The organism is Leptospira noguchii serovar Panama str. CZ214 (assembly GCF_000306255.2).
Classification (GTDB): Bacteria; Spirochaetota; Leptospiria; order Leptospirales; family Leptospiraceae; genus Leptospira; species Leptospira noguchii.
The window spans coordinates 1-57,671 of sequence record NZ_AKWY02000033.1; the positions used below are offsets into that span (position 1 = coordinate 1).

At 34.9% G+C, this 57,671-nt stretch carries 46 protein-coding genes and 5 pseudogenes (1 of these 51 running past the window's edge); 31 read left to right on the plus strand and 20 right to left on the minus strand.

The window, feature by feature from the left end; translation table 11 throughout:
- A partial coding sequence (locus tag LEP1GSC059_RS16840; protein WP_020981122.1) for a M4 family metallopeptidase occupies positions 1–1,579 on the plus strand: 1,579 nt, incomplete at its 5' end.
- A gap of 234 nt (positions 1,580–1,813) precedes the next feature.
- On the opposite strand, the gene LEP1GSC059_RS16845 is transcribed toward LEP1GSC059_RS16840, so the two are convergent.
- From LEP1GSC059_RS16845 to LEP1GSC059_RS16855, 3 genes are read right to left on the minus strand one after another with little or no spacing between them, the layout of a single operon-like run.
- Positions 1,814–3,280, minus strand: a complete 1,467-nt coding sequence (locus tag LEP1GSC059_RS16845; RefSeq protein WP_337587755.1) for a DUF2779 domain-containing protein — start codon at positions 3,278–3,280, stop codon at positions 1,814–1,816.
- On the minus strand, positions 3,234–3,428 hold the full coding sequence (locus LEP1GSC059_RS24735) for a hypothetical protein (protein ID WP_036057884.1): 195 nt from the start codon (positions 3,426–3,428) through the stop codon (positions 3,234–3,236). The genes LEP1GSC059_RS16845 and LEP1GSC059_RS24735 overlap by 47 nt, the downstream gene beginning before the upstream one ends.
- A complete protein-coding gene (locus LEP1GSC059_RS16855) occupies positions 3,376–4,533 on the minus strand; it encodes an ACP S-malonyltransferase (RefSeq protein ID WP_017213745.1) in 1,158 nt (385 codons plus the stop codon). Before LEP1GSC059_RS16855 ends, LEP1GSC059_RS24735 begins: the two co-directional genes overlap by 53 nt.
- A 706-nt stretch (positions 4,534–5,239) precedes the next feature.
- Between LEP1GSC059_RS16855 and LEP1GSC059_RS16860 the strand changes: the two genes are divergently transcribed.
- From LEP1GSC059_RS16860 to LEP1GSC059_RS16895, 8 genes are read left to right on the plus strand one after another with little or no spacing between them, the layout of a single operon-like run.
- A complete protein-coding gene (locus LEP1GSC059_RS16860; RefSeq protein ID WP_002176862.1) occupies positions 5,240–6,169 on the plus strand; it encodes an ABC transporter ATP-binding protein in 930 nt (309 codons plus the stop codon).
- A 6-nt stretch (positions 6,170–6,175) separates the two neighbouring features.
- On the plus strand, positions 6,176–6,904 hold the full coding sequence (locus tag LEP1GSC059_RS16865; protein WP_002176860.1) for an ABC transporter permease: 729 nt from the start codon (positions 6,176–6,178) through the stop codon (positions 6,902–6,904).
- A complete protein-coding gene (locus tag LEP1GSC059_RS16870; RefSeq protein WP_017213748.1) occupies positions 6,901–8,910 on the plus strand; it encodes a motility-associated ABC transporter substrate-binding family protein in 2,010 nt (669 codons plus the stop codon). The genes LEP1GSC059_RS16865 and LEP1GSC059_RS16870 overlap by 4 nt, the downstream gene beginning before the upstream one ends.
- 5 nt (positions 8,911–8,915) lie before the next feature.
- Positions 8,916–10,013, plus strand: a complete 1,098-nt coding sequence (locus LEP1GSC059_RS16875) for a hypothetical protein (RefSeq protein WP_017213749.1) — start codon at positions 8,916–8,918, stop codon at positions 10,011–10,013.
- Positions 10,010–10,627, plus strand: coding sequence for a hypothetical protein (locus LEP1GSC059_RS16880; RefSeq protein ID WP_002176869.1), 618 nt, complete (start codon positions 10,010–10,012; stop codon positions 10,625–10,627). Before LEP1GSC059_RS16875 ends, LEP1GSC059_RS16880 begins: the two co-directional genes overlap by 4 nt.
- The gene (locus LEP1GSC059_RS16885; RefSeq protein ID WP_020981109.1) at positions 10,624–12,021 is read left to right on the plus strand and encodes a UDP-N-acetylmuramate--L-alanine ligase; all 1,398 of its coding nucleotides are present in this window, start codon (positions 10,624–10,626) and stop codon (positions 12,019–12,021) included. The genes LEP1GSC059_RS16880 and LEP1GSC059_RS16885 overlap by 4 nt, the downstream gene beginning before the upstream one ends.
- Complete coding sequence (gene pheS, locus LEP1GSC059_RS16890) at positions 12,018–13,043, plus strand: phenylalanine--tRNA ligase subunit alpha (RefSeq protein ID WP_002176899.1); 1,026 nt, start codon at positions 12,018–12,020, stop codon at positions 13,041–13,043. The genes LEP1GSC059_RS16885 and pheS overlap by 4 nt, the downstream gene beginning before the upstream one ends.
- Before the next feature lies 1 nt (position 13,044).
- Positions 13,045–13,446: an acyl-CoA thioesterase gene (locus tag LEP1GSC059_RS16895; protein ID WP_002176898.1), complete on the plus strand. Its 402-nt coding sequence runs from the start codon at positions 13,045–13,047 to the stop codon at positions 13,444–13,446.
- Between the two features lie 176 nt (positions 13,447–13,622).
- Here LEP1GSC059_RS16895 and LEP1GSC059_RS16900 read toward each other — a convergent pair whose 3' ends face one another.
- The 5 genes and pseudogenes from LEP1GSC059_RS16900 to LEP1GSC059_RS16920 all read right to left on the minus strand — a co-directional run.
- Complete coding sequence (locus LEP1GSC059_RS16900) at positions 13,623–14,471, minus strand: hypothetical protein (RefSeq protein WP_017213751.1); 849 nt, start codon at positions 14,469–14,471, stop codon at positions 13,623–13,625.
- A 115-nt stretch (positions 14,472–14,586) separates the two neighbouring features.
- Positions 14,587–15,015, minus strand: a complete 429-nt coding sequence (locus tag LEP1GSC059_RS16905; RefSeq protein WP_017213752.1) for a hypothetical protein — start codon at positions 15,013–15,015, stop codon at positions 14,587–14,589.
- Between the two features lie 136 nt (positions 15,016–15,151).
- Positions 15,152–15,748: a dihydrofolate reductase family protein gene (locus LEP1GSC059_RS16910; protein ID WP_017213753.1), complete on the minus strand. Its 597-nt coding sequence runs from the start codon at positions 15,746–15,748 to the stop codon at positions 15,152–15,154.
- A 1,182-nt stretch (positions 15,749–16,930) separates the two neighbouring features.
- Positions 16,931–17,341, minus strand: a pseudogene (locus LEP1GSC059_RS22385) (putative toxin-antitoxin system toxin component, PIN family).
- Between the two features lie 202 nt (positions 17,342–17,543).
- Positions 17,544–18,206: pseudogene (locus tag LEP1GSC059_RS16920) on the minus strand (hypothetical protein); the annotation flags it as partial.
- 334 nt (positions 18,207–18,540) lie between these two features.
- On the opposite strand from LEP1GSC059_RS16920, the gene LEP1GSC059_RS16925 reads away from it, so the two are divergent.
- Positions 18,541–19,086: an MORN repeat-containing protein gene (locus LEP1GSC059_RS16925; RefSeq protein ID WP_017213758.1), complete on the plus strand. Its 546-nt coding sequence runs from the start codon at positions 18,541–18,543 to the stop codon at positions 19,084–19,086.
- 102 nt (positions 19,087–19,188) lie between these two features.
- Here LEP1GSC059_RS16925 and LEP1GSC059_RS16930 read toward each other — a convergent pair whose 3' ends face one another.
- From LEP1GSC059_RS16930 to LEP1GSC059_RS16950, 5 genes are all read right to left on the minus strand, one after another.
- The gene (locus LEP1GSC059_RS16930) at positions 19,189–19,470 is read right to left on the minus strand and encodes a hypothetical protein (protein ID WP_017213759.1); all 282 of its coding nucleotides are present in this window, start codon (positions 19,468–19,470) and stop codon (positions 19,189–19,191) included.
- 648 nt (positions 19,471–20,118) lie between these two features.
- The gene (locus tag LEP1GSC059_RS16935) at positions 20,119–20,556 is read right to left on the minus strand and encodes a hypothetical protein (protein ID WP_002176882.1); all 438 of its coding nucleotides are present in this window, start codon (positions 20,554–20,556) and stop codon (positions 20,119–20,121) included.
- A gap of 2 nt (positions 20,557–20,558) precedes the next feature.
- Positions 20,559–21,824: an acetyl-CoA acetyltransferase gene (locus tag LEP1GSC059_RS16940; protein ID WP_020981129.1), complete on the minus strand. Its 1,266-nt coding sequence runs from the start codon at positions 21,822–21,824 to the stop codon at positions 20,559–20,561.
- 19 nt (positions 21,825–21,843) lie between these two features.
- On the minus strand, positions 21,844–23,154 hold the full coding sequence (locus LEP1GSC059_RS16945; protein ID WP_017213762.1) for a 3-hydroxyacyl-CoA dehydrogenase family protein: 1,311 nt from the start codon (positions 23,152–23,154) through the stop codon (positions 21,844–21,846).
- 672 nt (positions 23,155–23,826) lie between these two features.
- Positions 23,827–24,621 (minus strand): hypothetical protein, encoded by a 795-nt coding sequence (locus LEP1GSC059_RS16950; protein WP_017213763.1) that lies wholly within the window; start codon positions 24,619–24,621, stop codon positions 23,827–23,829.
- Between the two features lie 312 nt (positions 24,622–24,933).
- On the opposite strand from LEP1GSC059_RS16950, the gene LEP1GSC059_RS22395 reads away from it, so the two are divergent.
- Positions 24,934–25,812: an IS5 family transposase gene (locus LEP1GSC059_RS22395; protein ID WP_235592092.1), complete on the plus strand. Its 879-nt coding sequence runs from the start codon at positions 24,934–24,936 to the stop codon at positions 25,810–25,812.
- 215 nt (positions 25,813–26,027) lie between these two features.
- On the opposite strand, the pseudogene LEP1GSC059_RS24415 reads toward LEP1GSC059_RS22395, so the two are convergent.
- A pseudogene (locus LEP1GSC059_RS24415) lies at positions 26,028–26,191 on the minus strand (IS481 family transposase); the annotation flags it as partial.
- Positions 26,192–26,400: 209 nt separating this feature from the next.
- On the opposite strand from LEP1GSC059_RS24415, the gene LEP1GSC059_RS16965 reads away from it, so the two are divergent.
- The 3 genes from LEP1GSC059_RS16965 to LEP1GSC059_RS16975 all read left to right on the plus strand — a co-directional run bounded on the left by LEP1GSC059_RS16965 (position 26,401) and on the right by LEP1GSC059_RS16975 (position 32,183).
- On the plus strand, positions 26,401–27,384 hold the full coding sequence (locus LEP1GSC059_RS16965; protein WP_017213767.1) for a hypothetical protein: 984 nt from the start codon (positions 26,401–26,403) through the stop codon (positions 27,382–27,384).
- Between the two features lie 20 nt (positions 27,385–27,404).
- Entirely contained in the window at positions 27,405–28,955 is a 1,551-nt protein-coding gene (locus tag LEP1GSC059_RS16970) for a hypothetical protein (RefSeq protein WP_020981118.1), read from the plus strand.
- A 702-nt stretch (positions 28,956–29,657) separates the two neighbouring features.
- The gene (locus LEP1GSC059_RS16975; RefSeq protein ID WP_020981120.1) at positions 29,658–32,183 is read left to right on the plus strand and encodes a DUF1554 domain-containing protein; all 2,526 of its coding nucleotides are present in this window, start codon (positions 29,658–29,660) and stop codon (positions 32,181–32,183) included.
- Between the two features lie 369 nt (positions 32,184–32,552).
- Here the strand turns inward: LEP1GSC059_RS16975 and LEP1GSC059_RS16980 are convergent, their stop codons facing one another.
- The 4 genes and pseudogenes from LEP1GSC059_RS16980 to LEP1GSC059_RS23270 form a co-directional block, all read right to left on the minus strand.
- Positions 32,553–34,532, minus strand: a complete 1,980-nt coding sequence (locus LEP1GSC059_RS16980; RefSeq protein ID WP_020981128.1) for a M48 family metallopeptidase — start codon at positions 34,530–34,532, stop codon at positions 32,553–32,555.
- A gap of 426 nt (positions 34,533–34,958) precedes the next feature.
- Positions 34,959–35,192: a DUF4269 domain-containing protein gene (locus tag LEP1GSC059_RS24910; protein ID WP_017213773.1), complete on the minus strand. Its 234-nt coding sequence runs from the start codon at positions 35,190–35,192 to the stop codon at positions 34,959–34,961.
- Between the two features lie 147 nt (positions 35,193–35,339).
- Positions 35,340–36,136 (minus strand): IS5 family transposase gene (locus LEP1GSC059_RS23265; RefSeq protein ID WP_202900244.1). Its coding sequence is split into 2 segments (ribosomal slippage): positions 35,340–35,791 and positions 35,791–36,136, totalling 798 coding nucleotides; the frame shifts between segments, so codons are not numbered across the junction.
- A 170-nt stretch (positions 36,137–36,306) separates the two neighbouring features.
- A pseudogene (locus tag LEP1GSC059_RS23270) lies at positions 36,307–36,692 on the minus strand (helix-turn-helix transcriptional regulator); the annotation flags it as partial.
- A gap of 72 nt (positions 36,693–36,764) precedes the next feature.
- Here LEP1GSC059_RS23270 and LEP1GSC059_RS17005 point away from each other — a divergent pair.
- The 4 genes and pseudogenes from LEP1GSC059_RS17005 to LEP1GSC059_RS17020 form a co-directional block, all read left to right on the plus strand.
- Positions 36,765–37,061 (plus strand): annotated as a pseudogene (locus tag LEP1GSC059_RS17005) (ankyrin repeat domain-containing protein); the annotation flags it as partial.
- Positions 37,058–37,411: a hypothetical protein gene (locus LEP1GSC059_RS17010; RefSeq protein WP_081099814.1), complete on the plus strand. Its 354-nt coding sequence runs from the start codon at positions 37,058–37,060 to the stop codon at positions 37,409–37,411. The pseudogene LEP1GSC059_RS17005 and the gene LEP1GSC059_RS17010, both read left to right, overlap by 4 nt.
- Positions 37,412–37,842: 431 nt before the next feature.
- On the plus strand, positions 37,843–38,973 hold the full coding sequence (locus tag LEP1GSC059_RS17015; RefSeq protein WP_020981106.1) for a sensor histidine kinase: 1,131 nt from the start codon (positions 37,843–37,845) through the stop codon (positions 38,971–38,973).
- 197 nt (positions 38,974–39,170) lie between these two features.
- Complete coding sequence (locus tag LEP1GSC059_RS17020; RefSeq protein WP_017213780.1) at positions 39,171–40,313, plus strand: sensor histidine kinase; 1,143 nt, start codon at positions 39,171–39,173, stop codon at positions 40,311–40,313.
- 61 nt (positions 40,314–40,374) lie between these two features.
- Here the strand turns inward: LEP1GSC059_RS17020 and LEP1GSC059_RS17025 are convergent, their stop codons facing one another.
- Positions 40,375–41,067 carry a SanA/YdcF family protein gene (locus LEP1GSC059_RS17025; protein ID WP_017213781.1) on the minus strand — a complete coding sequence of 231 codons (693 nt, stop codon included), beginning with the start codon at positions 41,065–41,067 and terminating at the stop codon, positions 40,375–40,377.
- Positions 41,068–41,235: 168 nt separating this feature from the next.
- On the opposite strand from LEP1GSC059_RS17025, the gene LEP1GSC059_RS17030 reads away from it, so the two are divergent.
- The 13 genes from LEP1GSC059_RS17030 to LEP1GSC059_RS17090 all read left to right on the plus strand — a co-directional run bounded on the left by LEP1GSC059_RS17030 (position 41,236) and on the right by LEP1GSC059_RS17090 (position 54,961).
- Complete coding sequence (locus LEP1GSC059_RS17030; RefSeq protein WP_017213783.1) at positions 41,236–41,781, plus strand: Spy/CpxP family protein refolding chaperone; 546 nt, start codon at positions 41,236–41,238, stop codon at positions 41,779–41,781.
- Positions 41,782–41,788: 7 nt separating this feature from the next.
- The gene (locus LEP1GSC059_RS17035) at positions 41,789–42,295 is read left to right on the plus strand and encodes an RNA polymerase sigma factor (RefSeq protein ID WP_002176878.1); all 507 of its coding nucleotides are present in this window, start codon (positions 41,789–41,791) and stop codon (positions 42,293–42,295) included.
- An 18-nt stretch (positions 42,296–42,313) separates the two neighbouring features.
- Entirely contained in the window at positions 42,314–42,673 is a 360-nt protein-coding gene (locus LEP1GSC059_RS17040) for a hypothetical protein (RefSeq protein ID WP_002176918.1), read from the plus strand.
- A gap of 279 nt (positions 42,674–42,952) precedes the next feature.
- Positions 42,953–43,924 (plus strand): M23 family metallopeptidase, encoded by a 972-nt coding sequence (locus LEP1GSC059_RS17045; RefSeq protein ID WP_002176866.1) that lies wholly within the window; start codon positions 42,953–42,955, stop codon positions 43,922–43,924.
- Between the two features lie 18 nt (positions 43,925–43,942).
- The gene (gene ligA / locus LEP1GSC059_RS17050) at positions 43,943–45,988 is read left to right on the plus strand and encodes an NAD-dependent DNA ligase LigA (protein ID WP_017213784.1); all 2,046 of its coding nucleotides are present in this window, start codon (positions 43,943–43,945) and stop codon (positions 45,986–45,988) included.
- A 797-nt stretch (positions 45,989–46,785) separates the two neighbouring features.
- The gene (locus LEP1GSC059_RS17055; protein WP_017213785.1) at positions 46,786–48,387 is read left to right on the plus strand and encodes an acyl-CoA dehydrogenase family protein; all 1,602 of its coding nucleotides are present in this window, start codon (positions 46,786–46,788) and stop codon (positions 48,385–48,387) included.
- An 800-nt stretch (positions 48,388–49,187) separates the two neighbouring features.
- A complete protein-coding gene (locus LEP1GSC059_RS17060) occupies positions 49,188–49,637 on the plus strand; it encodes a MaoC family dehydratase (RefSeq protein ID WP_017213786.1) in 450 nt (149 codons plus the stop codon).
- Between the two features lie 174 nt (positions 49,638–49,811).
- Complete coding sequence (locus tag LEP1GSC059_RS17065) at positions 49,812–51,335, plus strand: thiolase family protein (RefSeq protein WP_017213787.1); 1,524 nt, start codon at positions 49,812–49,814, stop codon at positions 51,333–51,335.
- Between the two features lie 19 nt (positions 51,336–51,354).
- The gene (locus LEP1GSC059_RS17070) at positions 51,355–51,711 is read left to right on the plus strand and encodes a hypothetical protein (protein WP_002176892.1); all 357 of its coding nucleotides are present in this window, start codon (positions 51,355–51,357) and stop codon (positions 51,709–51,711) included.
- A gap of 78 nt (positions 51,712–51,789) precedes the next feature.
- Positions 51,790–52,017: a hypothetical protein gene (locus tag LEP1GSC059_RS17075; RefSeq protein WP_002176904.1), complete on the plus strand. Its 228-nt coding sequence runs from the start codon at positions 51,790–51,792 to the stop codon at positions 52,015–52,017.
- Between the two features lie 671 nt (positions 52,018–52,688).
- Entirely contained in the window at positions 52,689–52,943 is a 255-nt protein-coding gene (locus LEP1GSC059_RS17080) for a hypothetical protein (protein WP_017213788.1), read from the plus strand.
- Positions 52,940–54,064 (plus strand): suppressor of fused domain protein, encoded by a 1,125-nt coding sequence (locus tag LEP1GSC059_RS17085; protein ID WP_017213789.1) that lies wholly within the window; start codon positions 52,940–52,942, stop codon positions 54,062–54,064. The genes LEP1GSC059_RS17080 and LEP1GSC059_RS17085 overlap by 4 nt, the downstream gene beginning before the upstream one ends.
- A gap of 210 nt (positions 54,065–54,274) precedes the next feature.
- Positions 54,275–54,961, plus strand: coding sequence for a hypothetical protein (locus tag LEP1GSC059_RS17090; RefSeq protein ID WP_002176917.1), 687 nt, complete (start codon positions 54,275–54,277; stop codon positions 54,959–54,961).
- 342 nt (positions 54,962–55,303) lie between these two features.
- Here the strand turns inward: LEP1GSC059_RS17090 and LEP1GSC059_RS17100 are convergent, their stop codons facing one another.
- Positions 55,304–57,671, minus strand: the 3' portion of a protein-coding gene (locus LEP1GSC059_RS17100; protein WP_002176885.1) for a PP2C family protein-serine/threonine phosphatase. 11 nt of this gene lie beyond the right edge of the window; the window shows 2,368 of its 2,379 coding nt (coding positions 12–2,379); its start codon lies beyond the right edge, outside the window — the gene reads right to left on this strand; it ends in the stop codon at positions 55,304–55,306.

Consider the following 57,671-nt stretch of genomic DNA (forward strand, 5'->3'; position numbering starts at 1 on the left):
AACTCCTCCGGATACGAATTACGGAATTTGTTTTCCTGATCCGACTCCTTGTATCAAACAGGGATCAGCGTCGACTCGTTTTAGTGGAGTAAAAACGATTACGACTTGGACGGCAGATGAAGAAAATCATTATGAGTTGAAGGATTATTCCAGAGGTAAGGGAATTATTACGTATTCTTGGGAGTTTGTAGAAGAACCATTCATGGATATCTATTTTGCGACTGTTCCTATTGTTGATACTAGTAATAGTTGGACAAAGTTTGAATATCATGACGACTACAATCACGATGCGTTATTGGATGCACATTGGGGAATTGAAATGACTTATGATTATTTCAAATCCGTTCACAATTGGTTGGGTTATGATGGAGATGATAGCAAGGTAGTAAATAACGTACATTACATAGATTTGTTTGCTGCCAATAACGCGTTTTGGGATCCTACGACAGAAGAAATCTATTACATTTACTGTCCTCATAACAGCATATGTAAAACTTTTGGTGTTCCTAGAATATTAGATCCTACGTATGAAGACTTTACATCTTTGGATGTTACTTCTCATGAATTTGGACACGGTGTCAATGGAGCTATTGCAGGTCTTAATTATGATCCAGAGCCTTATGCATTGAATGAAGGTTTTAGTGATATTTGGAACATTGCTGTAAATAACTACGTAAACAAAGTTTTAGGAATGCAAAAAAATCTTTGGTTAATAGCGGATGAAACCGTTCCGGGAGGTGGTATGCGTTCTGCGGAAAATCCGAAATCTACTACAGTATTGTATCCGGGACCAAATACGTATTACGGAGATCTTTGGGATTTTGAAAATAATGAACCCCATACAAACAGTCTAGTCTTGAGTCATTGGTTTTATACTTTATCTAAAGGAAAACAAGGAACCAACGATCATCATTGTGGATATAATGTTTCGGGAATCAGCGTCGAAAAGGCGGAAAAAATCGCCTATAAGTCGCTTCATCAACTTTTCCCTACAGCGGGTTATTCTTCTGCAAGGACTGCAGCTATTTATTCAGCTAAAGCCTTATATGGTAAGTTTTCATCAGAAGTAAAAAGTACAATCGATGCTTGGGATGCAGTAGGTGTTCCGGCGGAGACAACTTCTCGTGGGGGACAAGGAATGGTCAAACCACAACACTATATTACTTTTGTAAAACTTTCTGATTTAGAAAAAAGCTCCGGAAATGATTGTGGGTACAAGGACAATTCATACTTACATCCGACTATATATCTAGGGGCGAGCTATAATATGCTGTTGTCGAGCGAAGGTTCGCCAAGTAATCCACCTAAAGCACATAGATGGAGAGTATGGATCGATTTCAATCGGGACGGTAGTTATGATTTTTCAGAAATGGTAGTTCAGGATTCTATCATTGATACGCTTGGAGGAACGCTTCAAAAAACGATAAAGATTCCATCGACTGCACTTACTGGGGATACTAAAATGAGAGTTTCTATGAAGGCTGTTGAAGGCAATGAGGGTTATCCACGTGTTGATGAATCCTTTTCCGAAGGAGAAGTTGAAGATTACTCAATAACCATTAAAAATTTCAGTTTTTAGAAATCTCTAATATAATTGCGAATTTGATTATAAAATCGGCTCAAATACAAAACGTTGAGTCGATTTTTGCAAAAATGTCTGAATTTTTTTCACGTATAAAATTTTCTAAGGTTTCTCTTTTAGAAAATAATAAATTAAATTTACTGAATATTTTTAAAATATAATTTAATTATCAAAATTAATAAAAGTTGTTTCAGATTTTGATTTGAGTCAAAGTCGGTAAATTTGTTTCTTTTATGATCCGGTTTTGATCCATTCCGAAATTTTACGTAGAATTAAAATCATTGCGTAGGTATCCAATTTACAGTATTCGATTAGATTTTTTTCTACTTCTTTTTTTTCGTTTTCGGACATAGGTTCCGTTTTGGCCCTTAGAAATTCAGAGTTTGCCATTTGGCCGGATTGTATTTCCAAGTTTTTATAATTTCGACCTGTAATAATCGGAAGAATTGTTTTTAAGGACGTACTTCCTTTTTGATCTGGATGATAGTATTCGTATCCCCAAAATGGCGTAGCTAAGTCTAGAAAATTATCTTGAATCGACTTAAGCCAATCCTTATATTCTGGAAAAATCGCTGCCGATTCGTCTAAACATCTTTTTTCGAACTTATCATTAAAACAAATAATAGTTCCTTTCGGCGAAACCCACTCTTGCAGTTTTTCTAATATTCCTTTTCTTGGATCTACAATTTCATTGTCTATATAATAAAAATTTTCCGGTTCTTGGAAAAGATCCTTACGAATTACGTGTAACGAAAATAAAAAAGGAACGTGTTGGAATGGATAAGTTTTAGGATAAACCGGAATTGGAGGATTGATCGATTCAAAATCTAAAAAATGGATTGGATAACGTATTTTTTCAAAAAGTTCAATAAAAACTTTTTGATTTATAAACGGTTTTCCAGTCTGCATCGTTTGAATCTGTATTTTTTGACGACTGGTTAAACTTTCAGTTTCTTGAATGTCTTTTAGATAAAGGATTCCTTGTTTGTAAAATTTTAAGGATTCGATCTTTCCTTCTCTAAGTGTGAAAATGTCTCCTGGAATTTTTCGTGCCAGACAAATTTCTGGATACGAACAATCTCTAGGGTGAGAACATAGATTGCTCGCGAAACGAGGTGGAAGATTTTTTCTCGAAATAAGTTCAAATAAAGAATAAGCGTATTCTTTTGTTTCTTTTTCTTTAAGAAAAACTTCGTTTGTAACGTCTTTACGAACAAAAAAGGAATCGATGTGGATTTCATCCTCAAATTGAAATTTAGAATTTACAAAAAGAAGAGAACATTTAGAAATCCGAAACCCGGCTTCCTCCGCTACAAACCTTTGAAATGCAATTTCCGGAATATGCTGTTTTTTGAATGAACTCGAAGCTTTAAGAGCAACGATTTCAAAAGTCCCAGGTATTTCTTTGTTTGGAAGAATATATTCTGTTTTCATTATGAACTTTTCAGTTTCCAAACAAGCAGATCTGACGCTTTTTCCAGATTTTAAAAGTTTTCTCGTTTCTATATCCGAATAACGGACGTTTTTAGAATTAGGAAAAAAGGAATGAGAAAAATCTCTTAAAAGTGATTTTTGTTTTGGGGAAATGTATTGATGTTCAAAAGGATTATAATCTGGATGAGGTTGATACGTGTTTAACCAGAGAAGATACTCACACTGAAGTCCTGTTATAAAATCCGATTTGGTGAGTTTTGAAATTGCTCCTTTGGATCTTTTCAGAGGGAGATTTACCCATTCCGAAAAAAAATTTCGAAATGAGTAAATCCATTTTAGAATTAAAACCCTTTGGTTTTTCAGGCCAATAGAACCTTGATATCCTTAGGACTGGAAACCGCGTAGATTTTATTTTCAGAAGTTCCCATGTTTGCTTGAGTCAATTTCTGACTTACCACACTTGGCCCAAAATCGATACCGGTAACGTTTGTTGCGGTAATAAAAGGTTTAACCGCCTTGTCCCAATAAAGTGTTTTAATCAACATCTCTCTAAAAAGTGGAATTCCAAGTTCAGAGTCGGATTGCATGTTTCTTCCATCAAAGATAGAATAAACTGGAATTTTCAAATCGGAACCTTTAAAATTAAAACCGATTCTTTCCATATCCGACGGAATGGTTTTGTTTGTATCTTCCATATGAGGAGAATGGAAAGGGGCGGTAGTTCTCAGGTAAACGAATTTCACTTTTTTTTCGTCCATTTCTGATTTGAATTGTTTACGAAATTCTAATAGAGATTCTGGACTTCCGGAAACAATATTAGAATCGGGAGTATTGTAAAGGCTCACATAAATCGCTTTGCTTCCATTTAAACCCAAAGAGTTGTTTGTTTGTTTAACTCTATCTTCCAATTCTTTTTGAGAGTAACCGATCACTGCAACCATAGGAGCTGGTTGTTTGTCGCCCACTTCTTCGTTTGCTTTGAGAAGTGTTTCGGAAGGATTGTAAGTGCCTACAAGTTCTTGCGCTCTATAACCGATATACAAAACAAACTTTAAGAATTTGGAAAATGCAGAATAAAAATCCGAACCTTCTTTACCAAGCGCGATTAACGCAGAAGAGATAACTCCTTGGCTATGTCCGGTAGCGCCAATCGAATTAGAGATCAATTCGGAAACTGGAAAACCTTTGTTTGTGAACGCTACGTAATTTCCCATTTGAGCCAGAAAAATTCCTACGATAGAAACGGGCGCACTACAGAGATAGTTTTCGTCCGGAGCCGAATCTGGATTTTTAACCCAACTTTCAAAATCGTAACCGCTGTAGATGATTTTTTTATCGAGTTTGGGAACTTCTTCTGCGATGGCTTTAAAAGAGACATCAAAGAATTCTTTGAGAGAAGGTTCTGACTCGTAAAGTTTAGAGATTTCTTTTAAAAAGGGGGAACCTTGTCCTCCGAATTGCAAAAAGAGTTTTCCTCCACTTGCTTTGACTTGATTCAAAAAGTTTGCGATTGCCATGAACTTTTGTTTTCCTTAGGTGTTTAAGGATGGATCTCGTTTTATAAGTGGTTCCGCAATTCTTTTTTATCTTTTGAAACCAGCAGATATTTTACTGGCGGTGTGGAAATTAGGATCGTTTTTTGATAGTAAGTGAGTAATAAAAAACTCTGCTAATAAAGATAAAAAAGTTTGAAAGAGGCACTTTTTAAGCGACACCTACAAAAACAACATACCTCAAAAGTGACCGTAATTTATAGGAACTCTTACGTCAAATTTCCGTTAAATCAAATTTTTGCATAGAATCTCTGTTTTGGGCTATCTCTAATTCAAAATTCATTTTATAGAAATTTACTTATGAATCGGCACATAAAAAATAATACTATTTTTACGCGTCAGTAGTATTTAGAAGCTTGTTCGTTTCGTTGAACAAGGATTTGATGAAGAACTTTCGTTTTATAATTATAAAATCCTAATTTTTTAAGATAAGAATTCTGCAAAAATTTTAGGGAACGAATGAGCCAATTGTTTTGGTCTAAACATTTAACTTCGGGTTGATTCCGTTTTGCAAGTTTGGAAAAGTTCTATCGTGAGAAAATAGGTTGACCCAATCTCCCAAAGCTTTTTCTATTTTTTCTAAATCCTACTATAAAAGTAAGATTTAGAAATTCTATCAAGATCGGATCTCCTGAGTAATGGAAAATATACCGATAACAGTTGAAACAAAATGATCAAAGTTAAAAACCTATCTAAATTCTATGGCAAAAAACTTGCTATAGATCGTCTGAATTTTGAGTTGGGAGAAGGAGAGATCGTAGGTCTTCTCGGTTTGAACGGAGCCGGAAAAACGACTACGATTCGAATTCTTACCGGATATTTGATCGCGTCAGACGGGATTTGCGAGATCGATGGAATCAACACGTTTGAGAATCCACTTGAAGTAAAAAAGAAAATCGGCTATTTACCCGAAACACCGCCACTTTATCCAGAACTTTCGGTTCAAGACTATTTAAAGTTTGCTGCAAGAATCAAACAAGTTTCTTCCGAGTTAATCGATTCTGAGATTGATAGAGTTTGTGAAAGAACTTTTTTAACCGATGTTCGTAAGAATGACATCGAAACTCTTTCGCTCGGATTTAGAAAGAGAGTCGGAATCGCACAGGCCTTACTTGGAAATCCTAGAATCGTAATTTTAGATGAACCTGTTTCTGGACTCGATCCAAAGCAGATTGTTGAAATTAGAAATCTAATTCATTCTTTGAAGGATGGGCATACAATTTTACTTTCGAGTCATATCCTTCCCGAAGTTTATAAAACCTGCAACCGTTTCCTATTTTTGCATCAAGGTAGAATGGTATATCAAAGAGATAGAAAACAACTCGAAGAAGAGATGGAAAAAGTTTCGGGTCTTGAAGTGACTCTTTCAGGAGCGGATTCTGAATCCGGTAAGAAATATCTTTCATCTTTTCCTGGAGTAAGCGCGGATAAAATTCAACCTATTGGAGAAGATTCTAGAGGAAACACGTTTTTAGTTTCCACTTCTACTGAAAGGGAATTTAAGGAAAAACTTTTTGCATCCGCTTCTTCTTCTCCTCGTTTGGAATACATTCGCAAACAAGAAGTTACCTTAGAACAGATTTTTATGAATCAGGTTTAAAAAATTATGTTTCAAAATATTAAATGGATTTTTTTCAAAGAAGTAAAGGTGTTCTTCGGAACTTTTATGGCTCCGTTGGTTTTTGGCGGGACCGCCTTTTTAAATTCTCTTTTCGTATTAATTTTAAATTTTAATTCGGGTACAAACTACGTCGATACAACTGTTATTACCTTTCTTTCCTTTATGTCGACGATCATCATTTCAATGTTGATACTTGCCATGGGAAGTATCACAGAAGAAAAAAATCGGGGAACACTTGAATTTCTTTTTACGGCCCCAGTCACCGATTTGGAAATTGTAGCGGGTAAGTTCGCGTTCGGAACTTTGATCTGTTTTTTAATTTCTGTTTTTGTAAACGGATTGTTTCCTATATTTCTTTATTCTTTTTGGAAGGCTCCAATTTATATCGTTGTTTCGGGAACGATAGGAGTTTTTCTTTTAGGAATTTTTTCTTTTGCGGTAGGGCTTTTTGGAAGCAGTTTAGGAAAAAATCAAATGATCTCTTTATTGATTTCCATTGTGATCATTTTAACCCTTTGGGTTTCTGGATATTTTTCGTATTTATTCGATTCGGTGACTAGAAAAATTCTTTATCACCTTCATATATTTTCGCATTTTATCGCGTTTTGTAAAGGAGTTCTACCTTTGAATGGAATCGTATTCTTTGTAAGTGGTGCATTATTCTTTCTTTATCTGACTGTAAAAGTTTTGGAATCTAGGAGATGGAGAGGATGAAAACCATATTGTTAAGAATTTTTCCTTGGGTTTCGCTCGCTTCTTTATTTCTCTATTTTCCGATTAGGGACAGTATACAATTACCCGCCAGTCGTTGGCTTTGGTTGGGTCTTGTATTAGCAATTTTAATATTAGAACCTGCTTATAGATGGCTTCAGAAAAAGAATATTCAAGAAGAATGGAATTCTTATATAGCTGCAGGCTTGGGCTTGGGTGCTTTCGGGATTTATCATCTTAGAGTATTTTTAGAAGAACTTGCGTTGAAGTCCAATTCTGTCGGATCCGGAAACGAAAGAATTCGAGAAATTCTTTTGGTACTTTTGATACTTTCTCTGATAGGATTTTTAATTCTAACTTTGTTAAAAGAATTAGGAAAAGATTCCGCGGGTGCTCAGAGTGTTTTAAAAACTTCAAAACAAGCGTTAGTCAGATATTTTATTATGAACTTGGCGATCGTTTTTGTAGTTCTTGTAATTGTAAATTACATTTCTGTAATGCGAAATCACAACTTTGATCTAAGTTCTAAGGGACAGTATTCCTTTAGTCCGGCCGCGATTAAAATTTTAAAGAACGTAAACAAAGAAGTAGATGTAGTCGCTTTTTATCCAAGACCTTTGGAAAACTCTCCTTCGAGCGAAAAGGCAAATTCTTTTTCTTTAAGAAGAATCCGGCCCGATTTAGAGATCTATTTGGATCAACTGAAATCTTTAAGTCCTCAGTTTAAGGTTCGTTTTATAAACGCAGATGTAGAGTTAGACGAACTCGCTGAGTTCGGTCAGGTTTCTAACGGAGTCATTTTGTTAAGAACTAAAAAACCTTTGGCAGAGGCAACGGGAAAACAATACGCAGAACAAAGGCTTTCCGTCCGAGAAAAAAACGATCTGGAAGATTTAGAACGTAAGATAGTACAAGCGGTAGTAAATATAACAACCGAAGAAAAAAATATCTATTTTACTCAATCGAATGGAGAAAGATTTTCACCTATCTTTCAAAATCTTCCAAATGAAAAAGTTGGAATTTTATCCAACTCTTTGAGTTTTTTAAACTTTAAAGTAAAAGGGCTTGGAATTGCAGAAGGCTGGCCGTCTCGGATTCCGGAAGATGCGGACGTTCTGATGATTGCCGGACCTACGGTTGCTTTTTCGAAAGAGGCTCAGAGTTCTCTCATCGATTTTATAGAAAAGAAAAAAGGAAAAGTTTTAATCACGATCGATCCAAAAGGAACCGAAAATTTTGGATGGCTTTTAGAAAAATCTGGATATGAGTTTGTAAAAGGTCCACTTTCTCAAGTACAGGGACAAGCGGGGATGGTACTTGCAAAGTCTTTTAAGAAACATCCGATTGAAGAGGCGTTAACTAGAAAAGACACGGGCGCCATGTTTCCGTTTACAGGTTATTTTGTTCCGCAGACAAACCAAGGACCGGGCGGAAAAAATCTAGAAGCGTATTCTTTGATGGAATCTGGTGGAGACGCTATATTAGATAAAAATAATAATGGAAAGTTGGATGCAGGAGAGGAAAAAAGAAACGTAATATTAGGAATGGTTTTAAAAACGGTTCTGAAAGTTCAAAAAGAATCGGCCGCAACAAACTCAAAAACGGATGAATCAAAACAAGATCCACAAAAAGATTTGAGTTCTATGGGATTGAATCCCGAGCAAGAAACTGTTTCACAAAACTCCGAAATCCAAAAAGATATTTCTCAAAATACGAATGTAGATTCAAAGGAAGAAGGAAGAGTAGTGATCTTTTCTGGAACTTCTTGGATCACAGATCAGTTCATTTCTTACGGAGTGAATTATGAACTTGCAACTTCTTCGATTACTTGGATGTACCAAGACCTTTCTCTGTCTTCTATTCAACCGAAAAAAGAAGAAGTAAACACAGTTTCCTTGACCGAAGTTCAAAAACGAGTTGTTTGGATTTTAGGAATGTTTATTTTTCCAGGGTTGATTGCGTTTGTTTCTTCGGCGATGCTCATTCAAAAACGTAGAAAAGAAGGATAAGAATCTTGAAACGTTGGCTTTTTTTACTTTTCGCGTTAGTCGCTCTTGTTTTCATTTTTTTCTTTTTAGAAGAAAAAAAAGAGGAACGTTCAGAGGTTTCCTTTTGGGAAATTGATATAGACGAAATTGAATATCAACCGCCTACAAATTCTTGGGACGGAGACGACGTTTCCATGTTTTATAAGTCTCCTATTTTTCTTAAAAAAAGAAAGGGAATCAGTGAAAGTGGAAACTTTCTTACGATCGAATCCAAGGATTTAGAAACGGGAGATACGATCATATTTGAAGGTGGGTATAATTCTGAAAATATTTTCAGAGAGCTTTCGGTTTTAAAAGTAAAAGGAGTGGAACCCATTCAAGGCGAAGAAATTCCCACCTCACTCCAATTAAACGAAAACTCCCCAAAGATCTTTTTAAAATCTTCCGGTAAGACTCTGAAAAAAATTTGGATCGGAAAAAAGAAAACTGGAGATTCCACTAGAATCGTAAAAGTAGGAAACGAAATTTTAATCATCCAAGCGAATACGGCAGATCGTTTTACAAGAGGAATTGGAGAATTTAGACAGAAACAACTCATAAATTTAAAAGACGAGTCAGTTGTTGAAACGATTTGGGAAGAAGAAGGAAAAACCATTCATCTGGATAATCACCCGTTTAAGGAAAAGACGATAAAGAAAAATTTTTGGAGAAGACTTTCCGGTAAACTCATAACTTTGGAACAAACTTTGGGAGATTCTTGGAACAGCCAAGTTGTAGGTCAACTCGTGGAATTGTATCCAGACGATCCGAGTGGAGCTGGTTATGCGGTCGCCAAACGTCTGACTGAGGTTCCGGCGGAAGTTTCACTCAAAATTCGAATTTCCAATGGAGATTGGATTACATTACGTTATTATCCTAAAACGAATATCAATTCAATCGAATATCGACCTGCGATTCGAATCATAAACGGTAAATTTTCAGAACCTCCTTTTTATATTCGAGAAGATAGTTTCTTGCGATTAAAAGAAGTTGTGGGGAATTTGGAAAAAGCGGAACAGAAAAAGGAACCTCTAAATCAGAATGATCAGAACAGGTTTCCTAAAAATTCAATCCCCAAAAAATGATCGCAGATAAAAAACAAGATTTCTCAGACGTAAGAACCGAACTACTTCAAAAAGTTTTTAAGTTTCCTGAAGACGCTTTTGATCTTTATCAAAAGACGGAAGGATTTGGTTATTTTGAAATTTTAAGAACTCATTTTCTACTTTGGGTTCTTGCACCAACTGCAAAAATACTATCCAATTTCTTTTTTTCGATTCTTTCTTTTATTCGATACGAAGAAGGTGAGTGGAGTTTGTTTTCGGGAGTTCTATTTTCTTTTGTGATGTATCCTGCGGTTTTGTTTTTGGTTATTCAGTTCGACGTGTTTCGGGTTTTTATAAAAAAAGTTGATCGAACCAAAGGGGAAATTCTTCCACCTGCAAATATATTACTAATTTCTTTTATACCATTTAGCGCTTCTTCGATATTTTGGATTTTACCTTCACCGTTACAGGCCGTATTGATCTCGACTTCGTTTTTTTTATCTTGTGCGCTTTCTGTTCGCAGTTTGAAAAAAAAATTAAATTGGGATAATAAAGAAATTCTAATATTCTTTTTATCTGGATCTGCCTATTTTTTGACAGGGATATTGTTTTTAACCGTTATCTATAATCTAATCAGGACAATTCTCAATTGAAGATTTATTTAATCGGAATTGGTGGTATTGCGATGGGTAACCTCGCCTATATGCTTCAAAAAAGTGGGTACGAGGTTTCTGGTTCGGATGCGGGAGTTTATCCTCCTATGTCGGATAAATTGAAAGAATGGGGAATTCCGTATTTTGAAGGCTTTAAAGCGGAGAATCTTAAAGGCCAGGATCTGGTCGTAGTAGGAAACGCGATTTCCAGAGGAAATCCGGAAGTAGAAGAAATGCTCAATTTAGGAATGGATTATATTTCCATGCCAGCAGCAATTGGGAAATTTTTTCTCAAAGGAAAAAAAGTAATTGTAGTCGCCGGGACCCACGGTAAGACCACGACTACATTCTTAATTCATCATATACTAAAAGAGAATGGAGTTGAACCCGGATTGTTTGTGGGAGGAATTCGGAAAGATGGTCTACCCGGATTTGAATTGGGAAATGGATCTTATTTTGTAATAGAAGGAGACGAATACGACACAGCGTTTTTTGATAAGTCTTCTAAATTTTTACATTATAGGCCCACCTATGCGGTGTTAAACGCATTAGATTTTGATCATGCGGATATCTTTCCGGATATTACAGCAATCGAAACTATGTTCAAACGTTTAATCAATTTAGTTCCTGGAAACGGAAAAATTTTTTATTGGAGTGGTTCTGGTTCTCTTAAAAAACTAGTTCAACACGTTTCGTTTACAAAGGTAGAAGGATTTGAATGGAATCGTAGAGATTCCTCTCTTTCTTGGAAAAAACACGAACTTTTTTGGGAAGATCAAAAATTAAATCCGTCTTTATTCGGAGACCATAATTATAGAAACATAGAAGTTGCAATTCGAGTTTGTTCCGAAATTTTGAAAAATCAAAACCCTTCCGGTTATAAAGAAGGGATTACAAAGGCGATTGATTCTTTTCCGGGTGTTAAAAGAAGACAGGATATACTTTTTCAATCTTCGAACGCGATTGTAATGGAGGATTTTGCACATCATCCGGTTGCAGTACACGAAACAATTCATGCAGTTAAAAAAAAATTTCACGGTTATAAAATTATTTCTTTGTTTGAACCTAGAAGTGCAACCTCTCATCGAAATGTATTTCAAAAAGAATATTCATATTCCTTTATAGGTTCCGATTTAACTATTCTTACTGAAATCCATAATCTAAAAAAAGTATCCAAAGATATTCGTCTGGATGTAAAAAAGTTAGTTCAAAAACTTTTAAAAAATTCCAAAACAATTCCAGTTTATGCAAAGGATCCTAAAGAGTTACTCGTTAAACTTGAGAAAATGATTTCACAATTTACGGGTCAAAAAATTCTAATCTTAGCCATGTCCAACGGATCTTTCGGAGGTATTTATCCAGGGCTTGTTGAATTGGCTCGGAAACACGTATGAACTTGTCTGAAGAACTCGATTTTATCTATAAAGAAGCGATTCAAAAAATCGGTTCTTCTATATCCGAAGAAGATTTAGATAAAAATAAAAATGATTTTATCGGAAAAAAAGGAAAGTTAACTGCTGTTTTAAAGAACGTTGCTTCTCTTTCTATTGAAGAAAAAAAAACGGTCGGACAAAAAGCAAATGAACTTTCTAAAAAACTAGAAACATTCGTTTCCGAAACTAAAACCTCTTTAAAGAAAAAACTTTTTGAAAAGCAGGCAGCTTCTGAGTTTTTTGACGTTCTTCGCCCTCTTTCTAAACCTTCGAATGGCAGTTTGCATCCAATCACTCAGATTCAATACGAAATAGAAGACATTTTTGCTTCTATGGGTTTTAGCATAATGGACGGCCCGGAGATCGAAACCGATACTAATAACTTTGGGGCTTTGAACTTTACGGAAGATCATCCTGCTAGAGAAATGCAAGATACGTTTTATCTTGAAAATGGAAATCTTTTAAGGACTCATACTTCAGCGATCCAAGTAAGAACATTAAGAAAATTGAAACCTCCTTTTAGGATTATTGCACCTGGTAGAGTCTTTCGTTATGAGGAAGTAGACGCTTCTCATGAACATACTTTTTATCAGATCGAAGGAATGGTCGTAGGTAAAGATATTTCTGCGGCGAACCTGATTGATACGATGCAGGTTTTGCTTTCTAGAATTTTTGAAAAGGAGATCAAAACTAGACTTAGACCTGGATATTTTCCTTTTGTGGAGCCTGGTTTTGAATTGGATATAAATTGTCTTGTTTGTGACGGAAAGGGTTGTCCTGTTTGTAAACAATCCGGATGGTTGGAGCTTTTACCTTGTGGACTTATTCATCCTAACGTTCTTTCTCACGCTGGATTGGATCCAAAAGAATGGACTGGTTTTGCGTTTGGCCTTGGGCTTGATAGGTTAGTAATGATGCGCTATGGAATCCACGACATTCGTTATTTTCAATCTGGCAATCTGAGGTTCTTAAAACAATTCTAATATGATTTCTACACCCATTCAAACTCGATGGATGGATATGGACCCGTTTGCTCATGTAAGTAATTCTGTATTTGTAGCTTATCTTGAAATTGGAAGAGTCGATTATTGCAAACGTCGTTTGAATGTAAAAGAGATTTTTGAAGTCCCGTTTATTTTAGCGAGAATTGAAATTGATCTTAAAAAATCCATCGAGATACATCATCAAGTAGAAGTACAAACTTCGGTTGTTCGGATCGGAAATAAATCTTGGGATTTTCAGTCAGTAATTTTAGAATCGAACACGAAAGAAATTTTTGCTGTGGCAAAAACGGTTCAAGTCGCTTTTGATCACATGAACAAGATCAGTATTCCAATTCCGCATAATGTTCGAGCAGTTTTGGAAGAGGATTTGAAAGAGTTCTAAAAAATGTAATTTGTGATAATTTCCACGCTTTAGGAAACTTCAGATTTTAACTTTTTTCAGAAAATGTATCGTGAATCCCTTACGCCGAAGGTATATTGAAAAACTTGAATTCGAAATTAAGAAACAACTAATGTCTATTCACTGTCAAAGCTTTAAATTGTAGCAGCAAACAAAAGTTAGGTTTTTTTACCTCGATACTTTTGAACCAATTCATTAAACGTAACAATATATTTTTCGAGTTTAATTTTATCTATATCAGAATTTAGTAATGGTTTTCCCTTGCCATTAACGATTACGTCTAAGGTTTTTTCTCTATTATCAACTATAGGATTTTTAAGTTTTATAAACGGTTCCAGTGACGAAGATTCAATATCCGGTCTAACTGCTCGCAACCAAGCAATTTGTTCAGTTGTAAATAGATTAGTGTTAAAGTGAAGAGATTTTAATTCTTTTGTCTTTTCCAAATAGGAGATGTCATTATCCTTTAGTTTTTTTAGATTAAAATCTAAGAATTTTAATTTTTTACAATGTACTAAAGGTGATAATGACTCTACAACGAATTTCGTCCATACTTTGTTCCCAAAATGTATTTCTTCAATTGTTTCCGAAGATGCAAAATCGGTAAGTTCATGTATACGCGTGAAATCATCTAGGGCAACTCCTTTAAGTGAAAAGTTCTTAGACATATTCCATAATCGGACTGCACGTTGATTCCAATAAAATAATATATATTGAATACTTTTAAGCTTACTTAAAGTGGAAAGGTCCTCGACTAAGGGGCACTTCCAAAAGTAAATGGCTTCAAATTGAGATGCGTAATTTTCAATAAAATAATCGAAAGTATCTTGACGCAATCCGCTAATTTGAATTGTTTTTGCGTGTGGATTGGATTTAATTGTGTCTATCCTCTCTTTTAAGATTTTTCCTCCGGAAATATCATCTTCAATTAAGTTAAGAACACCATCATTATTCTTATACACTTTTTCCAAATAGTATATTAAGGATTTATTTTTATCGTAGTTCATAATAATTTTCTTAATGTCTGAAAGTTGTCAATTTTTATCTAACGACTGAATTTGTTGATGACGCGCTTCTATTTGGATACGCAGATGCTTTGTAAATCTAAATTGCATGTATTAATTAAAAATTTTTAATATTATTTAGTAATAAAAACGTATATGATTTAGCTATAATATTGAAAATATCATCGTACGTTGATAAGCAATAATGTCTTATTTCTCCCCAATCTAACCTTATTGGTAATTTTTTTATATAATTTGAATTTTCTATTTCTTCAAATATACTTGCACTATCTTCAGCTTTAATAAATTCATTTTCAATTGCACAATATGTATCTAATTCTGAATGAAATAGTGAGATTACCTCATTAAAAACAATGTTAAAGTTATATTCTTGCCCTCTATCTATTTCTCCAATGATTGAATTGTCCGTAATATTACACAAAAACGTGATTTTGGAACTTTTCCATTCAATTCCATTTAATATTATACCGTCTCGAAAATTTTTAAAAATTCCAATAGGCGTTTTTATAGCTATAGCTTTTTCCATTTTATCTTTCCATTACAATTTATCTATGTAAGTTGTACATAACGATTATATTTTGATTCTTTTGATATGTGAGAATGAAAGTCCGATAAACTGAAAATATAAAAGTTGAATATATACTTTGTGATTGAGAGACGATTTAAAAACTTCCGGTTGTTACAGCGCCTGCACGCTCGTAATTCACGATAATGATACCATTTGGAGAAATTTGGCTATCTGTCACCTTGAACGCAGCCGGGATTGTACCATCAACAAACAAGCGTTTCCCTCTGCCCAAGGTAAGAGGGTATATTTTTAGCCAGAATTCATCGACTAAATCGTGTTTCATGAGAGTCTGAACGAGATTAGCACTTCCGTAAACGTGTAAATTTGGCCCGTGTTGTTGTTTGAGTTTATTGATTTTTTCGACAATGTCTCCGCCTAAAAACACCGAAGGCTGCCATTTGCTAGAAATCATAGTATTTGAGACTACATATTTGGTCGCTGACATTACGCCCGGCCAAACGTCTGCATGTTGCGGCCAGTAAGGTGCCCAAATTTCAAAAGTTTTGCGTCCTAACAACAGATCAAACGGCATGTTCATCTGCTGCTTCATGACCGTTCCAATTACATTGTCAGAATACGGAACTTGCCACCCACCATACGGGAAGCCACCGCTGGTATCTTCCTCTGGTCCGCCTCCGGCTTGTATAACACCGTCAAGTGTGAGGAATTCAAGTACAATAATTTTTCTCATGATCGGGTTCCTTATAAGATTCATTCCGACTTAATTAAGAACAAAAGTTTGTATTTGTCAACGGTATTTGATTAGACTCACGCAGTTCATTCATTCGAATAGAATAGAACCGTTTCCAACGCGCGCATATTAGTTATTTCTTTTTTAGCATATTTCTTATCTCTCAAGATACTTTGAATAATATTTGTTTCTGGCTTTTGAGATAAATCACGTAGCAACGAGTTATAATGATGATAATTCTCTACGCTATTAATGTTATGATATGGCCTATCTTTATCAAAAAGGGTTTTGTACACATTTGAATCCCATATTGCATACATTTTTGGATTTAAGAAATGCAAAAATTTACTTCCACCTACAATAGAGTTATTTATTCTTTCTTTAATTAAATTAAGAAATTCTATAGAATCATTTCCAGCCTTTATATTTTTTTATAATACTCATAATCATCTTCATTTGAAAATTTACAATGCAAAATAGTTGGCATCCAACCATACACGATATGTGCAATTACTACGACTGTTTTTCTGTCAAATTCTTCTATACTATGGATAAATTCAAGTATATCATGATAAACTGATATATATTGATCATCAGGATTAGTGTGTAAGTTATGAGCTCTTGAAACAAAAAATTCAATATTAAATTGTTTAAAATTTTCCATGATCTTTAAGATTTATTAAAATAAGAGACAATTACCAACTAAATTTCCAAATTACGGATGATCAAAATGAATTTCGTCTAACAATTAATATTGTCAGTGTTAGGCGCTGGACACTTTGAGGTTTGGCACGAGGTTCGCGAACAAAGTGGTGGAACTTCGCGACATGGAGGTCGCTGAATTAAGTTTTGTTTTTTTCTTTAATACTTACTGCTCGGACACATAAATAACGTGAGTTCGACATAAGAAAACCGGGGCGAATCCGGCTTGCCACAGGCGCCGGTCGGGCTCTCAGCTCTGGTCAATAAATTGCATACAGGAAACATAATACAACAATTGTCTTTAGATTCAATTTATTGACCCCGCATCGATCCCTTTCGCGTTAGGCCGAACTCACGTTAAATAGAATACTTGGGTTGATTGTTTCAAAAATTTGAATGTTTTGGTCTTGCTCTAAAATGCCGTAAATCGCGAATTTGCAGCATTTTTTAATTACTGCTATTTTTTTGCAAATTCGGTCGTTAATAACTTGGTACTATCTTCATACGTCCGAATAGTAAATATTCGTCTGGAGTAATAACATTAAAATTCTTAATCCTTAATAAATTTTTGTTTTCAGTTATCAATTAATCTACTTTGGCTGCAAAGGCAGATTCTAAAATATGATAATCATCTCTATTTCTTAATTCCAAATAGGTTTATTTTTAATGAATGTTGTAATATCTCTAATTTAGGATAAGACAATCTGAATAAAATTATCATTGAATTTAAATTTTGACTTAGAAAGAAGTAGATTCTATTTCATTTAATATTTCTTTCGAAATATATCCTGTAAAAACCTCATCTATTAAATCTTGGAAAACAAGTCTAGGTTTTCCTTTAAATAGAATAACAGAAATGTAAATATTAGTGTCTAATAATACCTTCAACATTAAGAAGCGTTTCTTCTAGTTCTAACAGATTTAATTTTATTAAAAACATCTTTTTCGGAAATGTCACTTTGCCTAACTCTTCGTCATACGGATGTGGCGCTTCCTCCACAATTGCGTCTAACGAAAGAGTTTCCTCGACATCGCGGCCATGAGAAGTGGCAAGCCGAAGTTATCTGCTGTGCCGATGAGTTATTAAAAAACCTTAATGTTTAGTAGCTTCAAGATGGTTTGCAGTTCTTACCAGTTTCTCAACTAACTCATCCAACAAATATTTTTTCATTTGATCAATAGATTCTGTTTTACTTGATTGTTTTATTTCTTTTGCCATGTCAAGTAATGCATTCTTTTCATTATAGTATACGGAGCCAGCGTTACTAATTTGTAGGAACATCTCATCTAAAATACTGGAAAATCTATGAATGCCACTGTTTCTCAACTCAATAATTTTACTAGAATACCCATATTTATTAAGAAGATCAAACAACCCTTCATGACGTAATGAAGAATAGGTTTTCGAAAATTCATAAAACTGATTGTCATTCAGCTGAGCATAGAAATTCTTCAGTTTACTTGTAAGATTTTTTTTACGAGTAACACTTTCGATTTCCTTAATTTTTTCAATTGCTGATTTTATCGCTGGATCTTTTGAATCAATATAATATTCGGGTCTAAACACTTCTACTTCGCTATCCGTGACCTTAATTTTTTCCAAATGTTCGTGAATTAAAATTTCGATTTTATTTTTAATTTGCTCATAGTCGAATTCTAAATATCCAAATGAATTAATATTTGAAATGATGTATAAAATATTCGGCAATTGAGCGATTTCATATTTTTCAGCATCAATATACGTATTAATCAATAAATAGTAAAGTTTTGCTTAGCTCGTAGATTTCGAAAGGCGAGGATTGAGTCGAATCTAACACAAACCTAAGTATCTGAGAAATTAAAAAAGTATCAAAGTTGTATGTCAAAGATTGAATCTGGTAAGAAGAAATAGTTTATCGAGGATTTTATTAGATTATGCGAACTTTATAATAAACCTCTGAGTATCTCTATTCCGTATTTTCTAAGTGATGGGTTTATAAGATCAAAGAGTTACGTCCAAGTAAAATCTGCGAAGTAGTTTTAGCGAAGAGTGGTAATGAAAAATTCTTTAAAATAGTAACAAAATAGGATTCACTTAAACGTTCTATAATATGTTTAAATTAAAAATATTTATTTTATTTTGTGTTGGTTCTTTTTCCATTTTTTCGCAAACTAAAAAGAAATGTTTATCCGGAGATTGTGAAAATGGAAAAGGCATTTTGAGAGACTCTTTCAGAAACGAATACGCAGGAACCTTTGTAAACGGTAAGTTAGAAGGATTCGCAGAAGTGAAGTTTAAAAATAACGAAACGTTTTCCGGGATTCGTAATAATTCTATGAGAAGAGGAAAAGGGCAACGGGCTGATTCAAATACAGGGAAAGTCGTATATGGAACTTGGATTGAGGGCGGATCTTGCGATGACGACGGCTGTGAATCTTGGCATGAGTTTATATCCGATTCAAATGTAAAATGTGTTTTTCGAGGAACATTTCTAGAGGGAAAAAAGACCGGAAATGGTAGTTATACTTGTAACAACGGAGAAAGTTTCGAGGGAACTTACTCAAACGATCTGGCCAATGGACCAGGAAAGCTAATCTATTCTGACAGAGTCGTTTTCGAAGGAGAATTTAAAGACGGCCGTCCGGTTCGGAAATAATAAAAGCAAAAGAAGATCGAAGGTATTTTTATCCTATTTGAATCTTTAACAAAATAAGTTCCCACCCAGGTCCTTACAAACAAGTAAGCTCCACATCTTAGTTTATTTGTATGCTTTCCATTCTATTGAAATATTTTTATATTGATTCGGAAGATTTTTAATGGCATCTTCTATAGTATTATAATCTGAATCTTGTTCTACTTCCCAGTCCTTATTACAACTAAACCTATAAACTTCTTTTGATCCTTCATATTGGCATATAGCTAAACCAAATATTTCTGATGTTATGGTACCGTGAGTATAATAAAGGTAGCCAAATGGCTGACCATCTGACCAATCCCACAATAACACTTTTACACCATCTAAATATGCAGGTGGTTTCATCAAATATGGCTGTTGTTTTACCCGATGTCATTGACAATACGTTTTTGATACATCACGCACCGAGAGTTATTACGATCGGAAAGAGATAATCTGCTGCCTTGGGTAATTAAAGTTGTTATTTCTTAAAAGTAAAATTACTTGAATCCCCTGATTCATATTTACTTTCCAAATTCCTCTGAAAAATTCATCTTATTTTCAAAATCGAAAACTTCAGAACCTATTTATATCTCTGGTTTTTTGATCGTCGGTTACATTAGAAATATGAAAGATTTTTAATATTTTGGTAAATTAACGTGAATTCGGTGTAATAAATGTGAAAGCGATTATTATGTTGCTTTCTATGGATTACAATGCGGGAAACTCAGCAACTGTTGCTCACAGCGTTAGGTCAAAAGTTGTTTGAACAATGAAATTTCTTTTGGAGCTTAATTTGTTGACCGAAACTAAGAGGTTCGATTGGCGCTTCCTAGTTTAAAACTTTGTTTTTACAAATTATTGAAATGTAGGATTGTTCGGATGGTTTTACCACATCGATGGAATGAATTTATTTATCTAAAATACTTGATAAAAATCTAATATAAAATTTGAGACTTCGATTTAACTTCAAAAAATTCTATGAGTTAAGAAAGATTTAGAACGAAGGATATTTCAGGCTTCTTCTTCGGCGATATAAGTTAAAATTAGAGAAGCTAAAAACGTTAGTAAAAACTGAGAAAACACCCAGAGCCAAACGACCATACTCGGTAAAACATTCACAAAGTTTAAAATAGAAATTGCAGGACCAACGTACGCGGCTAAAGAAAAACAGATCGCAATGATTAAACCGCCTACGATTCCAGTAGGTAAAGAGTCTTTTGCAAGTCGAATGATAATCCCTAAAAAGAAAACCTGTATAAGATCAGCTACGATAGGCCCTACCCATAAAATCATTCCCACAGATTGAAAAAAATTTTTATAAGTAGGATCGTAGTAAAAACGAGAAAACAAAAGACTACGAAGAGGTACGGAGATCACTTCCCAAAAGCCAAAAGCGATAAATAATCTTAAAAGAAATTGATTCCAATCTTTCGCAGTCTTTAAACTCATTTTTATTTTCCTACGATGAAGACTACGTTAGTTGTTGCGGACCCACCGATGTTTAACATAAGCCCATTTTTAACACCTTCTACTTGATAGTCTCCGGCGATTCCGGTTACTTGTTTATAAAGATCGAGCATCATTCGAACTCCAGAAGCACCCACTGGATGACCGACTCCAATCAATCCACCGGATGGGTTTATTGGCTTCTTTCCTTTAAAGTCAATCATACCTTCTTCGATTGCTTCGTGTTCTTTACCTGGTTGAGAAATTCCAAAAGCGGAAATAGCAGCATATTCGGAAGAAGTGAAACAGTCGTGGGTTTCAAAAACGTCTATGTCTTTGACTCCGAGTTCAGCTCTATCGTAAGCGTCTTTTACGGTTTGTCTGGTCCAAGGTAAAATGTATTTGTCTCCTTTGGATTCGGCTACCTTCGCTTCGAAAGTGATCGGAGCCACTCTGTGTCCCCAACCTTTGAGTTTTGGAATATTAGAGAGTTTTTTCCCTCTTTTTTTAGCGTATTCTTCGGTGTAGGACTTATTAGCAAGGACGACTAACGCAGCACCGTCGGTTACTTGGGAGCAATCTGTGATACAGAGTCTTCCTCCTACCGCCATATTGTATTCTCCGCCGCGAGCGTTCGCGTGTTCTTTGTTCATGAACCAAGAACGAGTTTGTGCTTTTGGATTTCTTTTTGCGTTGTCGTAGTTGATTCTTGAAATTTCGGCTAACGCGCCCATAAATCTTTGTTCTGGAAGTTTGTATCTTTCGAGAATTACATCCGCAAGTTTTCCAAAAAGTTTAGGGAAAGGAAATTGAACTCCTTTTGCTTCTTTTTCGTAGTAAGCGGCGGTTCCTAAAAAATCCCCACCTACGGAAGAACTTACAGTTTTCATGATCTCGATTCCAAGAACGATGGCAACGTCGTAGTCTTTTGCGCGGATTTTTGTAGCCGCCGCATCAAGTGCAATGGAACCGGAAGCGCAGGCTGCTTCAAAACGGCCGCCTGGAATTCCATAGAAGGCAGGGTCGACTTCGGTTAAAAATGCCCCCAAATGACCTTGGGTTGCATATTGTTCCGCATCAAAATTTCCAACGAAAATTCCGATTCTATTTTGTTTGTTCAGTTTTTTGATTTCATCGGGAGTAATTCCGACAGCCTCGAGCCCGTCTTGAACGGCTTCGCGCATTAAGGACATGAAAGTTTTACCTTCCTTTGTCCAGTTTCTTTGAAAGTCAGTTTGTTCCCCGCCGAGAACGTAAATTTTATCGCTCATGATGATTCTGCCTCCTAAATTATCCTTTGAAAAGTGAACGAGCATCCAGCTTTTCTTTTAGCTCGTAAAAAGGTTTTCCTGGTTTCGCTTTTGCTAATGCGTTTGGAACCGGAAGTTTTGCTTTTTCGATCAATTGGATCGTATCCTTAGGACCTCCTAAGAAATCAACGAACGCAGAAGCAGGGGCCCAGTTGAATCCGGTTCCCATTGCGAGGTCTGCCATTTCTTTTGTGTCTACTACTTCGCCAACGATAGATAGAGAGTAACTAACGTATCTTGCAATAAAGTACCTTGCAAGGTCCGCTTCAAAACCTTTTGCTTCTTTTACGATATTCATTGCACCCGTATAGTCCGCTTCGGAAATTCTTTTATTCGCCTGGCGAATAAAATCGATGTCGAACTTGGGAACCGGTTCATACAAATCGGCGCCTATATTATAGACTAATTTTTCTTTCTTACCATCTGGAGTTTTAGACATCTTGTAAAGTCCGCCGCCCACTTTTCTTCCTAAATCGCCTTTATCGATTAACTTTTGAAAGTAACCCGGAAGTTTAAAAGTAGAATGAGCCGCATCTTTTGTCATTTCATAGAGATTATCTACGATTGCTTTGTGAACGTCTAATCCTACAAAATCTGCAGTGTCCAAAGGGGCCATCGCTCTTCCAGTGTAACCACTCATGATCGCGTCCATAAGAGCGATCCCACCTTTATCGGAATATTTTTCAGCGATCTGTGCGACTTCGTTAATAAGTTGAAAACCAATTCTGTTTCCAGCAAATGCGGGAGTATCATTTGTATAAACAACAGCACGACCTAAAACCTTATCCAGATATTCACCAAGTTGTTTAAGAACTTTTTTATCTGAACCTTTGTGAGAAACAAGTTCACACAGAATCATTTTGTAAGGAGGATTAAAGAAGTGAGTTCCAAAATAATGTTTTTGCCCGTCTTCATCAAATGCTTTGGAAAGTCTTTCGATAGAAAGACCGGATGAAACTGTAGAAACGATCGTTCCCGGTTTTCTTGAACTTGAAATTCTTTTATTGATCGGTTCTTTTACTTCGTAACTTTCTGCAACGAGTTCAAAAACCCAATCGGATTCTGAAACTGCTTTTTCTAAATCTGCATCATACGAACCTGGAATCAGTCTGGGACGGATTGTATCTGTTTTAACCGAGCCGATTGCTTTTTCGATTCCTTCTTTCGCTTTGTTCGTATCTCTAGCGAGCATGTGAACTTTTGCCTTTCCGAATGAGGCAACAATTGCCGCAGATCCGGCGCCCATGGTACCGTTCGCGCCCAATACTGTTACTGTTTTGATTTCTCTCATGAAACTATACCAAATCTTGGATTTCCCAATGGAATAGGACTTGTTTAAAACAGCCGGGCGGGGAGGAAAGTTTTTTTCATCCCTGGACGGATAGAGAATTAAAAAAACAGAACGAATGTTCTGTTTTAAAAGTAACGGAAAGTAAAAAGGAAAGGATCAGAATGATTCAAAAAGGATCTTAAAATTTTCGAAGATTTCTTGCGGGGGCGTGCCTCTGCGAAACGGTTTGGAAAAAGTGTAATGATTTGTAAATGCGCAGAGTCGCGCTGTCCGCTTCAGTCAAGTTATTGAATACGAACGAAATTCAGGATGGAGATCGAAAAAGCCAATAACTTGACTCCGCATCGATCGCTCACGTGCCGAGCGACCCGGAGATCATTACAAAACAGAATGAATGTTTCGTTTAAAACGCTTAAGGCGTCGTTTGTCTATAATTTTGAAAGCAGAGATCCAATCTGAAAAACATCTACAATTCTTAACTGAAACACCGGACTGTATAAAACTATTACACTATCTGATTGGTTTTGTCAGCAGTAAAGAGAATTCACATTAGTCGTTTAGAGTGCGTCCTAAAACTCAATTTTACTTTATTGAAAAAATTAAACCATAAGAATCTGTCGGGACGGCAAACAGATCCTTATAATTTTTTTAGAATATTATAATATTTTGAAATTAGTATTCATAATTTAAAGTAGCGCATCGAGCAGAGGCTACTGTTTGACCACCGTAGGTACAGATTGCCGATGCAGATCCGTTATTGGAAATTCCCGTAATTTTTGCCTTTGTATTTGCATCGGGATCCAGACCGTAAAAACCGGGAAAAAGTCTTCGGTTACTATCGGTAAGGGCATTACTACACGTAGTATCAAGGGTTTCTTCTGCAAATGCTGCCAAAAGTTCTCTGTATCCGGCGTTTTCCCCTTGTTCAACTGTCAATCGATTTAAAGCTTTGATTTCCTCAGCCGAGAAACCAAATGAAGTTAAAGGATGGGTAGAGGAAGAGAGTTGGGTGATCGCTTCCGTCCGAAAATCCGAAACCGGAAAAAATCTGATTTTTGCTCGTAGATTATCATATTGTGTCTGGGTGATTGTCAATTCGTCATTTTTAAAATCCGTAATCAGAGTTTTCGTAGCTTCAGAACAATGTAAAGTATTTGCAAGTTCGGTGATTTTATTGTAGTTGCCTTCGATGATTTTTTTACGAGATGCAAGATCAGAACCCATGATTTTATTAAAGTCGCAGTCTTTTTTCGGTTTCGTGCTGAAACTTGTATAATAATAGAGAAAGTCTCCACCGCTCCAAAATAATTTCTGGACGAAAGCACAATTTCCGCTGCTTTGGTCAAGGGAATGGACCAAACTCAATGTTATTATATCATCTTCTTCTTCGTGGTCGTTGACTTTGCAAACGTTGAACGCAAGAATGATCATGCAAGTAGTTACCAATTTCAAAATATTCTTTCTCATAAGAAATTTCCTAATGTTTTTTTAATACACTTCGCTTACGATTTTACTTTAATTTGAGTGACAGCGTTCCGAGTGAAAATTTTCATCTGTATTCCATTAAAAAATGTATCTGAAGTTCTTTTTTATAAAGAGTGAACTACTAAAAACCTATCAAAAAGAAGTACCCGCCATAGAAGTGAATGTTAAGGGTAGTAGTATAATGAAGAATATAGAATTATTTGAAACACAGAATCGTGAAAAGAAGATAGAAAGCTTAGAAGATCCATAAAAAAAGCTACAAGAGATATTGGATTTTGAAATCTATCGAGAAGAATTAGAAGGTATGAGTCGAAGTGGAACGGAAAATGCGGTCGACCACCTTATGATGCGGTTCTGATGTTTAAAATTGTAATATTACAAAAATTGTATAATCTTTCCGATCACCAAACAGAGTATCAGATCAACGATTGTTACTCGTTTCAAAGATTTCTTGGAGTTGGTCAAAACGAGAAACTACCGGATGAGAAGACGATCTGGGTATTTCGAGAAAGATTAATACGAGAAGGTTTAGATAGAATTTTATTTTCAAAGTTAAGCTATTGGATTCAGAAATCAGGGTTTGAATTAAGAGAAGGAGCAATTGTGGATGCAGCGATAATTAACGTTCCCATTCAAAGAAACACCCAAGAAGAAAATGAAACGATCAAACAAGATCAAATACCGGATAGTTGGAAAGAAGATAATCACAAACTTTGTCAGAAAGATACGGATGCGAGGTGGACAATGAAATATGGGAAATCTTACTTTGGATATAAAAATTATATCATGATAGATCTGACTCACAAGATTATCAGAGATTATACGACAACGAACGGTATCGTTCACGATTCTCAAGGTTGTATTCAATTAATGGAATTCATGCGAAGAGGCGAACCAATCTTTGGTGATTCAGCATATCCAATCCCAACCGTATTGCTTGAGGGAAAACAGAAAGGCCTTCTCACTCTTTTCTGTGAAAAAGAAAAAAGAAACCAACCTCTTTCCAACGATTCAAAAATTCTTAATAAACATTTATCGAAAGTTCGTTCAAGAGTAGAGCACGTCTTTGCAGACATTAAATCCTTTGGTGGAAAAAGTATTCGATGTCGAACGAAGGTTTTTAGAGGTTCCCAGAAGCTACTGTGTTTTTGCAGAGATTTTTTAGGGTTTTGAAAAAACTTTTGGAGAAGTTTTTAAACATAAAATTTTATGATTCATTTGTCCATGTTTATTCTGATATACTGAAATGCTTTTGAATTGTTTAATTATCCATCTCAAAAATATCTAATTAATGTAAGTTCGGCGTAAGAAAAAATTCCTGTACGAAATTTAATTACTAGGCAGCTTAGATTTGTAATAGTCAATATATGACACTCTATTGGAATTCATTACAAAAATTGTAAGTTATCGAGATACTTCTTTTTAGCTAATTCCTTCGTGCCAAGGAAAGTCTGCGTTGGAGTTTTACTAAAACAATACTTGCTTTGATATGTTCGTAGTTACATAAATTCATCCACTGATCCAAATCCTTTTGTAAATCTTCAATAAAGTTGTTAAAAAATTGTATAGTTCAATTTAATAAAACTTCTTCAATCGGCCGTTTCCATGAAACAGAAAGAGAATTAATTTTTCAACAACTCTAATCAAAAGAGTGGAATGTGAATTCAGAATATAAATAGCAAAATAAAATGCTTAAAGTATGAAAGTTGATCAGTCGATCTATTTTAAAACGGAAGAGCTGAGAAATCGAATCTGCATGCTATGACATCTTTTGATACGACTTGGGCGACTGCAATTCTCGAAAGTAAAAATCCAACCATTGAATTGGAAAAACATCTACAATTCTTAACTGAAACGCCGGACTGTATAAAACTATTACACTATCTGATTGGTTTTGTCGACGACCTGGCATTGGTGACTTCCCGTCCTTCGGAAACTCCAGTGCCGCGATTTTATTCTCCTCAAGGCGAGCCCGTTCTACGCGTGCGTATGTTTGCCGGTAAGAAAGAGTTGCTGATCAGCGGACCGAACCCGGATGCCGAAAGCGAATTTCCTTCGCTTGAGAAAGTTTGGAAACACGCCGGGCGGCTTGAAATCAATACTATGGAAGGAAGTAATCCGATCATACTGCTCGGTGAAAACGAAGACGATCCCTGGTATGAAAACGATCCACTTGCGGACGAGGACGATGAAATTATTGAACAACTTGCAGACTGGGGACCTGCTCCGATTTGCAATACTTCTTACGGTTTGAGTAATGGGCCTTTTTATGTTTATGATACTTCTTCAGGTGAACAAGGGTATGCAGGAGAACCGGCGATTAAAAAAGTCAGTCGACCTTCCTGGGACCAGGACTTTAGAGATGTCGGTCAACGTGGTGTGAGTATGGTCGTCGGTAATCAGTTGAATTTAAAGTTCGGAATCGGAGGAATTTTTCTACGTATCCTAACCCGTGAATTATTAGGAGGACACGTAAAGTTAGATGATCTTTTTGTATCATACGAAACTTTCCGAACAAAAATTAAAGAAACCGGTCCTTGGTACTTGGTCGATCGTTTCGAGAATCGTTACGTCGAGATAATCAGTAATCCGAACCAGAGAAAAAATAAGTTATTATTCCGCGAAGGTCTGCTTACTGAAATACCAGAAAAATTTGGAAATACTCGTTTTGTGAACGGAGATACGGCGGTTGCTCGAGAAGAAGTGAAAAAGCTTGAGAACGAAGGTTATGTTTGTATCACATAAATCGTCAGTGAAAAGTAAAAATGATCAAAGACATTAAGGAAAAATTGGATAGTTCTGATCTTGGAATCGTTCAACAGGGAATCAAAGAACTTGAAAGTTGGGTAGTCGGGAACGGAGAGAACGCAAATTTATCTGCGTATGGAGTCGGTAAACGCGAGTCGATATTCGTAAACCTTTGGGAACGTCACGGGAAAAACCTTTCTGTAAATGACTTACTCGCGATCGTAAACATTCTCTTCGATAAAAATGGACGGTATCACGATTTTCGAGATGTCAATCCGTTTCTGCGATGTCTCGCCAAAGACCTATTAGACGATACACAAAAGCACCTCATTGAAATATATAAGAACGGTTCTTCGTTTTATGACGACGCTCATCTAGACGATGGGGACAATCCGAGAAGAGTTTTCATCGATGAAATTTTTCCAACATTCTCGATCGATAGATTGATCGAACTTTTACATTGGGCGGACGAATGTTATCCGCAAGATTTTACTCCACTTTTAGGTGTGATGGTCGGCAAAACAAAGACGCAAGAACACGCCGATACAATCGTAGGTCTTTTTCGCAGGAGGTTCTTACGCGTGCTTGAGGGAACAGGAACTCTCAACGACAATGAGGCAGGCGAATCTTTTTTCGTACTTCAGAAAGCGGTGAAAAATACTCAGATTCAAAACGCTTTAAAACAAAGGCTGGTAAATTTGATTTTGGAAGTAGAACAAGCCAATGAACTTGCGGAGGAGTTTGAGGAAATTCTTGAGGATGGAAGCGCGGAAGAACTTACAGAGTTATTGGTTTCAGCCTCGGCTAAACAAATCATGTCCGCTCCTAACCGGTTGGAAGAAGCTTTAATCAAACACCATGGTAAAATTCCGGCGTCGACTCTTTTGCAAACATTTGCGGCATGTCTCGATGCACATCTTAAAACGGATTCTGCAAGAGATCGTCATTGGATTGATCGCTTTCCTGGTGCCTCCATTTTATTACGTCTTGCTTTTGATCTTGAAGAGGAATCCAGTGAGCTTGTATGTCGTCGTATTGCGGGCGAATATTCCGAAGAGAAAACAATTTTACACGAACTTTTTGTGTACGCTTCTCGTAGCAAAATTCCCGGCTGGGACAAAAACGAACTAAAAAAAAGGTTACTCTATTCTAGAGCAACGAGCATAAACAAAATTGCTATCGATTTGTTGCCGTTAAACGAGAAGGATTTGCTTTTAGAGCTTACTGAGGCGTTGGAAAGGTTACGGAATCGACTTACGAACGTCGCAGTACTTGCACTTAGAGACGAACCGGAACCTACTTTGGCTGCTTGGACAAAACGACATTATGAAACTCTTTACTTGCCGGTTGCTAGACATTTTGTCATCGATGTTCCATCAGAAGCCGAAGAGCGACTTTCTGCGGGTTTGCCGGAAAGTATGGAGGCATTTTATCGATTGAAGGAACAGATGTATCACATTCCTTCAATGGCCGAACTTATATCCACAGATTATATTCTTTTTGTGCAAGAGAAAAACGGGAAACAAGTCCATTTCGCGCTTATTAATTCTAAAGAATATTTAAAGTAAGATCTTAAGTTTAAGAGTCGCTTATGGCATAAGTTTTACGCAAAACTTCGGAATTAGAATATAAAATTTCCGCAAAGGAGGTTCATTTCATTCGAAGAAAGAATTTTTTAATAAATTTCGAAATCAAAACAACAAAAAATACGGTTTGTATTTGATTGTCGTCTTGTAGAAAATCAGTAATAGAGTTATTAAAAAATTCCATAGTTAATATTAACAAAGCTGCTTTAATCAATCATTTCCATAAAATAGAAACAGATGAAGATTCATTTTTCAACAATTCTATTATTCTTTGGTTTTCACTAAAAACTAAATGGAACTTCTATAAAATTAAAAGATAACCATCTTTAATTTTCTGCAGAAATGTTTTGCGATCGAATCATTAAATAAAAAACCTATTTTTATAGAGTTTGATTAAATAATAGGTACCATATTCGAATTTCTTTCAGGAATGTAAAAACGATACCAAAAATTAATGGATGATTTTGTAAAAGTACAGAAGTTGTTCTTTATGTTTTACTAAATTAATCTAGTATAAATTTATTAATTGTTATATAAAAGAATTTTGATAATTTATTTTCTAAACGAAGACATGCAAAAAATTTTAAGGTACCTATTTTATAGTAATCTGCAAAAAACACCTATTTACCAAACGTATGAAAAAAAGAGTTCATTCTTTTGTTCTTCTTTCCTAAGGAGACTTTAATGTTAAAATATATATTCAAAAAAATATATTCTTATTTTTTTATACTTGTGGTCACATTTTTTGCGGGATGTGGGGGAGAAAATTCAAATTCATTTGGAATTTCTTCTTTAAAAAATTCATTTTTGAATTTGATCAATTCACATTCTAACAATTTGACTACGATTCCTTCCGGAGGACTTTATGTTTTCGTAACTAGTTATACGAATAGTACTTCGGTTTCACCTCTTACTCACAATGGAAACTTCGCGGGCATTTCTGGTGCGGATGCCTATTGTAATTCTCATATTCCTTCTAGTTTATCCGGGACCGGATCTTACAAGGCAATGCTTGTAGATGGTATCAACCGCGTTGCGACTACGGTAGGACCTAATTCTTCGTCAGGACAAAAGGATTGGGTCTTAGTAAAAAATACATCTTATTACAGACCAGATGGGAAGATGGTATTTACTACGAATGATTCGGGGCTTTTTGATTTTTCGGCTGGAAATCTAAATCATCCGTTCGCTGATTCTTTTTATATCTGGGATTTTGGAATTTGGACTGGACTTCAGTCCAACTGGAAAACGATTCCATCTACACAACTTTGTTCTTCCGGATCACAACCTTGGACAAACGGAAACGCATCCGTTCAAGGAAGGATTGGATATGCAAATTACAACGGTGGGACTTCTATTTCGGCGGGTTCTATTCCTTGTCAATGGAAAGAAACTCAAGACCCGAATTCTCAAGGAAGTATGGAGATGGGGATTCTTTGTGTACAAGAAAAACCTGTCACATTGAAAGCAAAGATCGGTTTTTTAGAAGATTCACAGTGTTATGGTAGTAATACTCAAAGTTCTCCTTTTACAATCCCTTGGAGTCAATGCCACGAGTTCAAACGTCATTTTGATCCCGCTACCGGAGTTGCCGTTTCGAGTGATGTTGCAAGTCCTGGAAGTTACAGACCAGTTCCCGGTCAGATTCATTTGAATTTTTTCAACAGCACTCAGACAAACCCGGCGGGTTGTTACGTATCTAATTTACAAAGTGGTCTGGATGGCAATGTAGTCGCAAAAGTAGATAGTTGTCTTAAAACGACTCCTACACCGGATCGGGTTCGAATTACGGTTGTACTGGACTATAAAACAAATCTTGCATATAACAATTCGATCGGTACGATCCGTAGTGTCTGGGAGAAGACAACGATTTCAGCTCTTAATTATTTGCCATACGACCAGAGTAAATTTTTCCAGACTCTATTCGTGGACCCGAATACACAACAGAGCCAGGTGGAGCCTTACTTTGAAGTAGTGTTGCCATTGAGTGGATATTGGAATCCAACTTTGAAAACGTACGACTTAGGGACCGTGGATATTTTGAGTTCAATCCCTACGAGCCTTATGAACAGTATGAAGTTGACCCTTTCGAGTTGGCAGGGAGTGGTGGAATTGCACAATCGAATGGAAGCTCCATCCGAATCCGTGGAAAAGATTCACTTTGATATGTTTATCAACAATCCAGCTCGCAATTGTGTAACTTGTTATACAATTAATTTTAATAGCACATACGGTTCCGGAGGTTATCCTGGAAATCTTTCCTTGAGCGCGCCACAGGCAAATATTAGCATTTCATCAGAACTTTCGGTTGATATTCCCTTGGGTCATGAATTTGGACATACCGTAGTACAATCTGCCGCTCCTTGGACATTAACTACGACTAATAATTGGGCGGGACAGTTTAGAGATTCTAATAACCAAAACTATGGACGACCGCACTATATGTATGAATACCAAGATATGAATATGGCACTGACGGAGGGGATTGTAAATCCTATCGGTAGATATTTGATCAGCGGAAATCGGGGGAACTGGGTACAAGGAAACTACTATCTGGGTACATACCAAAATGGTTGGCAGTTGGATCCAATCGTGGACCAGACGTATTCCGATTACCAAAGGTTTCGGTATGAAATGTGGGCCCGAGGAATCTCAGAAAATTCTCCGGAGTGGAACTCCAGATTGCAAAATATCCAAAGCATCAATTCTACTTTTACGGATCGTAACACAAACTCAAACAATGAATATCGTTATGACGGCTTTGTTCACTATCTCTTGCAAGTGCCTCCGTATCATGTGGATAGTTATTACGCAACGGGAAGTTATGCTCCTTATGTAAATCAATTTCAATATCGATACGATCAGATGAAGTTACTGGGAGAAATATTGGACGGTGGGCCGGTAAATTTCAAGTGGGTCTATTATGGAGACGTAGTTCATCCTAAGAATTCTCGAGTGAGTTTGAAAGATTTGTTAACCACTTTGAACGAACTCTACGACGGTTCTCCGCTTCCTGCGAACGGAAGTCCAGGATTCAACGAAAAATACCTTTCGATCAAAAGTCCATTTTCTCCCCAAACTCTGGGATGGAAATTGATCCAGAAAGGACTTATTTCTAAGAGCGAAGTGGATAATTTATTTCGTGCCGTGGGAATGGATCAACTCGCAAACATCTGCGGTTATCCTTGGGCTTTATCGGATTGTCAATGAGGGTAAATCGTTTCTAGTTTAACATGAATTTGGCGAAGGAAAATTAGAGCCTGGTCCGGCTGCTATAGACAGCCGGATTTGCTCTCAGCTCTGGTCAATAAATTGTATATAGGAAACGTTATATAATAATCTTCTTTAGTTTCAATATAGAACGCGATCCATAGAGAGAGCGTTCTGCTGAGTTTAACGCGATCTGTCGAGCGACTATAGAAGTGGGTGAGACGTTTGAGTTTGAGCGCTTGATTGCATCGACCTCTTTTGAGCTATACTAAACTCACGTTAGTTTAAATGACCGATCGCGAGAATAATGTTATTTCTTGCGATCGTCAATGCCCAGTTATATTTGTAAAAAAGACGCGACCTATCAGACTATTGAAGGATGATCTGATCAACTTTGTTCTTTCTGTATTTAACAAATGTGTTTCCGTTTTGAGAATACCCGAAATATGGTCCACTTTTTTGGAATTGTTTACCAAAAACTTTTTCGGCAATCCCTCGATCTGAACCAATCGTTACACCCTTATCGATACCAGGGCTATTGTCTCCGTATGCATTGACTTGAAGCACCGAACCAATGTTTAATAAAAAGGAAGTTTCTTTGTTACTATAAATATAAAATTCACTTCCGGAAGATTTATCGATTTGGATTTTATCCGGTTGCCCCCATAATTTTAATAGATCTTCTAGTTTATCACCAGGGCCAACTCCACCAACCTTGAAAACATTTTGTTTTGTGTTTTGCGATGGTTCTGGTAGATTGATTCCTTGAAGATTTGCGAGATACTTCGCCCATCCAGAAGAAGAATCATAATTTTCTAAATAATATAAAGCTAATTGTTTCGTTTTTGGAGTTTTTTCTTTATAAGATTCTAAAAGGGCGTAATTTAAAATAGGAGTGAAGTTTTCGTAAACATAATCCGGATCTAATTGTATTTTTTGATGAATTGAATTTCCAATTCCTTGTAAATAAGCCTGAATGTCCGGATTGGATTTAGATTTTTCACTGAAACTTTGTACTCTCTTATCCACCATATTTGCGACCGATCTAAAAATTTCCATAGCCTTTTCCTCATCATCGGTCCAATATAAAACCACGCCTAAATTGTTTGCCAGAGGAATAGAATTTTCAGCTCTTACCGTACTTCCTGCAAGAGACTTTGCAACGTTCATGTCGTTTTCTTCGGTGGAATAAGAGAGAAGAACTGCGTAGTTTGAAATAAAATAAGGATCTTCTGTTTTTATAATTACTTTTTGATAAGCTTCTTTCGCTTTTGTATATGCTGTTTGATTGCCAGGAGTTGTCCGCATAACAGCCCTTTTGCGAAGTCCGCCTGGAAATAACATTGAATCTCGAAAAGAAGGCATATCAATTACCGGCTTAACTTTTAAATCTTCATTGCTTGCGGTTGACATCCAAACTTTATGAAGACAAATTGCATAAGATTTTTCTAAATGAGTATTACCTGGAAATTTAGAAAGAGCCTTTTCTAAATTAGATTTAGCCAGATCTAGATTTTTACCAAATTGAATATCATCAAAGGTTTTTTCTAATGTTGCAAGTAAAGAATAGAGTTCTTGTTTGTCGCTGCTAAATCTAGAAAGTCTATCGTTTGGAGAAGGATGGCTCGTAAAATATAAAGAAGTCATGGATTCAGGGCTGGTTTTATCTAATTTTTTTTTCGCAATATATTCTTTATATTGGTTATCTATATCGCTCATCAATTCCAAGGTACGGATCATATATTCTCCGCCGTAACCCGCTTTGTTTAAAAGTTGAAATCCGGTTTGGTCTGCGTCTACTTCCTGATCCTGAGAAAATTTAATATTTTCTAATATAATTTCTCCGGTTGGATTTCCTTTCAACTGATAGAATTTTTTTACGGAATTAAAAGTGTGTTTGTTATAGTAGTGTGAAAGTTCGTGCGACAAAACACCCGCAATGTATCGTTCTCTATAAAAATTTAGTTTATCTTTTGCATCCGGTTCTGAATTTGTAATTACTTGATCTAAAATATCTAAAGTACCCGAATTGATACAAAATTGACCACCCGCCATAGCGAAGGCATTGAAAGAATTGTCCTGAATTAAATTATAAACGATCGGAAAAGTAGGATTTCCTGAAGAATCAGCCAATTTACGAAATGCGGCATCGATTGGTTTTTTCCAATGATTATGATCTTTGAGAACTTTTCTGGATTTAAGAATAGTTCCGTATTGGTATACACTTTGACGAACGATTTGAGCATACAACTCGGCGTCGAAATCAATCGTATTATTCTTTTGAGCGTTAATAGGAAAATAAATTGATAATGTTCCAGCGAAGAGAATGAATTTGAAAAACCTTTGCATTTTATTGAAACCTTTAGAAAAAATATCGATTGAGACAGTATAAGATGATCAAAAAAATTTTATTGTCAAGCTTGATTCAATTCAATTTTTTTTCATAGAAAAATCGTACATATATGATCACTTACTACTATATTCATTTATCCGAAGTTGAAAAAAACGCGGACTTTAAAATAGAATTTCTTAGTTCTTCTCCGAAAAAACATTCCGGTTAAACAAAGTACGATACCGATCTTCTTTAATTCCTAAAAGATGAGTAAATGCAGATTCTGTTTTTCCACCTTCATTTTAAGAAGACGGATTTTTTCTTTAAATTGTGAACCGGCAAATTTTATTTGCTTTAGTACAAGAATATCTTGTCCAAACACTTCATAAAAAATTTTTCCGTTTTAAAACGAATTATGATTAAATTTTTATTTTGAAGAATTCTTATTCGAGTTTAAATTCCAAAAAGTTAGAAAATAAGTTTCTTAATGTTTTTGAGAAATTTTCTATATTGGAGAAAATGGCAGAGATATCTACGTCGCTAAAATTGTGATCTATATTAAAAGGAATGGTTCCGGTGATAACGGGTTTAAATTTCGAAATTTTTTCAAAATCAGATGTTTTTGTATTTATGTTTTTTAAATAGTCCACGGATAAAAATGAAATTTCAAAATTCATAAATAGAGTTATTGAAAAATTAATTTTCAATTAGTTTCCGTTTTATGGAAACGATTGATTGAAGCAGTTTTGTTGATATTAACTATGGAATTTTATTCAAAGAATATCAATCTCTCGCAAATTTTTAACTAAGAGCCGGTCTCAAAACTACCTATCAAAAAAGTTAAAAGCAATGATAGAGCTTGCGAGATAAAGAGATGCAAGATAATTTTCAGATTTTCTTTCCCAACGAATTAGGATAGCCCTGAATCGATTGTGCCAACTGTTAGTTCTTTCAACGACCCAACGTCTAGGTTTTCCTTTATATTTACCGATGAGAGGCTTTTCACCTTTTTTCCGAATATGAGATTGAATGTTTCTTCTTTTGATTAAAACTTCTATATCTTTGAAATCATAACCTTTATCTAAACAAATATGTTTTGGCTTCTTTCTTCTTTTTCCGGAAAATATTAGGATTGAATTCAACGTATCTTTTACACCGTGTTTGTCATGAACGTTAGCTCCAGTCAATGTAATTGCCAAAGGAATTCCATTTCCATCTGTAAGAATATGCCGTTTAACACCTAATTTGGCACGGTCTGTAGGGTTTTTCCCAGTTAAGCTCCCCCTTTGGGAGCTTTAACCATTGCCGAATCCATCGAAGCCCAGTCCCATGCTATTTGATTCTTTACATCATAATATTTTAAAATAGATTTATAAATCTTTTTGAATACTCCTGCTCGTTCCCATTCTTGAAATCTTCTGTGACAAGTTTGGCCTGATCCAAACTCATTCGGAATGGCACGCCACTGACAGCCTGTTTTCATTCGATAGATGATACCTGACATTACTACTCGTGTTGGTACTCGATTGCGACCTCCTTTCGGATTTACATTTTCTTTCGGGATTAATGGGGCTATTTGTTTCCAAAGTGCATCCGGTATCTCTGAATAATATTTGTCCATTTCACATTGATATTATTACCCTTTCTCTCTACAAACAGTTTTGAGACCGGCTCTAAGATCAATTTTGTAAATAGGGTAAATTACACAAAACTAAAGTTATTTATGAGAAATCAATCGGGCAACACGGGAGAAATGAAATACGCAATGAATTCCAATCTACCAGTAATTCACGATTTTTGATAGATAGAAAATGTTTGGTTCTCGATCGTTTTCAAATTTTTTTCTCGAATAGCGGCGATTTGATGATCGACATACCTCTTAGAAGTAAAAGGGTATTTTTTTCCTTATCGGAAAGGTCCCATACTTCCAATTGTCTTTGAAGAGATTCCTAGAAAGACTGATTCTTCTGAACTAAAAGTTGATTTTTATTTTTAAGTCCTTCGATCATTACTTTAACGGATTCGATATCAGTTTTTGTGTTTCTAATTTTTTGGAATAAAAAGTAAATTCCTATAATAGATAACAAACCAAATGCAGCTTCGATTGTGGTGAAATCAGCCTGAGATCTTTTTATCTAATTAATATCGAACGCGAAGGTCAAAATTTCTTCGATGATTCAAAGTAAAATTAAAAAAATATATATCGAAAAAAAATAAAATATATCTATCTCGTTTTCGGTGCCAGTCTATTTTTTAAAAATTATACTTCTTTGATGATTGCCGCCAAAGAAGGGGAATATCTAATTGCTGAATATCTGATTCAAATTGGAGCTAACGTGAACACAAGGACAAGGGAAGGCCATACGGCTTTAATGATCGCGTCTTACAGTCGTTATCCGGAGATTGTAAAACTTCTCATTAGGTCTGGTACAGACCGCGTGTAGTAACCGTTCAAGGACATACTACTTGGTCTGAATGTACATTAGAAAATTTTAAAATAATTTAAGAGATTTTTTTTACAAACTGGCGTGAGAAAAAAACGATGAAACGATTCTATTATTTTTTACTTGGGGTTTTAATGTTATTATTTGGGTCTTGTGCGAGTAATACAACCAGTTGTGAAAAAAACTGTGAGATTCAGCTATCCACTTGTTTACTTTTATCGACTGATTCGCAAAGCGGAAACCGGTCTGCTGCGGTACCGTTTCTTTGTTACCAAATGTGTGACACCTGTAAAGACAATTGTAGACTTAGGACTTCTTCCAGAAATGGTAACGGATCTAATAATAGTAGAGGTAGTGGTGGAAACCGGGCAAGTGGAACAAGTTCTTCTAACAGCGGTGCTAGCAATGTGGGAGGAGATAGTCATAGTATTTACGGAAGTGATACGTTTTAAAAAGATTTAAAGGAATTGTTCTCTTGTTTAGCAGCGATTATTCGGTTGCCATGTTTTCTGATTTGTATATTAGAGTTGCTAAAAAGTAAATTCTCCATCTATTTCTGTTTTATGGAAACGGTCGATTAAAACAGTTTTGTTAATCGGCATTATGGAATTTTTCAACAACTCTCTTCTTAAGAGATTCGGAAGTTTCAATTTATCATTGATAAGGATTATTTGATCTGGTTTCGTTATAAGATTGAAAATATCATTTCAAACTATTTTTACGGGATAGTTTTTCAAAACGATTCCGGTCAAAATAGGAAAGGATTTTGAAAAGAACAGCTTTAAATTTGTTTTAAATGGAATTGTATCTTTTTAACGAATTCCGTCTTATTATTTTAGAAGAAAATAATACTTAAAAAATTTCTTCTAAGCGGAGTTAAAAAGTGAAGTCATTCTTTGGTTTGATTGAACGAATTTATAAAGATAGAGATTATTTAACTCGCAAACGAGCTACTCATCTTTTTGTTTTTAATATTGCTGCATCACTCTTGGGGTTTTCATCCGCAGTTTTCCTATGGTTTGCCAAAGGAGAACTTTTTAGGGTGGGGTTTGCCGTTATGACTTTTGCATCTTTGATTTCTTTTATACTATTGTTGCGAAAAAAAATTGAGCTGGCTTTAAATATAATCTTATTTGCAAGTATTGTTTCTGTAACTGCGGGTTGGTTTTGGGGAATTCCTAATGCGGGTCCGGACGTAGGTAATAAAAATATCATTCTGAGTATATTTATTATGATTTTCTTATTTTTTACGGATGTTAAAAAAACCATCTTTGTCATGTTATACTGCCTTATTTTGATTTTTATAGATGAGTTTTATCTTAAAGAACACGACGTCGTTTACACTGCGGATAGAATCGGATTATTTTTTATGTTTTCAGTGATTTTAATTCTTACGGTAAGAACTCTATATAGATCCGTTCAAGAAAAGAATGAATTGATACAAGAAATTCATCATAGAGTTAGAAATAATCTTCAGGTTATTTCCGGTTTGGTGGAAATGCATAGTGGATCTGGTAAGGAGAATCTGCAGATCATACTATCCGATTTTCAAAATCGTATATTAGCAATATCTGAAGTTCATAATTATTTGTATAAATCTGAAAATTATTTCGAAATCGATTTTGCGGAGGTAATGGACAAGATTATTTTAAATCTTTCACATAGATTGGGAAAACGTTCTATCAACATAGAAACCGAAACTGAATCTATTTTTTTAAGAATCGAAAGTGCGATTCCTTGTGCTATGATTTTCAACGAATTATTATCCAATTCTTTAAAACACGCTTTTCATTCGGAAAAAGGAACCGTTCAAATTTCGTTTCGAAAAAAAGGAGGTAAATATTGCCTTCAAGTTTCTGACAACGGTTCTGGAATCAAGGATTCTAAAATATGGTCTAGGCCGAAAACGGCTGGTTTCACTTTGATACAAATATTGACAAAGCAGATCAAGGGTCGTTTTCAAATTTTCTCCGAAGGTGGTTTTACTACGGTTTTAGAATTTAACACGATCTGAAGAAGACTGAACAAGTTATAATTCTATAATAATTGAGTGATGTTAGAAAGTATAATCTAACTTTTCAAAAAACTGTCGTTGTGTTTGAATTCACTATACTTTACAAATTGTTTTGTAAAAAAATATTTTCTCTTCAAGTCTGATTAAATAGAGTGAGTTTTTTGTTTCTCGAGCGGGTGGAAAGAAGAGGTAAGCGAATGAAATTTTCAGGATTGACCAATCATATTTATAAAGACAGGGATTATCTTACTCGAAATAGGGCGTTCCATCTTTTCATTTTTAATGTGGTATCGATTTTATTAGGTGTATCTGTAAATTTTTATGTTTGGTTTGTGAAAGGCAATCTATTACGACCTGGTTTTTTGATCATCATGATTGCATCTACAGTGTCCTTGTTTTTTCTATTGAGAAAAAAGTTTGAATTGGCCCTCAAAATTGTTTTGATTGCAAGTGTAATTGCTGTTAGTATTGGTTGGTTTTTTGGACTTTCGCAGGGAAATTCTCCTTTGGACGAAGGTAATAAGAATATTGTTTTGGCTATATTTATTATGATATTCTTATATTTTGCAAATGTAAAACGAACTCTTTTGATCGCAGTTTACTGTTTTGCTTTGATTTTTATGGAAGAGCTTTTAATGCAACAAAATCACGAATCTATTCATATGGTCGATCGGATCGCTCTATTTTTCATGTTTTCTGTAATTTCGATTATCGCCGTAAAAACTCTCCATGGATCCATTGAGGAAAAGAACGAATTAATACAAGAAATTCATCATAGAGTTAGAAATAACCTTCAGGTTCTTTCCGGTTTGGTGGAAATGCACAGCCATTCTGACCAAGGTAATATTAGAAATATACTATCTGATTTTCAAAATCGTATATTAGCAATATCTGAAGTTCATAATTATTTGTATAAGTCCGAAAATTATTTTGACATAGATTTTTCAGAAGTGATTGAAAAAATAGTTATAAATTTAGTTCATAAATTTGGTAAACAATCCGTAAAAATAGAAAATCTAACAGAACAGGTTTTTTTAAGAATCGAATATGCGATACCTTGCGCTATGATTTTTAGTGAACTTTTATCTAATTCTTTAAAACATGCGTTTTCTTCGGATATGGGGAAAGTTGTCATTCGGTTTCATAAAGAAGGAAATAAATATCGTCTTCAAATTGAGGATGATGGTTCTGGAATATCCGATTCTAAAACTTGGTTGAAGCCAAAAACCTCTGGCTTTGAATTGATTCAACTTTTGACCAAACAGATAAAAGGTAATTTTCAAATTCTTTCAGATTCTGGTTCTACAGCCGTGCTTGAATTTAACGTTCAGGCATATTAAAAATTACAAAAGTGGATATTCAAATTTACGATTTTAAAATCAAAAAATAGATTCAAAAATTTTAAAGAACGGAACCTTTCCAGGTTTTGACCCCGCTTCCTTTGATTGGAAAAGGGTCCCCTAAAAATTTAGGGTTTGTTTTGAATAAATTCATGTCAATCCAAGCTAAAGTCCTTGCAAAAAATTCTCTAAATCTGCTGAAAGGTCCACTTGTATAAATTCTTCGATCAGATTCGAAGGCCTGAAATTTAAGACCGATTTTTTTTGCAAGAAACGCTGCTCTAGGTTGGTAGACTCTTTGGCTGACAAAAATCAAATCTTGAATTTGAAAAATTTCCTTTGCACGGATCAATGTGTCTAACGTTCTAAAACCCGCATGATCCACGAATATATCTTTTTCGTTCACTTCATTTTTAAGAATGTAGAGTAACATAGGTTTTACTTCGTTGTAATAAATAGAGCCGTTATCTCCAGAGAGAAGGATTTTTTTTACCTTACCTTGGTGATACAGTTCTAAAGCGCAGTCTAATCTGTCTTTTAAAACTGCGGAAGGTTCGTTTTTATAAACGGAAGCTCCTGGAACTACCGCGACCGTTGCGGGTTTTGCCGATCTGTGATTTTGAAATCTTTCTGTATGAAGATATAATTCTTCAAAACTGAAATCGATCGTAATGGGAATGGATATAAGGATACAAAAAAAGAAAAAACTTCGAGTGTAAAACTTGGATTTTTTGAAATAACCTAACTGAAACACGGAATTTTGGAATCCTTCAAAATCAGTGATTTTTTCGTATAAACTTACAAGCGAAATTTTAATAGAAAAAGTCCTTTTTTACTTTTCAGCGAATCTGAATCAGGAAAAATTTTCGAAACAGGAAACAAAACCTTGAGCCACGGGTCTTATCTATTGAGTAAAAACCTAATGAATCTCCTGAGTTCGTTTGTCAGAATTACTGTCGCCGGTTGTTTTTTAGCTCCGGCGGTTGTTTTTTCCCAGGAGTTAATGGGATTACGTTCCGGTGTGGATTCTAATTCTACTCCGGTTCGGCAGTTGGCGCCGATTAAGCAATTGAGAAGTTTTGGTTTAGTTTTTGGAAATGTAGATACTGTAAGAGAAAGGTTTGCACTTTCCGAAAAACAATTGGATGAGATTTCTAAGATCAATGAGAAACATAAAAAGGAACATCTTAGGTGGCTCCAAAAAATTTCTCCTATCGAAATTGAACTGGAAGGACTTTTAATGAAGCCTAACGTGGATCTTGTAAAAATCAGAAAACTACTTGTCGAGATAGGAAAATACTCAGCCGAAATTCGGATCAATCAAATTTCGCACCGTTTGGCTATAGAAAAAATACTCACTCAGGATCAAAAGTCCAAAATCAAAGAACAACGTCCGGAGCCTAAATTCCCTGTGAATCTTTTTTCTCCGGAGAGAATCATCCTTCCAATACAAGGAATCTTACACTGAGGTATTCATGGAGCAAAAAGAATTTACCGAATTAATCGATTCAACGAAACATATTGTACTTTCGGCGATTAAAAAGAATCTGTTCGAGGAATTTCACGATTCCATTGATGACGTAGTACAGGAAACTTATTTCCGGGCTTACAAAAGTCTTTCTGCAAATAAGTTCCGAGGAGATTCTTCCATAAGCACTTGGCTTTATACCATTGCAAGAAACGAATCTTTGAGAATGAATCAAAAGAGATCCAGACAAACGGCTCTTGCGAGTAAGTTAAAAGAGAAAGTGATCTTCGATAATTCTAATCAAGAAAAAGAATCTATCAGTTTCACTGATTTTGAATTGAAGGATCTTTTAGCAATGCTTCCTTGGAAATATAAATCTGTGCTAAGTCTTGTAGGTGAAGGATATAAGGAACAACAGATCGCGGAAAAACTAAGTATTCCGGAAGGAACCGTAAAATCTAGAGTATTTCGTGGAAAGCAGATGTTGAAAAAGAACTTGGTAGATAAGCAGTGATATAGGATCAAAAGCAGAATGGAATCAAATGGATTCGACAAAGAAATTTCGGACAGACTTTCTAGTAAAGTTTGGAGTTCTAAAATCTGCGACGCGGTTTATAAAAGACGTCGCTGGAAAATGATTCAATTTGGATTGATTGCATTTTTATCTGCGTTTTTTTCCAGCTCGATTGTTTGGTTGACTTTTTTTGAAAACCAAGAAGCTGAACTTGCACGTAATGAACTTCAGTTTTGGGTTCAGGAACAAATTTATGGAACGACTGTAGAGGCTGAATCCAAAGTTCAAAATAAGATTTATAATCAAGAAACAATGAAAAAAAATCCAGTTTCTTTAGATGTGGATACTTTAATTGAAGCTTCTTTAGATCGTAGATAATGTAAAATATATTATAAAATAATAATATTTTGAATAGGTTCTGATGGTGGCTTTTACTTTTTAATTATAGTGTGTCTCAAAACTTAATTTTGCCTTATCAAAACGTTAAGTTACAAAAATCTGTTCCGGTTTTGGGACAAATTCTTATATCGAGTTCACGTTAAGTTCACTCTAAAGTTTTTAGTCTCATTAGATCTACATAAGTAATACTTATGGGCTTGGTTTCCACTTGACCTGTATTTCACCTAAGTAGACTCTTAGCCAGGAGTCTTAAATCCTATGGAAAAACAAATCCGCAAACGGTTGGATCGGGTTAAAGAGAAAGGTCATCAAAGATTGACCGTACTCCTCATTCCTCATGGTTTTGATAAATCCTTTCATTTTCAAATATCAGTTTTTACGATTTTTTTTCTTTTTAGTCTTTTGGTTTCCATTTTGGGAATCGCTGTTTTCGGAATTGTAAAATACAATAATACAAGAAAACAAATCAACGCACTATCTCAAATTTATGGGAAATATTTTGACGAATACATTGAATATTCGGAACAGTTAGAAGGAGTTCAAGACGACTTTCTGGCTCTTACTGAAAATTTAGAGGAAATTTATTCTCTAATCGACGGACACGGAGATGAGATGTTAAAACTTCCTGATGAGTCTGATATAGAAACGATTGCACTCGCGGAATTAAAAACTGAAGAATCGGCTGACAAGGATCTTATGTTGGGAAGAAGTTATCTTTCCGAAATCTACGGATATAGAACCGCGCGGGTTTATATGGATAAACATCGCCCTTTGATGGATAGCGTTTACGATTTTTTAAACCTTAGATATGATGTAATGGATGCGATTCCTTTTGGAGAACCTTTGTATTCTTACAACCTTACTTCTTATTTCGGAACCAGAAGATCACCTACTACTGGTTATATGGAATATCACGATGGGATTGATTTAGCAAACGTTCCCGGAACTCCGATTTATGCGACTGGTAACGGAAAGATCCATCGAGTCATTTATTCCAACCGAGGTTATGGAAATCATATCGTAATTCAACATGCAAACGGTTACTTTTCGCTTTTCGGACATTGTACTAAAATTTTCGTAAAAGACGGTCAGCAGATTCGAAAAGGAAACTTGATCGCCACAGTCGGCTCTACTGGAAACGTCACCGGACCTCATTTACATTATGAAATTTGGATCGGAGAATCCAATCGCACCGATCCGATGGAATATCTCAAAGTTCCAGTTTATTGATCTTAACCCGGACACAATATGCCAAAGAAAAAGGAAGATTCTCAGAAAACTCTTTCGGAGAAAGAGGCTAAAGGACTTATAGTCAAACTCTCCGACAAAATCCGTCATCATCAATATCTCTATTACGTAAAAAACGATCCGAAAATTTCTGATTTTGATTTCGATCAGTTGTTCAGACAACTTCAAGATTTAGAGGAAAAGTTTCCGCAGTTTAAAGATTCTGCAAGTCCTACCTTGGTGGTGGGTTCTGATCTAGATAAGGATTTTGAAAAGTTTCAACATAAACTTCCGGTATTGTCTCTTATCAATACGTATAACGACAACGAGTTATTAGAATGGGTCAATAAAACTGGTCCGGAAGAATTATACTCAGTAGAATGGAAAATAGACGGTGCTTCTATTGTACTATATTATGAAAATGGAATTCTTAAAAACGGAGTCACTAGAGGTTCCGGCGGAATTGGGGACGACGTTACTGACAATATTCGAACTATTCGAAATATTCCTCTTCGTTTGCCGGAGCCTATAACGGTTTATCTTCGTGGCGAAGTTTTTATGACTTTTAAGGATTTTGAAGAATTTAATGCACTTTCTTCCGGCAAATATGCAAATCCAAGAAACTTATCTGCCGGATCTATTAAACAAAAGAATTCCTCGGATACGGCAAAACGTCCTCTTAGAATTTTTACTTACGACGCAACCTTTCCGAGTCTGGAAAAAAAATTTAAAACACACCAAGAGATTTTTTCCAAACTCGAAAAACTTACATTTCCAATTCCACCTAACACGGTTTTTGTGACTGGATCTAAAATTGCGAAAATCATCCAGGAATTTAAGAAACAAAAAGATTCTTTGGGATTTCCGACTGACGGCCTTGTAATCAAACTCAACGATATTTCTAAACGGGATGCACTTGGTTATACTTCTCATTCTCCTAGATGGGCAAGAGCGTATAAATTCGATGCAATTATGAAAGAAAGTAAAATCGTAGATATAACTTATGCGGTTGGTCGAACTGGAAAAATTACTCCTAGAGCGGAAATAGAACCTGTGAATCTTGCAGGGACGACCGTTACGTTTGCGACTCTTCACAACCAAGATTATATAGACGAGCTTGGGGTAGGGATTGGTGCGATTGTAAGAGTGGCAAAACGTGGAGAAATTATTCCTGCAGTGGAAGAAGTGATCACTCCCGGTAAAGACGTTTTTAAAATTCCGGACCGCTGCCCTTCCTGTAATACTCAAACGATTAAAAAAGAAAGTTTAGTCGATCTATTTTGTCCTAATCCAGATTGTCCCGATCGTGTGAAAAATGGAATTATCTTTTACTGTCAGAGAAAACAGATGGATATTGAAGGACTCGGAGATAAACAGATCGAGTTCTTGTATGATCACGATTATATAAAGTCTATTGCGGACTTGTATGATCTGAAAGATCAAAAAGAAAAGCTAATGGAGGAAGAAGGTTTTGGAGAAAAAAGTGTAAACATTATTCTCAAAGGGATAGAACAATCCAAACAAAAGGATTTTCGTTTTTTACTTCCTTCTCTTGGGCTTTCTGAACTCGGTCACAAAGTAACAGAATTGTTAATCGAACATGGAATTGATTCTATGAACGAAATTCTTTCTATTGCCAAAGATCAAAAAAAGATAGAATCTCTTTTGGAAATTCCTGGAATTGGACCTTCCACGATCCAAGCCTTTCAGGAAAATTTTTCTGATCAAAGAGTTTTAAAACTTATAGAACGTCTTAAAAAAGCGGATCTTAAAATGAAAGCGGATCCTGTTAAGGTTGCGGATCAACAACCGTTTGTGGGACAATCCTGGTGTGTAACCGGTTCTTTTGAAAATTTCCAGCCAAGAGATAAAGCGATGGATCTGATCGTTTATTATGGAGGAAGGAAGGTGAGCGCTGTAAGTTCAAAAACCACTCATCTTTTGGCTGGTCCAGGTGCCGGATCTAAATTAGAAAAAGCGAATGAACTTGGAATCACCGTATACGACGAAAAACAATTTTTGGACTTGTTGAAGTCTTTGAAAATCGATTTCAAAAATCTTGTTTAGAGTTTTTTGTAAAACAGATTAAAAGTATTTTTTATTATAAAAGATTACTTTTGAAAATAATAGAGTCATTGAAAAATGAATCTCCATCTGTTTTATGGAAACGGTCGGTTGAAGTAGCTTTATTGATCGTCACTATGAAATTTTTCAACAACTCTATTATTTTGATCGTAGAGAATCTCATGGATTTGGGTTTTTCGGTAAAATGTATGAACTCATACAATTTTTAACAGAGAAAAACATATTAAAATTCTATAAACTATCTTAGAGATGTAATTTGTAGGAACTACTTCGTTTTGCTATAATCATGTACGAAGAAAAAACATCAAAAATAAAAAAGGGATTTTGCGAAAATGTAAAAATCCTAACAAATTGAGCCATTCTAAAATTAGAGGATTTTTTAAGAGGGCTAAATATTTAACTTTTAAAACAAACTCGCAGTATTATTTTATACTTCTTTGTAGTGACAAATATGATTGTGATTTTTGCAATCACTATAAATTAAAATTTTATAGAGTCAATATATTCTTGATTTATAATAAATAAAATTTTAATTTGATCAATATTTTAAGAGTTAAATTTATCTGCAAATGTTTTCTTGAGTATGTTTGGGTTGTTTAAAAGTTATTGGCTCCTTTAAGAATTTGTTTTTATAGAAATTTTAATTTAACTTCTTATGGATCTATCATAGGCAAGTAAAATAAATTTTCTATTTGGATGTAGAATTGATGGTCCTATTGTGAACAATTTAATCAAACAAAGTGAAATACTTTAAAATATACTGGAGCTAATGAACTGAGATGTTATTTTTAAATCCATATATAAAAAATGAAGACCTGGATTTTTACAATACGGTCAAAGAATTTGCAAAAGAAAGGATTCTCCCTTCTGTGGAACAAAGGGACGAAGGTTGTATTTGGGATAATGAACTCTGGAAAGAAATGGGTTCTATGGGATTATTAGGAATTCCTATTCCAGAAGAATACGGAGGTCAAGGAGGAAATTGTTTTCAATGTTGTCTTGCACAAGAAGCGTTTAACGCGGGTTCGTTGGACTCTGGGTTTGGGCTTTCTTGGGGAGCGCATATGATTATAGGAAGTCTTCCGATTTTATTTCAAGGAACTGAAGCTCAAAAAAATAAATATTTACTTAAGTTAGCAAGCGGAGAATGGATCGCTGGTTTGGGATTGACCGAGCCCGATTCTGGATCGGACGCCGCTGGAATGAGAACTTACGCGGAAAAGACGAAAGATGGATTTATTCTGAATGGAAGTAAAACTTTCATAACTAACGGACCGATTGGCCAAGTGTTTATCATTATGGCAAGAACTACAAAGTCTCGTGGACCGATGGGAATTTCTGCGTTTATCGTAGAATCTAAAAACAAAGGATTCAGTGTTTCTAAAGTTCTAAAAAAGTTAGGACATAACACTTCTACAACTGCGGAACTTGTATTCGAAAATATGCATGTTCCAGATGAAAATTTATTGGGTCCTTTGCACTCTGGATTTTTAAGAATTGGAAAAGCGACTTTAGAATGGGAACGAACCGTACTTCTTGCTGCTTTGATGGGAGGAATGGAAAACATATTAGAAAGTTGTATTCGATATTCATGGCAAAGGCAACAATTTGGAAAACCAATTCTGAACTTTTTTGCAATCAAGGAAAAAATTGCGAGAATTTGGGTTTATCTATGTGCAGCAAGAAGAATGACCTACTTTGTAGCACGTAAAAAAGATTCTGAACCTAACGTAAGTTTGCCGATGGAAAGTTCTATTCTGAAAGTATTTGCTTCTGAAGTAAGTGAAGAGGTGGCTTCTGATGCGGTTCAGATTCATGGAGGAATGGGTTATATGAGAGAGGTTCCAGTAAGTCGATTTTACAGAGATGTAAAGTTGGGAACGATTGGGGGAGGAACTTCGGAAATTCAAAGAAGTATTATATCCGCGAGTTATGGAGGATACGAATCTTATCAAAAAATAATCCAAAGTATGTCCACGGAAGAAGTAAGAAATTTTTTCGAAGAAAAAATGAAAGATGCTCCGATTGGCAAATTGATACAATCTTTAGATATTTTAATTCAGACCGTGGGAGAAAATTCAGAAAGAAAAAAAAGACAAGCCTTTGAGTTTGGATTTGCGGATCTATTGACTTTGACAACGATTTTAAAATTAAGTTTATGGGATTTAACGAAAAATGACGAGCATTATAAAATTAACGATAAAAAAAGGGATTTTAATATACTCGTATATTATCTCACTGCCAGATATATTAAGGGAATTGTATATTTAAAGGAATTAAATGAAAGAGAAACCAAGGAATTATTGCGCGCATTTGGAAATTTAAATCCACCCGAAAAAGAAATAGAAGAGAGTATTGAATATTTAAAGGCCGGATTTTAGATAACGTATCATTCCGGTGTCAGTTTTTTGTATAGAGAAAAAAATATATTCATAATTTAGAATATAATTTTATGAATTATATTGAGAAAAGCTCCTAGGGTTTTACCACTTACTGTCGCCATCTGAAACTAGGTAGATCTTACTGTAAAAATTTGATTTGTGGTAGTCTTATATTCAAAGAATATAAGTGCTCTGAAAAAATAAATGTAGAAACACAATAATTTTTACCAGAGAAACGTATTAAAAGTCTATAAATTACTTTAAGAGACGTAATTTGTGGGAACTACCCATTTTATGATTATTTAGAGTTATATAATAGAATATCTGATATTTGTTCTAACAAATAGGATTTCATTCAAATAAATTTATATAACCAATTCAAATTGATTCAAGGACTTACTGATCCTTATATGGTAAAATATCTGGATTGTAACTAAATTCTATAAAATAGTTTTTTTATTTTTGTAACGATCGCAAAACAGCAATTTTATGAAAAAATTTGATTGGACTACAATTTTATAGAGGTTTTCTTACTGGTTCGGACGTATAAAAATAGTATCAAAAATTAACAGTTGATTTTATAAAGATGCAGAAGTTCTAGAAAATTACATTTAATTCGGAGTTATTGGCTTTTTGAGAGAGATACTATATTCTAAGTTTTAAACAAGTTCAGCATAGTATTATTTTTATACGTCCGAATAATAAGAAAAATATTTCATTTATATAATCTCAACTTACGTAACGCTAAAAGTAAAGATTCATTTCAAAAATATAAAATAAGACAATCGGAGAAATTAAGAATGTATAAAAAAGGAAAATCTTATGAAGAGATTGAAATCGGAGAAAAAGCGAGTTTTACTAAAACGATTACGGAGACTGACATTTATCTTTTTGCCGGAATTAGCGGCGATTTTAATCCACTTCACGTAAATGAGGAATATGCAAAAACCACTATATTCGGAACCAGAATTGCACACGGAGGACTTGCAGCGTCGTTACTTGCGCCTGTTCTTGGAATGAAATTGCCCGGTCTTGGAACCGTAGCCTTGGAAACTGTAACCAAGTTTCGAAAACCAGTTTATCCTGGAGACACAGTCACTTGCGCCGTAGAGGTAAAAAATAAGATTGAAAAAATGAAAATAATCCAAATGAAAATACTTTGGACCAATCAAAAAGGGGAAACGATCGGAAAAGGAGAATGTAAAGTTTTCCCCCCTGGTTTCAGTCCAGAAACAGTAAGTTATGATTAGAGATGATCGTATTAAAAATTTTCGATTTATTTTTAAACATTATATAAGATATTACTTAGCACTATAAAATAGAATATCTAAAATTCTAAATACATTTTAAACTTTATAATGTTTTGATATAAATATAGATGTTTTTAAACCTATTTTAAGAAATAAAATTTAAAAGGTAAATCTATGAATCCTGTTGTATTAGGAGTAAGCGATTCGATAGCGTCCGACTTTCCAGGGGAATATAAAGAATGGACTGGGGAAAAAAAAGTATTAGAACATTATAAAAAATCAATATCAGATCTTTTAGAGTTTTTAGAAATGAAACCGGAAACTCTTAAAGAAATTCTCACCGATTTTATAAGTATAGAACCGGCGTCTTTGGAAAAAACTGGATACGGACATAGTGCGCGGATCGCAAATGAACTCGGTTATACAGGATTTCGTTCTCATCTTATAGATTTAGGAGGAGCTAGTGTTACAGGCGCTCTGGGACAAGCGAAAACAATTCTTCAATCTGATCCGGAGGCAGTGGTATTAATTGCGGCTGCAGACGTTCCAAAATCCTCATTTAAACAAGTATCCGATCTAAAACGTTTAAACGAAACAGTATGTCATCCGTTATACGAGCTTAATTATGGAGCAACCTTGATTTCTATGTACGGGCTTTTGATGAAAAGGATGATGTATGAAAATAACATTACTCAAAAAGATCTCGAAGAAATTACAAAAAAATTTAGAGCGAACGCTATTATAAATTCTAGAGCGAGTGTATACGGACAAGAAATCACAGAAAAACAAATTACTAGAAACGTTGTCGATCCATATTCAGCACCTATGATTGCAGTTGTAACCGATCATGGATTTGCCACTTTGTTAGTATCCGAAAAAAAAGCAAAAAAATTACAGATTCAGGGAAAGATCAGAAAAGAAATCACCCCAATGTATTTGATTGGAACTGGGCAAGCAGTACATTCAGAATACTTTATATTTAAAGGAGGTTTTGACACACCTGCCGGAAGAGCAGGGGATCTGGCTTTTTCCTCCGCTGGAATTGAAAGAGAGGAAATTGATTACGCTTGGATTTATGACTGTTTTACCGGAATGGTAATTCTTCAATCGTCTGAATACTTCGGAATTTCCAAAAAGGAAGTTTCAGAAAATCTAAAAAACGGAATTATAAAATTCAAAAATGGTAAAACAATTCGGATTAATCAAATGGGGGGAATTTTAAATTATCAGGCTGCTATGTCTATTTCGGCGGCGACAGGTTTGGTAGATGTAGCGGCGCATTACGGATTGTATTCTAAAGTAGCGCCTAACGTTTTAATTACACGTCCTGGAAAAACTTTATTGGGAGGAAACGGAGGAATTGACAGTATTAACTCGGTAGCAATTTTCTCATCCGAACCTTCTAAGTTAAAACCGAAAAAGATAAAAACAAAACTGCTTTTTTTAAATCAAAACTGGGCAAATGACAATGAAATCGGAACGCTTTATTCTTCTACGACTGTAAATTTAAATCCAGGATTTATTACAAAAACACCTTATTCATTAGCACTCGTAAAAATGAAACGGGGTCGTTATGTAATGGTAAATGTATTCAATTCAAAAGGAGAACTTTTAAAAACGGATCAAGGCCTTCGGTTTGATTCTTCGAAATTAAAAATCCAAAATGAAAACGGCATTTTGAAAGGAATTTTAGTATAAGCTGAAAGAAATTTTTAAAATGATCAGTCAGACATCTTCCAAGACTTCGCAAAATTTAGAATTGGATCGATTTATGCACATAAAGGCTGAGAATGTTCGAACCGGGCAAGTTCGGGTTTTTAACGGTTCCGACTTAATTTTGGTTCCTGATTCTTCCCATGAAAAAGAAGGAACTATGTTTCTTCACGGAAGAAAGGTTGAAAATTGTCTCAATCTTAGAAAATATTCTACTTTTTTTGTAGTTGCAGATTTTGTCTCTAAAACAGGATTTCCGGATAAAATTAAGTTACAGGAAATCGGACCGGATGGGTCTGTTTTTGAAATTTCTGAAAGTAAAATAGATTGTTACCGGGTTATGGGAATATTTTTAGAATAGAAATTACTTTCTGCTGGATTTGAACTCCTATAAAAATAGAATCCGTAATGAGACATTCTTTCCTAGGGGAATTTAATCATGGTCCAAAAGAAGAAGACCAAAGTTCAAAAAACTACGTCTAAAAAAAGTAAAGGCTCTGTAAATTCTTCGATTACAAAAAACGATATTCGACTTACTGATATGTTGGATCTTGCCGCAGAAGAGTTCGTAAAAACGATTGAAATTATGGCAAAGCTGACTTCCGGAAATAGGACGAAGTTAAAAAATTCTATTAAAACTGCAGCTAAGAATATTCTAAAAGATTGATAAATAATTTTTTAAACGATTCGTTTTCTAATTCAGTCAATTTTTTTCCAAAAAGTCAAAGCGCTTTATAAAACTTTGGAAAAAAATTTCCAAAATTGATTCGATTTTTTAAAAGAATTGTAGTCAACTATAAGTATGGAAAACTTATTTCTGATCACTCTACTATTCTTAATTTTATTTGAGCAGTATAAAACCAGGGTTTCCCGGGAAAAAGTTCCGATTCGTGCTTTAAAACAGTACGTCCATCGTTAACATTCAATTCTTGATAGAGACCGGGAAATTCCCGGTTTACTATTTTTATTTCATTTTAAACTAACATCAATTTGATGTACGAATTTATGGTTCGTTTTGTTATAAAAAAAATTGGATGTAGTAACTCTTTCATAGAATCAAAAATGAATATTAAAGATGTTGAAAAATAATTTTCTTCTTTTTCATTACTCAGAGCTATAAGAATACTTCAAAATCTCTTCCTAAACTTTTCTGAAAAATTCATCAACGGCGGATGAAACTGTTTCTATGGAAACTACATTTTAAAGTCTTTGATTTGGTAAAAATAATAATGTCTGTTGCAGAAGTTGTATAACAGAATACCGTTAATTTTTGGTACTATTTTCATATTTTAGAGAGTTGAAACATTCCCATTCTATTGAAATCTTGTCTTAAGTGCTATGTATAAAAAACCAATGACTCCTATTCGAGCTGTGGAGACTTTCATTCTCTGCAAGAAAAAACAAGAATCGGTTTTGGAAGAAGTGATTTTAGTTTTAGATTCTTTTCAATCTTGGAACGAGATCGAACTTACTGGTCTTCTCAATGCTTCTTTTTATTTTCCTGAAATATTAAACGAAATTAGATCTGAACAAGCAATTAGATCTCTTTTAGAAAAATTTAAACAAAGGATTGTAGAGATTCCCATTCGATGACTTCCTTTGCAGAACCTAAAGTAATTTACCAAGAAGCCAATCCGTACGGAACGTTTACCGCGTATTTAGAAGACGACGGAAGAACCGTTTATCTTTATCTTCAAGCGGAACAAAATCCCGAATTTGGAATCAAATCCGTGTGGGTTTGTAATCGAGCAGAAGCTCCCGAAAAAAGAAGTATTGAAGATCTTTCTAACGGTTTGGCTCCGATTCTTCTTCGCACAGAAGTAAACGAATCAAAACCACACCCTGCTTTAGAAGAAAAGGACCTTTATTTTATTTGGACGGAAGAAGGGGATGGAGTTGCTCTTTTTTACAAAGAAAACTTGATCGCCTTTCTTCCTCCTTGGTCTGGAATCAAGGGGTTTCATGGATATTCTATTCATGCCAAAGTAGAAGCGCTTACTGCATATCCTTTGGGCAATTCGGAGTTTGGAATAATTCCGGACCGTGTCAATGTTTCTAGAAATTTTTGGGAAGTTCGTTCTAAATCAGGGACGTGGAAGGAAATTCAGGAAAGAAGGCTTTTTTTCTTGGAATCTATATTCGGAAAACATGATAAATACTGGTCTGCAGACGGAGGAAAATATCCTCAATTAGGAATAGCACGTTTTCGATCGGAAAAATATCCAGAAATTCTAATATATTCTACGATAGGAATGAGCGCTCAAAATATGCCCACTGTGGAACTCTTTCATAAGGATTATGAGAACTACTCAAGAATTGAACTGATTTTTGCGGTTAAAATTGGTTCTGAAGGATTGGAAAGATCAGAATCTTGGGTTCCACATTTACTTGGAGAATTGATTCGTTTTCCTTGGAATATGGCTAAGTGGTTTGGGCATGGACATACAATCACCATGTCTAGAAAAGATCCAGAGGCACTTTATTTGAATTTTACTTCCATTCTTTTTAGAGATTTTACCACTTTTGCAAATACGCCCGATTTAACGGAGTTTGTTTCCGAAAACGGAAAACGGGTTCGGTTTTTAACCTTATTACCGTTATCCGAAGAAGAAAAAGAATATGCGCAAAAAGACGGAATTCAATCTTTCGAACGTATATGGAACGAAAAAAGATTCCCTTGGTATCACGACTCCGAAAGACAATCCTTAATATAAAATAGGAATTGTCTCTAACTCGATAACAAGAAGCTAACTTTATCATTTTCAAAAAGTATGATTGTTTTAGGATTTAAAGTTATGGTACTTAAGTTATTTAAAGCAAAGTTTTTGATGAAGTAAAAATGAAACTCATCTGTTTTTATGATCGTTTAAATGAATTAAAGTCGCTTTGTTCTTTATGAATCGTTTTGTTGTATAGGTTATAAAATGATTTTTTTAGAAGAAATGATACTTTCTATCAGACGTTACACCACTCATTCAGCATTTTTATTGGCTTTAGTTTGTACGACTTGTATATGGATTACACTTCCTTTATCTATTTTATCGGAAAGTACAGAGACACAAGTACGCGAAAAGATCTGGCAAGAGATTTATAATCAAGATTTTCATTCTTCTAAAAGATTAGTTCAACTTGAACTTGCTAAAAGTGGTAAAAATGAGACGATTTCTTTGTTATCTTTTCTTGAAATTTCTTTAAACGGGCTTCAGAGACACAAACAAGCGAATGATGTTCGTAAAAAAATCTTATCTATATGGGAAACTAAGTATAAGAAAACCTTTGTAGAAGAAAATTATCCGATCAATCTTTCTACTTGGGCTAGGATGATAATCGTAAAACCGGATATTATGTTAGTTGGAGCCGAATATTTTATACCTTACCCCATCAATTCAAACAAAGACGGATTTTATTATCATAAATTTACCTTGTACAACCGTTTCTCAAAGAAGCCAACTCGGTTCTTTAAATTAGAAAAATCATCCACAACCAATCAAGAATATTGTCTTTATGAGATCAATTCGGATGGAGAATCTAAACAAATTAAGAATTACGGTAATACTTTACCCGAGATGAAGGATGAGATGAGCTTTTTAATGGAATTTTTAAGTATTTAAGAGTAATTGATAAGCGAAAACGTGTATTTAAAAAGAAAAACCCGCTTCTCAAAGCGGGTTTTAAAATTTCATCCCTTCTTTAGAATGAAAATGTGTTGCTAGATTTACTTATTTCTTCTTTGCAACTTTCTTTTTAGCTGCTTTTTTCTTTGCAACTTTTTTCTTAGCTGCCTTCTTTGCTGCTTTCTTTTTTGCAACCATTGACTATTCCTCCGTGTTACTAACGTTGAGTTTTAAGTAATCTTAAAGCTTAACGCCGTGATTAGAGACATAATTAATGGATCAAGATAAAAATGTAAAGTGTTTTAATATTTTTTTACATTTTTTTTTAATTTATTTATCTTACCGATTTGAATCGTGATTTTTATTCACTTCAATACAGATGAAAGAATAATCATCACTAGGATCTTTCTTACCACGAAACTCTTGAATCGTTTTTAGTACAAGATCTGATAGATCTTGTGGATCTAAGTGATGATTATTCTTTAAAAGATTTAAAAAGTTTTCATCTCCAAAAATTTCTTCGTTATCGTTGAACGTTTCTGTAACTCCATCTGTGAATAAAATTAATTTATCACCAGAGTAAATCGGAATCGTTAAGTGTTTATATTCTGTATGTAAGACGCCTAAAACTCTTTGAGTTTCTGATCTTAATTCTATTTTTCCATCTTTTCGAATACAAATCGGAGAAGAATGACCTGCATTGATGTAATGAAACGTTTCTTTTTGGGAATTATATTCTCCACAAATGAAAGTCATGAACTCACTTCCTCTATATCTTTCAATTAGAAACGAATTAATTACTTTGAATATTGTAGATAAGTCCGATTTTTTTCGAATTTGATTTTGTATGATACCTCTGATTGCACTGACTAGATAACCAGTTCCTAATCCATGACCTGAAACGTCTCCTAAAGCCAACAACATCGTATTTGAATTTAATTGTTGAATATCTAAGTAGTCGCCTGAGATTCCTACGGCCGGTATGGAAAAAAATCCTATCTTAACTCCTTCGATATGTCTACTTTCAGCTACATGAAGTGTTTTATCGATGATCGAAGCCATATTAAGATCACGAACGATTCTTTTTTTCTCCACTTCTTCCGCTAATAAAGTGTAGTTCTGTAAAAGCATCGAAGCCATTCGAGTACATTCTTTTAAAAAATGAAGTTCTCCTAAATTGAAGTTTTTTCTGTTTTTCTTTTCTCCCACAAGAAATACGGCTAAAACTTCTTTTCCTCTGGAATAATTGAAAATTGGATATGTAAGTTGTACTCCTGAATTATGTAGAAACTTGTAAACTGATTCTCGGATTCCGAGTCCATAGGCAAGATGTGTAGTGACCGTAACTTCCGTATTTGTCGCAAAATACTGCCATATTTCGGAATTTGAAGAGATTCGGATGAAGTTGATATTTTTCAGATCGGTTCTGGGGAATTTATCCGCAGGTATTAAAACTAAGATTTTAGAAATGTCCAGAGCTTCCGAAACTTTTCTCATCATGTTGTTGATGGTAGCTCTCATTGAAATTGGAGCACTAATCATAGCGGAAATAGTTTCCATGGCGGAATGTAACCTTTGATTTCGTTTAAAACTCCAAGTATCTACAAGATTAGAAAGACGTCTGTTGATAGAACTCATCGTGTAAATACTGGAACAAAGAAATAAAACGTTAAATTCTTCTAAATACTTATCTGTTGCGATCGGATCGAATTTAAAAAACGCTCCTAGTAAAAACAAATAACCACCCGCTAATATAAGAATTAGATAAATGGAAGTGAGAGAAGAACTAAATGCGATTTGAACGGGAACAATAGAATATGTAAAGGTTCCGTAAATAATCAATGCGGGAAAGATCAGAAACGCAAATAAAATCATAAGTTTAGAAAAATCGGGAGAGATGAACTCCGAAAATTCTACGGAAATAAAAGGTAGAATAGAAATTGCACTGAATGCTAAAATCAGACTTAACTTTTTAAATAAACTCTGAATTGGAAAAAGATTTCGTATCGAATCCGTTATAAGAAAAAAAATACAGATCACGGAGCTAAATAATATAAAATAAACTCCGTTTGTGGCGAGTATTCCAAAGATATGCGGATCAGCTTTTTGTGTTCTGCCCACAAAACCGGCAATCAAAGAAAAAATAATTTCTGGCGCAAACCAACGGATAGGAAGTTCCTTTCCTCTAAGCCTGAAAGATATATTCAAAATTACGAATGCGGTAAAATAAAGAAAAAAGAAAAATAAGAAGTGAAACTCGTGAAATCCAACCAAAAAGAAGTTGAATAAACTCAAACAAGATAAGGACCCAAACAACAAAAGCATGTAAAGGTCTCTTGTATAAAAGAAAAACCAAATCGCGACAGATAAATATAACAACGATATAAGAATGTCTCTTGTGAATTCCTTAACGACCGAATAATAAGATTTAGGTGCTAGAATTACTGGAATCGTTTCGCTTACTCCTTTATCGTAAACGTGTATTCCATTTTCATAAGATTGTCCAGACTCGGCCATCTTGATTGCAATTTCCAGTTCTAAAAGATCTACCTTCTTTCCTAAAATACTTGGAAACTCTTCGCTGCTTTGAATGATCGTTCCGTTTGGGTAATAATAAAAAGGTGGTTTTAAAGTTTCAGAAGAAGTTTGTAAAACTCCGATCAATAAAACGATACTAAGTAGGATCAGTGATATAAAAAGTAAAAGT

Excerpts from the sequence above, each read along its gene's own strand:
- LEP1GSC059_RS16855 (WP_017213745.1), bottom strand. The coding sequence starts at position 4,533 with ATGGCAATCGCAAACTTTTTGAATCAAGTCAAAGCAAGTGGAGGAAAA.
- LEP1GSC059_RS16860 (WP_002176862.1), top strand. The coding sequence starts at position 5,240 with ATGATCAAAGTTAAAAACCTATCTAAATTCTATGGCAAAAAACTTGCT.
- LEP1GSC059_RS16865 (WP_002176860.1), top strand. The coding sequence starts at position 6,176 with ATGTTTCAAAATATTAAATGGATTTTTTTCAAAGAAGTAAAGGTGTTC.
- LEP1GSC059_RS16870 (WP_017213748.1), top strand. The coding sequence starts at position 6,901 with ATGAAAACCATATTGTTAAGAATTTTTCCTTGGGTTTCGCTCGCTTCT.
- LEP1GSC059_RS16880 (WP_002176869.1), top strand. The coding sequence starts at position 10,010 with ATGATCGCAGATAAAAAACAAGATTTCTCAGACGTAAGAACCGAACTA.
- pheS (WP_002176899.1), top strand. The coding sequence starts at position 12,018 with ATGAACTTGTCTGAAGAACTCGATTTTATCTATAAAGAAGCGATTCAA.
- LEP1GSC059_RS16895 (WP_002176898.1), top strand. The coding sequence starts at position 13,045 with ATGATTTCTACACCCATTCAAACTCGATGGATGGATATGGACCCGTTT.
- LEP1GSC059_RS16900 (WP_017213751.1), bottom strand. The coding sequence starts at position 14,471 with ATGAACTACGATAAAAATAAATCCTTAATATACTATTTGGAAAAAGTG.
- LEP1GSC059_RS16905 (WP_017213752.1), bottom strand. The coding sequence starts at position 15,015 with ATGGAAAAAGCTATAGCTATAAAAACGCCTATTGGAATTTTTAAAAAT.
- LEP1GSC059_RS16910 (WP_017213753.1), bottom strand. The coding sequence starts at position 15,748 with ATGAGAAAAATTATTGTACTTGAATTCCTCACACTTGACGGTGTTATA.
- LEP1GSC059_RS16925 (WP_017213758.1), top strand. The coding sequence starts at position 18,541 with ATGTTTAAATTAAAAATATTTATTTTATTTTGTGTTGGTTCTTTTTCC.
- LEP1GSC059_RS16930 (WP_017213759.1), bottom strand. The coding sequence starts at position 19,470 with ATGAAACCACCTGCATATTTAGATGGTGTAAAAGTGTTATTGTGGGAT.
- LEP1GSC059_RS16935 (WP_002176882.1), bottom strand. The coding sequence starts at position 20,556 with ATGAGTTTAAAGACTGCGAAAGATTGGAATCAATTTCTTTTAAGATTA.
- LEP1GSC059_RS16940 (WP_020981129.1), bottom strand. The coding sequence starts at position 21,824 with ATGAGCGATAAAATTTACGTTCTCGGCGGGGAACAAACTGACTTTCAA.
- LEP1GSC059_RS16945 (WP_017213762.1), bottom strand. The coding sequence starts at position 23,154 with ATGAGAGAAATCAAAACAGTAACAGTATTGGGCGCGAACGGTACCATG.
- LEP1GSC059_RS16950 (WP_017213763.1), bottom strand. The coding sequence starts at position 24,621 with ATGAGAAAGAATATTTTGAAATTGGTAACTACTTGCATGATCATTCTT.
- LEP1GSC059_RS16965 (WP_017213767.1), top strand. The coding sequence starts at position 26,401 with ATGACATCTTTTGATACGACTTGGGCGACTGCAATTCTCGAAAGTAAA.
- LEP1GSC059_RS16970 (WP_020981118.1), top strand. The coding sequence starts at position 27,405 with ATGATCAAAGACATTAAGGAAAAATTGGATAGTTCTGATCTTGGAATC.
- LEP1GSC059_RS16975 (WP_020981120.1), top strand. The coding sequence starts at position 29,658 with ATGTTAAAATATATATTCAAAAAAATATATTCTTATTTTTTTATACTT.
- LEP1GSC059_RS16980 (WP_020981128.1), bottom strand. The coding sequence starts at position 34,532 with ATGCAAAGGTTTTTCAAATTCATTCTCTTCGCTGGAACATTATCAATT.
- LEP1GSC059_RS24910 (WP_017213773.1), bottom strand. The coding sequence starts at position 35,192 with ATGAATTTTGAAATTTCATTTTTATCCGTGGACTATTTAAAAAACATA.
- LEP1GSC059_RS17010 (WP_081099814.1), top strand. The coding sequence starts at position 37,058 with ATGAAACGATTCTATTATTTTTTACTTGGGGTTTTAATGTTATTATTT.
- LEP1GSC059_RS17020 (WP_017213780.1), top strand. The coding sequence starts at position 39,171 with ATGAAATTTTCAGGATTGACCAATCATATTTATAAAGACAGGGATTAT.
- LEP1GSC059_RS17030 (WP_017213783.1), top strand. The coding sequence starts at position 41,236 with ATGAATCTCCTGAGTTCGTTTGTCAGAATTACTGTCGCCGGTTGTTTT.
- LEP1GSC059_RS17035 (WP_002176878.1), top strand. The coding sequence starts at position 41,789 with ATGGAGCAAAAAGAATTTACCGAATTAATCGATTCAACGAAACATATT.
- LEP1GSC059_RS17040 (WP_002176918.1), top strand. The coding sequence starts at position 42,314 with ATGGAATCAAATGGATTCGACAAAGAAATTTCGGACAGACTTTCTAGT.
- LEP1GSC059_RS17045 (WP_002176866.1), top strand. The coding sequence starts at position 42,953 with ATGGAAAAACAAATCCGCAAACGGTTGGATCGGGTTAAAGAGAAAGGT.
- ligA (WP_017213784.1), top strand. The coding sequence starts at position 43,943 with ATGCCAAAGAAAAAGGAAGATTCTCAGAAAACTCTTTCGGAGAAAGAG.
- LEP1GSC059_RS17055 (WP_017213785.1), top strand. The coding sequence starts at position 46,786 with ATGTTATTTTTAAATCCATATATAAAAAATGAAGACCTGGATTTTTAC.
- LEP1GSC059_RS17060 (WP_017213786.1), top strand. The coding sequence starts at position 49,188 with ATGTATAAAAAAGGAAAATCTTATGAAGAGATTGAAATCGGAGAAAAA.
- LEP1GSC059_RS17065 (WP_017213787.1), top strand. The coding sequence starts at position 49,812 with ATGAATCCTGTTGTATTAGGAGTAAGCGATTCGATAGCGTCCGACTTT.
- LEP1GSC059_RS17070 (WP_002176892.1), top strand. The coding sequence starts at position 51,355 with ATGATCAGTCAGACATCTTCCAAGACTTCGCAAAATTTAGAATTGGAT.
- LEP1GSC059_RS17075 (WP_002176904.1), top strand. The coding sequence starts at position 51,790 with ATGGTCCAAAAGAAGAAGACCAAAGTTCAAAAAACTACGTCTAAAAAA.
- LEP1GSC059_RS17080 (WP_017213788.1), top strand. The coding sequence starts at position 52,689 with ATGTATAAAAAACCAATGACTCCTATTCGAGCTGTGGAGACTTTCATT.
- LEP1GSC059_RS17085 (WP_017213789.1), top strand. The coding sequence starts at position 52,940 with ATGACTTCCTTTGCAGAACCTAAAGTAATTTACCAAGAAGCCAATCCG.
- LEP1GSC059_RS17090 (WP_002176917.1), top strand. The coding sequence starts at position 54,275 with ATGATTTTTTTAGAAGAAATGATACTTTCTATCAGACGTTACACCACT.